Source organism: Nocardiopsis sp. TRM 82005, assembly GCF_056312425.1.
On the sequence record NZ_JBWDTQ010000022.1, the window covers coordinates 1 to 57,671 of the forward strand.

General features: G+C 70.7%; 48 protein-coding genes (1 of these 48 running past the window's edge). 6 read left to right on the forward strand and 42 right to left on the reverse strand.

The window, feature by feature from the left end:
* Positions 1-544 precede the first annotated feature (544 nt).
* Positions 545-1,843: a tyrosine--tRNA ligase gene (gene tyrS, locus AC0T5L_RS17890; RefSeq protein WP_476166642.1), complete on the reverse strand. Its 1,299-nt coding sequence runs from the start codon at positions 1,841-1,843 to the stop codon at positions 545-547.
* 254 nt (positions 1,844-2,097) lie between these two features.
* Between tyrS and AC0T5L_RS17895 the strand changes: the two genes are divergently transcribed.
* The 4 genes from AC0T5L_RS17895 to AC0T5L_RS17910 all read left to right on the forward strand — a co-directional run bounded on the left by AC0T5L_RS17895 (position 2,098) and on the right by AC0T5L_RS17910 (position 4,938).
* Positions 2,098-2,907 carry an alpha/beta fold hydrolase gene (locus tag AC0T5L_RS17895; protein WP_476166643.1) on the forward strand — a complete coding sequence of 270 codons (810 nt, stop codon included), beginning with the start codon at positions 2,098-2,100 and terminating at the stop codon, positions 2,905-2,907.
* Complete coding sequence (locus tag AC0T5L_RS17900; protein WP_476166644.1) at positions 2,900-3,499, forward strand: TetR/AcrR family transcriptional regulator; 600 nt, start codon at positions 2,900-2,902, stop codon at positions 3,497-3,499. The genes AC0T5L_RS17895 and AC0T5L_RS17900 overlap by 8 nt, the downstream gene beginning before the upstream one ends.
* Entirely contained in the window at positions 3,499-4,080 is a 582-nt protein-coding gene (locus AC0T5L_RS17905) for a permease (protein ID WP_476166645.1), read from the forward strand. Before AC0T5L_RS17900 ends, AC0T5L_RS17905 begins: the two co-directional genes overlap by 1 nt.
* A 147-nt stretch (positions 4,081-4,227) precedes the next feature.
* A complete protein-coding gene (locus AC0T5L_RS17910) occupies positions 4,228-4,938 on the forward strand; it encodes a GmrSD restriction endonuclease domain-containing protein (RefSeq protein ID WP_476166646.1) in 711 nt (236 codons plus the stop codon).
* 6 nt (positions 4,939-4,944) lie between these two features.
* Here AC0T5L_RS17910 and AC0T5L_RS17915 read toward each other — a convergent pair whose 3' ends face one another.
* From AC0T5L_RS17915 to AC0T5L_RS18090, 36 genes are all read right to left on the reverse strand, one after another.
* Entirely contained in the window at positions 4,945-5,352 is a 408-nt protein-coding gene (locus tag AC0T5L_RS17915) for a hypothetical protein (RefSeq protein WP_476166701.1), read from the reverse strand.
* A gap of 248 nt (positions 5,353-5,600) precedes the next feature.
* Positions 5,601-6,812: an L-2-hydroxyglutarate oxidase gene (gene lhgO, locus AC0T5L_RS17920; protein ID WP_476166647.1), complete on the reverse strand. Its 1,212-nt coding sequence runs from the start codon at positions 6,810-6,812 to the stop codon at positions 5,601-5,603.
* A 65-nt stretch (positions 6,813-6,877) separates the two neighbouring features.
* On the reverse strand, positions 6,878-7,345 hold the full coding sequence (locus tag AC0T5L_RS17925) for a DUF742 domain-containing protein (RefSeq protein ID WP_476166648.1): 468 nt from the start codon (positions 7,343-7,345) through the stop codon (positions 6,878-6,880).
* Positions 7,332-9,758, reverse strand: coding sequence for a sensor histidine kinase (locus AC0T5L_RS17930; RefSeq protein ID WP_476166649.1), 2,427 nt, complete (start codon positions 9,756-9,758; stop codon positions 7,332-7,334). The genes AC0T5L_RS17925 and AC0T5L_RS17930 overlap by 14 nt, the downstream gene beginning before the upstream one ends.
* A gap of 304 nt (positions 9,759-10,062) precedes the next feature.
* Positions 10,063-10,992: a sirohydrochlorin chelatase gene (locus AC0T5L_RS17935; RefSeq protein ID WP_476166650.1), complete on the reverse strand. Its 930-nt coding sequence runs from the start codon at positions 10,990-10,992 to the stop codon at positions 10,063-10,065.
* A 159-nt stretch (positions 10,993-11,151) separates the two neighbouring features.
* Positions 11,152-11,748 carry a GTP-binding protein gene (locus AC0T5L_RS17940; protein ID WP_476166651.1) on the reverse strand — a complete coding sequence of 199 codons (597 nt, stop codon included), beginning with the start codon at positions 11,746-11,748 and terminating at the stop codon, positions 11,152-11,154.
* Positions 11,729-12,217 carry a DUF742 domain-containing protein gene (locus AC0T5L_RS17945; RefSeq protein WP_476166652.1) on the reverse strand — a complete coding sequence of 163 codons (489 nt, stop codon included), beginning with the start codon at positions 12,215-12,217 and terminating at the stop codon, positions 11,729-11,731. Before AC0T5L_RS17945 ends, AC0T5L_RS17940 begins: the two co-directional genes overlap by 20 nt.
* Entirely contained in the window at positions 12,214-12,648 is a 435-nt protein-coding gene (locus AC0T5L_RS17950) for a roadblock/LC7 domain-containing protein (RefSeq protein ID WP_476166653.1), read from the reverse strand. The genes AC0T5L_RS17945 and AC0T5L_RS17950 overlap by 4 nt, the downstream gene beginning before the upstream one ends.
* 1 nt (position 12,649) lies before the next feature.
* Complete coding sequence (locus AC0T5L_RS17955) at positions 12,650-15,169, reverse strand: sensor histidine kinase (protein WP_476166654.1); 2,520 nt, start codon at positions 15,167-15,169, stop codon at positions 12,650-12,652.
* A gap of 386 nt (positions 15,170-15,555) precedes the next feature.
* Positions 15,556-16,974, reverse strand: coding sequence for an argininosuccinate lyase (argH, locus tag AC0T5L_RS17960; protein ID WP_476166655.1), 1,419 nt, complete (start codon positions 16,972-16,974; stop codon positions 15,556-15,558).
* A gap of 67 nt (positions 16,975-17,041) precedes the next feature.
* Entirely contained in the window at positions 17,042-18,244 is a 1,203-nt protein-coding gene (locus AC0T5L_RS17965) for an argininosuccinate synthase (RefSeq protein WP_476166656.1), read from the reverse strand.
* 55 nt (positions 18,245-18,299) lie between these two features.
* On the reverse strand, positions 18,300-18,833 hold the full coding sequence (locus AC0T5L_RS17970; RefSeq protein ID WP_476166657.1) for an arginine repressor: 534 nt from the start codon (positions 18,831-18,833) through the stop codon (positions 18,300-18,302).
* The gene (argF, locus tag AC0T5L_RS17975) at positions 18,830-19,777 is read right to left on the reverse strand and encodes an ornithine carbamoyltransferase (protein ID WP_476166658.1); all 948 of its coding nucleotides are present in this window, start codon (positions 19,775-19,777) and stop codon (positions 18,830-18,832) included. Before argF ends, AC0T5L_RS17970 begins: the two co-directional genes overlap by 4 nt.
* A gap of 2 nt (positions 19,778-19,779) precedes the next feature.
* Positions 19,780-20,988, reverse strand: coding sequence for an acetylornithine transaminase (locus tag AC0T5L_RS17980; RefSeq protein WP_476166659.1), 1,209 nt, complete (start codon positions 20,986-20,988; stop codon positions 19,780-19,782).
* Entirely contained in the window at positions 20,985-21,986 is a 1,002-nt protein-coding gene (gene argB, locus AC0T5L_RS17985; RefSeq protein ID WP_476166660.1) for an acetylglutamate kinase, read from the reverse strand. Before argB ends, AC0T5L_RS17980 begins: the two co-directional genes overlap by 4 nt.
* Positions 21,983-22,768: a bifunctional ornithine acetyltransferase/N-acetylglutamate synthase gene (locus AC0T5L_RS17990; protein WP_476166661.1), complete on the reverse strand. Its 786-nt coding sequence runs from the start codon at positions 22,766-22,768 to the stop codon at positions 21,983-21,985. Before AC0T5L_RS17990 ends, argB begins: the two co-directional genes overlap by 4 nt.
* Positions 22,769-22,780: 12 nt before the next feature.
* Positions 22,781-23,809 (reverse strand): N-acetyl-gamma-glutamyl-phosphate reductase, encoded by a 1,029-nt coding sequence (gene argC, locus AC0T5L_RS17995; protein ID WP_476166662.1) that lies wholly within the window; start codon positions 23,807-23,809, stop codon positions 22,781-22,783.
* A 163-nt stretch (positions 23,810-23,972) separates the two neighbouring features.
* A complete protein-coding gene (locus tag AC0T5L_RS18000; protein ID WP_476166702.1) occupies positions 23,973-25,394 on the reverse strand; it encodes an NAD(P)/FAD-dependent oxidoreductase in 1,422 nt (473 codons plus the stop codon).
* Positions 25,395-25,590: 196 nt separating this feature from the next.
* A complete protein-coding gene (locus AC0T5L_RS18005) occupies positions 25,591-26,079 on the reverse strand; it encodes a MarR family winged helix-turn-helix transcriptional regulator (protein ID WP_476166663.1) in 489 nt (162 codons plus the stop codon).
* A gap of 229 nt (positions 26,080-26,308) precedes the next feature.
* Entirely contained in the window at positions 26,309-27,535 is a 1,227-nt protein-coding gene (locus AC0T5L_RS18010) for an aminotransferase family protein (RefSeq protein ID WP_476166664.1), read from the reverse strand.
* Positions 27,536-27,999: 464 nt separating this feature from the next.
* Positions 28,000-30,486: a phenylalanine--tRNA ligase subunit beta gene (gene pheT, locus AC0T5L_RS18015; protein ID WP_476166665.1), complete on the reverse strand. Its 2,487-nt coding sequence runs from the start codon at positions 30,484-30,486 to the stop codon at positions 28,000-28,002.
* Positions 30,486-31,604 (reverse strand): phenylalanine--tRNA ligase subunit alpha, encoded by a 1,119-nt coding sequence (gene pheS / locus AC0T5L_RS18020; RefSeq protein ID WP_476166666.1) that lies wholly within the window; start codon positions 31,602-31,604, stop codon positions 30,486-30,488. Before pheS ends, pheT begins: the two co-directional genes overlap by 1 nt.
* 191 nt (positions 31,605-31,795) lie before the next feature.
* A complete protein-coding gene (locus AC0T5L_RS18025) occupies positions 31,796-33,028 on the reverse strand; it encodes a sensor histidine kinase (protein WP_476166667.1) in 1,233 nt (410 codons plus the stop codon).
* 527 nt (positions 33,029-33,555) lie between these two features.
* Complete coding sequence (locus AC0T5L_RS18030; protein ID WP_476166668.1) at positions 33,556-34,398, reverse strand: TrmH family RNA methyltransferase; 843 nt, start codon at positions 34,396-34,398, stop codon at positions 33,556-33,558.
* Between the two features lie 25 nt (positions 34,399-34,423).
* On the reverse strand, positions 34,424-34,795 hold the full coding sequence (gene rplT / locus AC0T5L_RS18035; protein ID WP_476166669.1) for a 50S ribosomal protein L20: 372 nt from the start codon (positions 34,793-34,795) through the stop codon (positions 34,424-34,426).
* A 156-nt stretch (positions 34,796-34,951) separates the two neighbouring features.
* Positions 34,952-35,146, reverse strand: a complete 195-nt coding sequence (rpmI, locus tag AC0T5L_RS18040) for a 50S ribosomal protein L35 (protein ID WP_476166670.1) — start codon at positions 35,144-35,146, stop codon at positions 34,952-34,954.
* A gap of 175 nt (positions 35,147-35,321) precedes the next feature.
* Complete coding sequence (infC, locus tag AC0T5L_RS18045) at positions 35,322-35,942, reverse strand: translation initiation factor IF-3 (RefSeq protein ID WP_083609110.1); 621 nt, start codon at positions 35,940-35,942, stop codon at positions 35,322-35,324.
* A gap of 379 nt (positions 35,943-36,321) precedes the next feature.
* Positions 36,322-37,182, reverse strand: a complete 861-nt coding sequence (locus tag AC0T5L_RS18050; protein ID WP_476166671.1) for a shikimate dehydrogenase — start codon at positions 37,180-37,182, stop codon at positions 36,322-36,324.
* Complete coding sequence (gene mltG / locus AC0T5L_RS18055) at positions 37,182-39,665, reverse strand: endolytic transglycosylase MltG (RefSeq protein ID WP_476166672.1); 2,484 nt, start codon at positions 39,663-39,665, stop codon at positions 37,182-37,184. Before mltG ends, AC0T5L_RS18050 begins: the two co-directional genes overlap by 1 nt.
* Positions 39,662-40,150 carry a Holliday junction resolvase RuvX gene (gene ruvX / locus AC0T5L_RS18060; protein WP_476166673.1) on the reverse strand — a complete coding sequence of 163 codons (489 nt, stop codon included), beginning with the start codon at positions 40,148-40,150 and terminating at the stop codon, positions 39,662-39,664. The genes mltG and ruvX overlap by 4 nt, the downstream gene beginning before the upstream one ends.
* Positions 40,151-40,734: 584 nt before the next feature.
* On the reverse strand, positions 40,735-43,401 hold the full coding sequence (gene alaS, locus AC0T5L_RS18065) for an alanine--tRNA ligase (RefSeq protein WP_476166674.1): 2,667 nt from the start codon (positions 43,399-43,401) through the stop codon (positions 40,735-40,737).
* Positions 43,402-43,625: 224 nt separating this feature from the next.
* The gene (locus AC0T5L_RS18070; protein WP_476166675.1) at positions 43,626-44,150 is read right to left on the reverse strand and encodes a hypothetical protein; all 525 of its coding nucleotides are present in this window, start codon (positions 44,148-44,150) and stop codon (positions 43,626-43,628) included.
* 41 nt (positions 44,151-44,191) lie between these two features.
* A complete protein-coding gene (locus AC0T5L_RS18075) occupies positions 44,192-44,668 on the reverse strand; it encodes a hypothetical protein (protein WP_476166676.1) in 477 nt (158 codons plus the stop codon).
* Positions 44,669-45,013: 345 nt separating this feature from the next.
* A complete protein-coding gene (locus AC0T5L_RS18080) occupies positions 45,014-45,661 on the reverse strand; it encodes a hypothetical protein (protein WP_476166677.1) in 648 nt (215 codons plus the stop codon).
* A gap of 118 nt (positions 45,662-45,779) precedes the next feature.
* A complete protein-coding gene (locus AC0T5L_RS18085) occupies positions 45,780-46,052 on the reverse strand; it encodes a hypothetical protein (protein ID WP_476166678.1) in 273 nt (90 codons plus the stop codon).
* Positions 46,049-46,441: a DUF948 domain-containing protein gene (locus AC0T5L_RS18090; protein WP_476166679.1), complete on the reverse strand. Its 393-nt coding sequence runs from the start codon at positions 46,439-46,441 to the stop codon at positions 46,049-46,051. Before AC0T5L_RS18090 ends, AC0T5L_RS18085 begins: the two co-directional genes overlap by 4 nt.
* Before the next feature lie 337 nt (positions 46,442-46,778).
* Between AC0T5L_RS18090 and AC0T5L_RS18095 the strand changes: the two genes are divergently transcribed.
* Entirely contained in the window at positions 46,779-48,371 is a 1,593-nt protein-coding gene (locus tag AC0T5L_RS18095) for a serine/threonine protein kinase (protein WP_476166680.1), read from the forward strand.
* 70 nt (positions 48,372-48,441) lie between these two features.
* On the opposite strand, the gene AC0T5L_RS18100 is transcribed toward AC0T5L_RS18095, so the two are convergent.
* The 4 genes from AC0T5L_RS18100 to AC0T5L_RS18115 all read right to left on the reverse strand — a co-directional run bounded on the left by AC0T5L_RS18100 (position 48,442) and on the right by AC0T5L_RS18115 (position 55,336).
* The gene (locus tag AC0T5L_RS18100) at positions 48,442-49,785 is read right to left on the reverse strand and encodes a replication-associated recombination protein A (RefSeq protein WP_476166681.1); all 1,344 of its coding nucleotides are present in this window, start codon (positions 49,783-49,785) and stop codon (positions 48,442-48,444) included.
* 24 nt (positions 49,786-49,809) lie between these two features.
* On the reverse strand, positions 49,810-51,765 hold the full coding sequence (locus AC0T5L_RS18105; RefSeq protein WP_476166703.1) for a SpoIIE family protein phosphatase: 1,956 nt from the start codon (positions 51,763-51,765) through the stop codon (positions 49,810-49,812).
* A 907-nt stretch (positions 51,766-52,672) separates the two neighbouring features.
* Positions 52,673-54,445, reverse strand: coding sequence for an aspartate--tRNA ligase (gene aspS, locus AC0T5L_RS18110; RefSeq protein WP_476166682.1), 1,773 nt, complete (start codon positions 54,443-54,445; stop codon positions 52,673-52,675).
* Between the two features lie 213 nt (positions 54,446-54,658).
* Positions 54,659-55,336, reverse strand: a complete 678-nt coding sequence (locus AC0T5L_RS18115; RefSeq protein WP_476166683.1) for an MBL fold metallo-hydrolase — start codon at positions 55,334-55,336, stop codon at positions 54,659-54,661.
* 452 nt (positions 55,337-55,788) lie between these two features.
* Between AC0T5L_RS18115 and AC0T5L_RS18120 the strand changes: the two genes are divergently transcribed.
* Positions 55,789-57,021, forward strand: coding sequence for a DUF349 domain-containing protein (locus AC0T5L_RS18120; protein WP_476166684.1), 1,233 nt, complete (start codon positions 55,789-55,791; stop codon positions 57,019-57,021).
* A gap of 131 nt (positions 57,022-57,152) precedes the next feature.
* Here AC0T5L_RS18120 and AC0T5L_RS18125 read toward each other — a convergent pair whose 3' ends face one another.
* On the reverse strand, positions 57,153-57,671 hold the 3' portion of the coding sequence (locus AC0T5L_RS18125; protein ID WP_476166685.1) for a hypothetical protein. 246 nt of this gene lie beyond the right edge of the window; the window shows 519 of its 765 coding nt (coding positions 247-765); its start codon lies off the right edge, out of view; its stop codon occupies positions 57,153-57,155.

The following is a 57,671-nucleotide window of genomic DNA, read 5'->3' on the forward strand; positions in this document are numbered from 1 at the left end:
TGGAAAGCGTTGTGCGTTTCCGCTTTGTTGTGTCTTTACTTTATCAGGTGTTCCGCACCCCGCCAAATCGGCGGTTTGTGGTGTTCCTGTTCGGGGTAAAGCCCGTTTCGCTTCCGCGTTTCCTTGGGAGCGCCCCCTGAGCTTACCGGATCAAGAACACTGCCTGAACCAGTTCGCCTTGGAGAGAAGAATGCGCGCTACACGGTCCGGTTCCGAGGCGACCCCCGAAGGGCCGCTCGCCGTCCCGCAGCGACTCTTTCGAGTATAGGGAGGGAGGGGGCAAGCGTCAAGCTGAAGCCCGGATCGGGCGTTGAGCCCGGGTTCCGGGACCTCCTCGCCCCGTATGGGCGGCTTGTGACGGCCCCCGTGACGTACACGGTCCTCACACCAGGTCCGCGTGGTTACGTCGGCTTTATGTATCAGACAACGCAGGTCCTGCCCGGAAGATTCCCTCGCGAAACCCTCATCCTCCTGCAAACCTCCGGAGGCCGGCAGGGGATGCGCCGCGGGCCGAAACCGGGTGGGCCCCGGCCCGCGGTGCGTGTCAGCCGTCGAGGACGACGCCGCCGATGTTGCGCTTGCCCTTGCGCAGCACCACGAAGCGCCCCTGGAGCACGTCCTCGGCGCTGAGCGTGGCCTCCACGTCGGTGACCTTGGCGTTGTTCACGTAGGCCCCGCCCTCCTGGATGGCGCGGCGGGCCGCGGACTTGCTCGGCGTCAGGCCGCTCCGCGCGAACAGGTCGACCACGAGCAGCTCGTCCACGGAACCGCTGACCTCGGCCTTGGGCACCTCGGCCAGAGCGGCGTCCAACGTGCGGGCGTCCAGGTCGGACAGATCAGCCCGACCGAACAGGGCCAGGCTGGCCTCCTTGACCTTGCGGCACTCCTCCTCGCCGTGCACCAGCGTGGTGAGGTCCTCGGCCAGGGTGCGCTGGGCGGCGCGGGCCTGCGGACGCTCCTCGGTCTGGCGCTCCAGCTCCTCGATCTCGCTCCGGCCCCGGAAGCTGAAGGTCCTGAGGTAGCGCGCCACGTCGCGGTCGTCGGCGTTGAACCAGAACTGGTAGAAGGCGTACGGCGATGTGAGCTCGGGATCGAGCCAGACGCTGCCGGACTCGGTCTTGCCGAACTTGGTACCGTCCGCCTTGGTGAGCAGGTTCGTGGTCAGCCCGTGCGCCTGGCCGTGCGGCTCGTTGCCGTCCATCCTGCGTACCAGGTCCAGGCCGGCGGTGATGTTGCCCCACTGGTCGGAGCCGCCGGTCTGCAACGTGCAGCCGTAGCGCCGGTAGAGCTGCACGTAGTCGTAGGACTGGAGCAACACGTAGCTGAACTCGGTGTAGCTCATCCCCTCGCCGTCGAGGCGGCTCTTCACCGTCTCCCGGGCGAGCATCTGGTTGATACTGAAGTGCTTGCCAACGTCACGCAGCAGCTCGATGGCGTTGATCTCACCGAGCCAGTCGGCGTTGTTGGCGAGGACCGCGTCGGTCGGTCCCGGCTGTTCGTCCTCGGGGGTGAAGCGCAGGAACGCGGACAGCTGCCCGGCCAGGTTGCCGACCCAGCCCTGCACGGTCTCCAGCGAGTTGAGCTGGCGCTCGGAGCTGGGCTTGGGATCACCGATGAGACCGGTGCCGCCGCCGACCAGGGCAACCGGGCGGTGCCCGGCCTGCTGGAAACGGGCCAGGGTCAGGATCTGGGTGAGGTGGCCGACGTGCAGGCTGCCCGCCGTCGGGTCGAATCCGCAATACAGAGTGATCGGACCATCGGCGAGCGCCTTGCGCAGTGCGTCAAGGTCGGTCGTCTGCGCGAGCAGGCCGCGCCACTGGAGTTCGTCGATGATGTCGGTCACTGTGTTGCTCTCTGTTTGTGTAGGCGGGCCCGTAAGGGCTCGATCTGCCTTGAAGTGTAGGCCGGATGCTGCGAATGGGCACCCGGTTTTGACCCGCTTCCACGCTATCGGCTGCCCCCGAGTCGCTGTTCACGGGCCTGCTCCCCGGATCGATCGCGGACCTGCGAAGAACCCCGGTCGACTCCTTGCCCTATTTGGCTAATTAGATTAGCTTCTTAGCTACAGGGATAAGCCAGAACGTGAGGAGCTCCCCGATGCACCACCTCATGCGCCCCCGGGGGCGCATCGCCTACGACCTCTACGGGGCGGAGAACCCCGGCCCCCTCGTGGTCTGCGTGCCCGGCATGTTCGACCACCGGGCCTCCTTCCGCTTCGTCGGTGCCGGTCTGGCCGAGGCCGGATACCGGGTCGCCGCCATGGACCTGCGCGGCCACGGTGACAGCGACACCACCTTCGAGGTCCACACCAACCGGGCGGCGGCCACCGACGCCATCGCGCTCGCCGAGGAGTTGGGCGGGGAGAACGTGGTGATGGTCGGCAACTCCATGGGCGGTGCGGCCGTGACCATCGCCGCGAAGGAGCGGCCCGACCTGGTAGCGGGGATAGCCCTGCTGGCGCCCTTCCTCCGCCAGCCCCACCTCCACCTGTTCGTTCGGATCGCGCTGCGGCTCATGCTGGTACGGCTGTGGGGGCCCCGAGCGGTGACGGGCTACTACGACAGCCTGAACACCGGACGCACCCCCGAGGGGCACCGGGAACACCTGGACCGCATCCTGGGGATGCTGCGTCCGGCCGACAGGTACCGAGCCGTGTACGACACCATCTACGCACCCAGCGAGGAGGTCCTGGAAGCCGCGGAGCTGCGGGTCAGGTCCGTGGTGATCGTGGGCGAACAGGACTCCGACTGGAAGGACCCGCGAGCGGAGGCCGAATGGGCGGCCTCGGTGGTCCACGGCCCCGCCGTGATGGTGCCCGAGTGCGGCCACTATCCCCAGTCCCAGCGGCCCGACGTGGTCGTGCCCGCCCTGGAGGCCCTGCTCGGGGAGGTCGTGTCCAGTGCCTAGGGCGGGTCTGACCCCGGCGCTGGTGGCCGAGGAGGCGGCGCGGTTCAGCGACGAGGAGGACTTCCACTCCCTGTCCCTGGCCTCGGTCGCCAAACGACTCGGGGTCGCTACCCCCAGCCTGTACAAACACGTCGACGGACTGGCGGGGCTGCGCCGGGAGGTGGCGCTGCTGGGCGCGAACGGACTCGGTGAGTGGGTCCAGAGTGCCGCCGTGGGCCGCTCCGGCCCCGACGCGCTGCGCGCGACGGCTGAGGCCTACCGCCGTTACGCGTACACCCACCCGGGGCGCTACACGGCCCTGCAGCAGCTGCCCCGGCTGGCCGGGGCCGAGGCGGATCTGACCACCGACCCCGTGCGGGTACTGGCGGCGGTGCTGCGCGGCTTCGGGGTCCCCGAGGACCAGATGGTGCACGCGATCCGGGTCCTGCGCAGCGCACTGCACGGGTTCGTGGACCTGGAGACCCGCGACGGCTTCGGGCTTCCGGAGGACGTGGACGATACCTACGCGTTCCTGGTGGAGGGCCTCGTGCGCGCCCTCCGGCAGTGGCCCGGCACGGCGGAACGAACGAACACGGAACGGAGCCGTGACTGATGCTGGCCGGGCACTTCGGGGTAGCGGGGATCGTCAGGGCCTGGCGCCCGGCGCTTCCCATGGGTGCGCTTCTGGTGGCGGCACAACTACCCGAACTGGTCTTCCTGCCGTTGTCCATGCTGGGGGTCGAGAGCGCGGAGCCGGCCGAGCCCGGCCTGAGCGGATACGGGTCCCTCCTCATCACCGCGGAGTACTCACATACCTTGGTCGGCAACCTGGTGCTGGCGTTGCTCGTGGGCGGACTGACGCACGTGTTACTTCGGGACCGGTGGGGACGGGACGCCGGCGCGGTCCTGGGTGGCGTGGTGTTCAGCCACTGGCTCCTGGACCTGCTGGTGCACCGGCCTGACCTGGTACCCCTGCCCGGTGGCGCGGGTGGGTTGCCTCTCCTGGGGTTGGGACTGTGGGAGTTCCCCGCGGCAGCGGCCGTGGTCGAGGGCTCGCTGGTGCTAGCGGGGACGGTCCTGTACGCCTGGCGCACGCTCCGGGACCATCACGACCGCACCCGGGCGTGGCTGTACAGCGCGGGTGTGGGCCTGCTCCTGGTGGGCTCCTTCTTGTTCGACCTCCTCCTGACCTGAGCCCCCGCTTTTCGGCGGCCGTAACCTCCCCCGATAAGGAACCCCTGGCCCCGTCGGTGTTTCCGCTGAATGCCGGCATGGGCCAAGCTGGTGGCACGACCGCCGCCGTCCCCGTGCGCGGTGCCCGAAGCATTGTGGAGTTCTCTGATGTCCAAGAAGGCCTCGTCGAAGATCGGCGGAGTCGTGTCCGCCGTGGTCGGCGCTCTCGCCGTCGCCGCGTTCGTCCTGTACCAGCTGGGAGTGATCGAGCTGGACCAGGAGGGCGCCGACGGCCAGGCGGGCGCCGCCGAACCGCAGACCGGTGACACGTCCTCCTCCGGACTGCCGGTGGAGCAGGCCCGCCAGCAACTCGAGGAGTTGCGGGTGGAGGCGGAGAACGACCCGGACGGGTACGACCGTGCGCTGTTCCCCCATTGGGACAGCGGTGTCCAGGACAACTGCACCACCCGCCAGGTGGTCCTGCTGCGCGACGGCGAGGACGTGGAGACCGACGAGGACTGTCAGCCGGTGTCCGGTTCCTGGGCCAGCTCCTATGACGGGGAGACGCTCACCGAAGCGCAGGACATCGACATCGATCACATGGTGGCGTTGAAGGAGGGCTGGCGTTCGGGCGCCCACTCGTGGACGACCGAGAAGCGCGGGCGCTTCGCCAACGACCTGGACTCCTCCCAGCTGTGGGCGGTCAGCGCCTCGTCCAACCGGTCCAAGGGAGACGCCGACCCCGCGGACTGGCTACCGCCGCTGGAGTCCTCGCACTGCGACTACGTGGTCTCGTGGATCGAGGTCAAACATGTGTGGGACCTGACCATGGACCCGGGCGAGGAGGCCGCGCTGCGCGAGGTGCTCTCCGGTTGCTGAGGCCGTTCAGCCGGGGCCCTCGGCTCTGACACCGCGCGCGGTGGCCAGCAACTCCTCCTGGCCGATGAGGCCGAAGGCGTCGCGGACCTCCACCGCCACGCCCTCGGCCGGGGTCCAGAAGGCCTCGGTCTCGCCGTGCAGGGCGGTGCGGCCGTTGTTGTCGAACTCGGTGAGCTCCCAGTCGGGCGCGCGCTCGTGGTACTCGGCGAGGAAGTCGCGCACGGTCGCCAGGTCGGTGAGTCCGGTGCCGCGCATGACCAGGACCTGTAGGACGACCCTGGCCCCTCCTCCCTCCAGGGTCTTCTCCCACACCCGGCTGGAGAAGGACACGTCGCCCCACTCGTACTCGAAGTCGGAAACCGAGGTCTGGTCGTCGATCTGCTCGGGCAGGCGCCCGATGGTGAATCCGTCCAACTCTCCCCCTCGTGGGCTGGTGGCGGCCGAGGCAGCGGTGAGTACGAGTGCGAGCACTGCGGCGAGGAACGCCGCGGCCCACCGGACAACGCGCATGGTCACCTCCGGCGGCGGTCGCGGGACCGTCCCGGATCACCGCCGTCTCCTATGGTGAAGCGCCGCGAAGACCAGTACCAGGGTGTCCTCCAGCCTGTGGAAAACCCGTCCCGACACGCCCCGGCACGCGCCGGGACGGTGTACCCGTGAGGTCAGGGGACGAACGTGTCAGTGAGGAACTCGGCGATCGCCAGCGAGGACGTGGCCGCGGGCGAGGGGGCGTTGCGCACGCACACCACCCGCCCGTGGGTGTCGACGTGGAAGTCGTCGAGCATGGAACCGTCCCGGGCCAGGGCCTGGGCACGCACCCCGGCCGGCGCCGGGCGCAGGTCGGCGGCGGCCAGCTCGGGCAGCAATCGCCGTGCCTGGGCGGCGAAGGCCGCGCGCGAGGCCGACACGATGGTCTCCCTGGCGCCCATGGTCCAGTGGCGGCGGGCCAGACGCCAGAATCCGGGCCAGGACAGGGTCCGCGCGAGTTCGCGGGTGCGCAGGTCACGTGCCCGGTAACCCTCTAGGGCGGTGGCGAGGATGGCGTTGGGTCCAGCCATGACCTCGCCGTGGACATGGCGCGTCAGGTGCACCCCGAGGAAGGGGTACCGGGGGTCGGGGACGGGGTAGAGCAAGCCGTTGACCATGTGGCGGCGCTCAGGGACGAGTTCGTGGTACTGACCGCGGAAGGGCACGACCCGGAGTTCGTCGGCGGCTCCGGCCATGCGGGCGAGGCGGTCGCTGTGCAGGCCGCCGCAGAGCACCAGGCGGTCGAAGCGGTGGAAGAGCCGTTCACCCTGCGGGTCTCCGGTCAGGACCCTGACATCGCCGTGGTTCTGGCGCAGGTCCAGGACAGGGGTGTTGAGCAGGATCCGGCCGCCGGAGCGGCGCACGTCGTCGGCGAGCTGCTCGGCGACCGCGACGAAGTCGGTGACCGCGGTACTGGGCGAGTGCAGAGCGCCGGTCCCGACCGCGTGGGGCTCGATCCCCCGCAGCCCCTCCGGGCCGAGCCGGGTGAGGCCCGGGACCCCGTTGTCCCTGGCCCGGCGCTCGATGCCGTCCAAGCGGGCCTCGTCTTCGGCGTCGGCGGCCACCAGGACCTTGCCGATCTCCTGGTAGGGCAGCCCGTACTCGGCGCAGTAGTCCCTGAGCAGGCCGACGCCGCGGCGGCACAGGGTGGCTTTGAGGGATCCGGGCTCGTAGTAGAGCCCGGCGTGGACGACGCCGCTGTTGTGGCCGGTCTGGTGCGCGGCGACCCGGTCCTCCTTCTCCAGGACGGTGACACGGGTGCCGGGGCGGTGGAGGATGAGGTGGCGGGCGAGGGCCAGGCCGACGATTCCCGCTCCGATGATGCCGATGTGTTCGGTGCTGCGCATGGCGGCACGCTAGCAATCCGGCGCGGCCCGGGCCGCGCCGGGACTGACGGAGCCGGCCCTCCGGATCAGAGCGAGCGCAGTCCGACCAGGACGGCGTGCAGGACGTCCTGGTGGCCGAGGGGGCGCGAGGGGCCACAGCGCTGGAGCGATCCGTCGGCGATCATGGCGGCGACGATGCCCCTGACCTGACCGACCGGCAGTCGCGCCTCGGCGGCGAGTTCGATCACGGTGCGGGCGCGCAGAGCATTGCTGAGGATGGCCTCGCGCTCGGGACGCAGCCACTCGTCGCGGCCCGGGGTGCGCGCGGCGACGACCAGGCTGAGCAGGTCGATTCCGGAGGGGTCGGGGCCGGGCGCGGCGTGGGCGTCGGGGTCGCCCGCGGTTACGGCGAAGGGGCGCAGGAAACGTTCCTGCCCGAACTCCTCGTCGTGTCGCGGACCGTCCGGCGTCGGAACGCGGCCGGTCTCCTCCCTGGGCGTGCCCGCGGCCGATCTGTGTCTGTGTGAGCCGTCGGTTCTCTCAGTTCTCACCATTCCCCCCCGGCGGCGTGGGAGCGGACGTCCGGTACACGGTGCTGCCGGTCCGGGCTTGCCTCTTGGGCAGGTCGGACCGCTGGGACCCGGGCGGAACGGGCGGGGGTCCCTGGGAGCCGGCTGGGACGGGCGGCGCGGCGAAGGGCTGCGGCCCGCTGTGCCCGTTGGGCGGCACAGGACCCTGGGGTCCCGTCCGAACGGGCGGGGCCCCCTGGGAGCCGGTCGGGACGGGGTTCTGGGGGCCGCCGCTTCCGGGGCCTCCCGGCGTGTGCACCGCTCCGTTGCCGGGGAAGGAGCCGTGTAGCGGGAGGGGACCGCTCGGGGAACCCGTTCCGTACGGATGCCCCGGGTTGCCCATCGAGCCGTTGCCCCCCGTCAGCGCGTCCACGACCGCCACGGGGTTCTCCGCCGGTTCGAGCAGCGTGTCCGGGATGAGCGTGGTCGCCCGGGTACCCCCGTAGGGCGAGGGCCGCAGCCACACCCGCACGCCGTGCCGGTTGGCCAGGCGGGACACCACGAACAGGCCCAGGCGGGGGTCGTCCGGTAGCGCCATCACATCGAACTCCGGAGGCTGGGCGAGGGTTCGCTCGGCCTCCGCGTACCCGTGCTCGGACATGCCCAGGCCCCGGTCCTCGACCTCCACCACCAGCCCTTCGGAGGCCGGGGTGCAGCTGACGTCCACGGGGGTGCCCGCCGGGGAGAACTGGGTGGCGTTCTCCACCAGTTCGGCGAGCAGGTGCACCACGTCGGCGACCACCTGGCCGTGCATGAGCACACGGGGCGCGGAGATCAGGCGAACGCGTTCGAAGTCCTCGGTCTCGGCGATGGCGACACGTAGCACGTCCACGAGCGGACGCGGCTGGCGCCAGCGGCGGACCGACTGACCGCCGCCCAGGATGATGAGGTTGTCGGAGTAGCGGCGTGCCCGGGTGACGAGGTGGTCCAGGCGGAACAGGCGGCGCAGCGCCTCGGGGTCCTGCTCGTGGTACTCGATCTCGTCGAGCAGGCGCAGCTGGCGTTGGACCAGGGTCTGGTTGCGGAAGGCGATGCCCAGGTAGGCGCGGTTGGCACCTCGGCGGATCTCGGCCTGGCGCACCGCCGTCTCCACGGCGGTGAGCTGGGCGGCGTCGAAGGCCTCGGCGACCTGTCCGACCTCGTCGTCCCCGCATTCGTCCAGCGGCGGCAGTTCCTCCTGGACGTCGACCTTCTCACCGCGCTGGGCCCGGTCGACGATGTCGGGCAGGTCCTCGTCGCGCTCCAAGGTCTGTCCGCGCAGGCGGGTCAGGCGGTCGGTGAGGCGTCGCGAAGAGCGGCTGACCACCGCGATGGCGGCCATACCGCACACCAGGGTCAGTCCGGCCGCCGCCGCGGCGAGGGAGACCTGTAGCAGGGCAGCGCTCCAGGCCAGGTCGACGGTCCGCCCGGTCTGGGCCCGGACCAGATCGTCCAGCGACAGCACGGCCTTGGCCGAGGAGTCGTCCCACTCTCCCGCGTCGACGTCGATGTCGGTGTTCCACCGGATGTTGGACCCATCGCCCTCGGGGTCGGCCGGATCGGCCGGATCAGCTGCTTCGGTCACTTCGGCCTCTTCGGGCTCGGTGATGGGGGGACGGGTGACCACCTGGCGGCTGAGGTCCTCGGCACGGGTCCAGGACTGCTGCGAGGTCATCGTGTCGTAGTGGGCCCGCACGCTCGGATGCATGACGGAACCGACCGACTCCAGGGTCTCGCGGTAGAAGGCGGTGAGGTAGGTGAAGTGCGCCGTCTCCTCATAACTCATCTCCTCGCGGGCGATGTTGCCGGCGAGGAGGGCGTCGGCGGTGGCGTAGGCGGAACGCGCGCTCAGGAGATCGCTGGTCAGGACGGCGTCGGTGAGGTTCTTCCCGCCGTCGGTGGTGTGCACGAGCGCGGTGATGGCACCGGTCGCGGTGTCCAGGATCCCGCTGTAGCGCAGGAGGGTCTCCTCCTGTCCGATGTTGTGCTCGTCGAGGCGCAGGCGGACCTCCTCCAGTGCCTCGGGGCCGTCCAGGAAAGCGGTCGCGCTGCGCTGGACCTCGTCGTCGCTGTTTCCGTACAGGCGCTCGGCGAAGGTGGCGGCATCCGCCATGGCGGCGTCGGTGGACTCACGCTGTTCGTCGAGGGCGGTGCCCGCCTGGGTGTCGGGTCCGCTGTGCTCGAAACGACCCAGGTAGATCAGGGAGAGGCGGCGTTCGGCGCGCAGCTCCTCGGACACGTCGGAGAAGACCTGGGTTCCTTCACGTGCCTGGGCGACGGCACCCATGAGCTGGACGGCCTGAACCGTGACGACAGCGGCGACGACGAGCCAGAGCGCGAGGAAACACAGGCTCGGAATCAGCACGATGCGGGTGAGCTGCCCGCGAATCGTGGGCGCGTTGACGCGGGTTCTGCGCATGGCCCCCTCCAGCCTGTGCGGTTGCCGGGCTCCGGGAGGGTGCCTCGGCGGCTTTCGGTCGTGCCGAGGCTATCGAAAAATCCTTGCTTTATGCTGTCAAACGATCACTATCGGTTGTCTTTTCTTTGGCCGTGCATCGACCCAAGACGTGCTACGGCGTCCCTCCGAAGAACGAAACCGCAGGTCCTCCAGTGGAAACGACGAAGGGCCGCCCGCTACGCGGACGGCCCTCGGGGCACGTGTTACCCGGCAGGGCACGGCGTGTCGTGTTCTCACACCACCGTGCGGCCAGGCCGCCTCGTTCTCATGCCTGCCCCTCGGAGTCCGGGCGGTGCCGGGAGCCCACCGGAGCGGGCAGTTCCTCGACCGTGGGCGGCTGTTCCACACCCAGCGAGTTCAGGATCTCGGCGTAGCGCAGGGCGGCGATCTTGCCCAGCAGGCTGTCGGATCCCAGGGGCTCTCCGAGCCTGGCGCCGAAACGTGTGGCAAGCGCCTCCAGTTCCTCGCGGGGCAGCTCCGGCCCCAGGGCGCTGGGCGCGATCACCGGGCGCTGGCAGCCGCCCTGACGCAGTTGGGCCACCATCTGCTCGACCGCCGCCTCGTTCTCCAGGTCGGCGGGCAGCACGGTCAGGCCCAGGCGTGCGGCGAGCAGGACGGAGGTCACGCCCGCGGCCCCGACAGCGCCCTCACCGCCGACGGCTCCGACCACGACGCCGTCCGCCATGGTGGTGTCGCGGGCGACCACGCTGATCAGCCGCATGCGGTCAGCACGCACGTATCCGGCCTCGGCCAGGCGCAGGTGGAGCACTTCGGCGAGCATCGGGTGCGGGCCCAGGCCCTCGGTGACGCGCACATCCGCGTTGTTCTGGGCGACGGCCTCATCGATCACTGCGGACACCCCCGTATGCGGGGCCGTGACCAGCGGGACGACGACGCCGGCCAGAGGTCGGCCATCGGAGCGCTCCAGACCGGCGAGCGCATCGGTGAGGGTCTGCTCGTCGCCCTCGGTGTGCCCGTAACGGATGGTGACCTCGGGACGGTAGGCGCGCACGAGGTCGGCCATATGAGCACCGATCGACTCGCCGTCGGCGCACCTGGCCGCTTCGGCCGTGCCCGGGACCGCCATGATCAGGGTGGGAGTGCCGAACCAGTTGTCGAAGGACAAGGGGTTGCGGTGGCGGCCGGAACGGCGCTTGGGCAGTTCGCGTGGAGGAAGTCGATCAGAGTTTCGCATACCAGGATTCAGATGAGAGGCGGATGGGGTGCCCGGGCGGACCGGTGGTCACTGCCGCGACATTGTAGCGTTCAGCACCTTGTTTCATGAGCGTGTCCCCCCGAACGTATACCGGATCGAATCCGCGGGGAGCGCCCGGGGGGTGGCGCCCAGCGGGGATCAGCCGCTCATGACGGGGCTCCGCCCCCGGATCACGTGGGTGACCAGCTCGACCAGCACCTTCTTGCAGGACTCTCGCTCCCGGGCGTCAGCCATGACGACGGGCACCTCGGCGGAGACGTCCAGCGCCTCGCGGATCTCCTCCTCGCAGTAGGCGGTGGAGCCCTCGAAGCGGTTCACCGCGACCACGAACGGCACCCCGCGCCGCTCGAAGAAGTCCACGGCGTGGAAACAGGTGTCCAGGCGACGGGTGTCGGCCAGCACGACCGCGCCCAGCGCCCCCTCGGCCAGCTCGTCCCACATGAACCAGAACCGGTCCTGGCCGGGGGTGCCGAACAGGTACAGGACGATGTCGGGGTTGATGGTGATGCGGCCGAAGTCCAGAGCGACCGTGGTGGTGGTCTTGTGCTCCACTCCCCCGAGGTCGTCCACACCGTAGCTGGCCTCGGTCATCACCTCCTCGGTGCTCAGCGGAGTGATCTCGCTGACGGAGGCGACCAGGGTGGTCTTGCCCGCGCCGAACCCCCCGGCGATGATGATCTTGACCGCCTGGGGGATCGCCTGCGGCGGCCTGGTCTCAGAGTCTGCGGATGCCATCGAGTACCGCCTGAAGTACTTTCTTCTCGGGAAGCTGTGTCATGGCCGCCCTGGTACGCACGTCGCCGTCGGCGAGGAGGTCGCCCAGGAGCACCCTGACGACGGTCAGGGGGATGTCGAGCCGCGCGGAGATCTCCGCCACCGATATCGGTCTGCGGCACAGTCGTATGATCGCCTCGTGCTCCGGTTCCCTGTCCCGTTCCCGCAGGTCCCGTGCGGTGACCACGATGGTGACCAGGTCCAGTCGCGGGCCGGTGGACGGGCGGGTACGGCCCCGGGTCATGGTGTAGGGGCGCACCAGGGGGCCCACGGGGGCGTCGCCGAGCGCGACCCCCGCCGATGGCCCCTCCGACGTGGGATGCCCCCGGCCCCGGTGCCACGGCGGCGTCTGGCGGCCGTGTGACGGGGCCACCGCCCCGTCCGCGGGTCCGGGCGAGCGGACTCCGCGCCGGTCGTCGGACGTGCTCACGAACCGGCACCCCCCGTGGTGGTGAGCTGGTCCGACCTGCGCGGCGCGGCGGTGAGGAACTGGCCCACCCGCTTGACCCTCAGGTTCATCTCGTAGGCGACCAGCCCGACGTCCGCGTCCTCGGTGGCCAGCACGGACAGGCACGCTCCCGCACCCGCGGCGGTGACGAAGAAGTAGGAATGCTCCATCTCCACCACGGTCTGGCGGACGTCCCCGCCACCGAAGTGCCGTCCCGTCCCCCGTGCCAGGCTCTGGAACGCCGATGCCAGGGCCGACAGGTGCTCGGCGTCCTCTGGGGCCAGGCCTCGCGAGCGTCCGAGCAACAACCCGTCGGCCGACAGCACGATCGCGTGCTCGGCGCCGACGACGCGGTCGACCAGGTCGTCCAGGAGCCAGTCCAGGTTGTCCGCGGCCTTGCTCTTGCCCACCATGTCAGTCGCTCTCTCCCGTGTGATCGTCGGTGCTTGCACCGACCTGACCGTCACTGCTGTGTTCACGCCCGTCGGCGTCGATGTCCGCGGCGCGGCCGCGCCGGGTCCCGGCGCTGAAGGCGTTCATCATTCGCCGTGCCTGTTCGGGGCTCCTCTCGACGGAGTCCGCCGGGGCGGGCTGGTCCCGCTCCACTGCGGGTTCGGTCCTGAGCTGGGGGGCGAGGTTGGTCTGGCGCCTGCGCCTGGGCAGTCCGGCGCGGCTGGGTCCGGCGCCGACCCGTTCGGCGGGGGCCGAGGGGGCGGTGTCGGGAAGCACGCCGTGCTCCGCGGGAGCGGAAGCCGCTTCGGGGGCCGGCGGGGGGACCCGGCGCAGCAGGGGGGCCTCCCGGGCCGGGCGTTCGGTCCGGTGCCCGCCGTCGTCGTCGACCTGCCGGGGCACCGGGCGCAGGACGGGGCGGGCGTGGTGGGGGGTGTCCCCCACGGCGAGCAGGTCGGTGTGCTCCTCCGCGCCCGGATCCTGCCCCGCGGAGTGGGCGCCCTGGCGGACGGCGGAGCGGGGACGTTCGGGCGCGGTGGAGGATGCGGCGACGAGGGCGCTGGGAACGAGTACCACGGCCCGGGTCCCGCCGTAGGGCGAATGCCGCAGCTGCACCCGGATGTCGTGCTTGGCGGCGAGGCGTGCGACCACGAACAGGCCCAGGTGCGAGTCCGCTCCAGGCGTCATGACGTCGAACTCGGGTGCTTCGCTGAGCGTCCTGTTGGAGCTGGCCAGCACCTCCTCCGTCATGCCCAGGCCGCGGTCCTCGATCTCCACGGCCACGCCCTTGGGCACGGCCTCGGTGGCGATGGCGACTTCGGTGTGCGGTGGCGAGTAGGCGGTGGCGTTCTCGACGAGCTCGGCGAGCAGGTGGATGACGTCGGCCACGGCGGCGCCGGACAGGGAGAGGTCGGGGACGGAGGTCAGCCGGACCCTGGCGTACTCCTCGGTTTCGGAGATGGCGCCGCGCAGGATGTCCACGAGCGGGACGGGCCGACGCCAACGGCGGCCCGGCTGGGCGCCGCCCAGAATGATGAGGTTCTCCGCGTGGCGACGCCCCCGGGTGGCCAGGTGGTCGAGCTGGAAGAGGCTCTCCAGCAGGTCGGGGTCCTCCTCCTCGCGCTCGACGCGGTCCAGGAGCTGGAGCTGGCGTTGCAGGAGGGACTGGTGGCGGTGGGCGATGCCGAGGAAGACCCGACTGACGCCCGCACGGATGTCCGCCTGCTTGACGGCGGCGCCCACGGCGGTGCGCTGGGCGATGTTGAAGGCGTCGGCGACCTGGCCCACCTCGTCGTCGCCGTGGTCGAGCTGCTTCATCTCGGTGTCGAGGTCGACATGGTCGCCTGCCTCCAGTCGGCGCACGATACGGGGCAGGTCGCTGCGTGCGGTGCCCAGGGTGTCGGCACGCAGCTGGGCGAGCCGGTAGGTGAGCCGTCCGGCGGAGCGTGCGGCCACACCGTAGGCGAGGGTGCCCGCGAACAGCGAGATGATGCTGCCGCCCACGGCGAGGGTGAGCATCCAGGAGCTGGTGTCCTCGGTGGCGGTGACGACGGAGTCGGCGCGTGCGGTGGTCACGTCGCCCAGGTCGGCGTTGACCCGGTCGGCGGCCTCGCGCCAGCCGTCGAGGCCGGTGGGCGGCTCGTGGTCGCGGTTCTGTTCGGAGGTGAGGGGGTCGATGCTGACGGACGCCTCGTGGTGGGCGAGGGTGTCGGCGATGGTGAAGGCGTCCTTCCAGGCCCGGCTCTCGGCGAGGGCGGTCAGCGCGGAGGACTCGCGGTCGTCGTCGACACCGGGGTGGACGGTACCGACGCGGTGGCGGGCGTCGGCGGTGAGTTCGGCGACCCGGAGCTGCTGGGCGCGGTCCAGGGTGTCGCTGGCGAGCACGACGCTGATGAGCGCGTCGGCGTGGCTGAAGCTCTCCTGAGCCCACATGAGATCGGTGGCGGCGGCGGCCTCGGCGGAGGCCGGCCCGTCGTCCAGGGAGCGCACGGTGCCTGCGTAGAGGAGGATGCCCTGTTCGATGGCGGTGGTGTAGACGGTGACGGCGGCGTCGGCCGGACCGGGGTCGGAGAGGCTGTCAGTTCGCAGTTCACCGATGGCGTCCAGTGACGCGAAGAAGTCCTCGGTGAGGGGCGCGGTGGCCGGGTCGTCCTGGTCCCCGAGGGTGTCGCGCAGTTCGCGTACGGGCTCGAGCGCCTCGTCGGTCCGCCCGACCGCTTCGGTGAGTGCCTCGCGGCCTTCCTCTCCGGACGCGGCGAGGTACTCGGCGCTCAGTCGGCGTTCCTCCTGTAGCAGGACGAGCGCGTCGGCGAGCTGGATCCCGGCCCGCCCGTCGCCGACCGCGACCCGCAGAGACACGGCCTGGGCCAGCGTGGCCGTACTGAGCACGATGAACAGCACCAGAAAGATGATGCTGGGGATCAGCACGATCCTGTTGATCTGAGCCCTGATACCGCCGCAGCCGGTTCCTCCCGGGTTCCCCATTGCGTTCCTCCCACGGACTGGTCGCGGACGCCTGTCAGGCGTGGGTGCACCGCGCATCGCGCTGGTGCGCCGAAGGGCCGTGCGCCGAAGGGAGCGTCACTGTGCGCACAGGGCGTACCACGCATGGTGCCCGCAGACTCAGGACGCTATCGCACTCTCATGGTCGTCGCGGGGCGAATTCCAAAATGGATGCGAGGAGAGCACTGGCACCGTGGACGCGGTCGCGGGAGGGCTCTGTACGAACGTGTTCGGGCGCGCACCCGCACTGGGTGCGCGCCCGAACGAGGGGAGCGGGAAGGATCGCGCGCGGAGCGCGTCCGTCGAGGTGGTGGAGGGCGACGGACGGTGGGGGCCGTGTCCGCGGGCCGCGCGTAGGACGGGTGGGTTCAGGCGACGAAGCCCTTCCGGTGCTCGTCGATCCCCGCACGCAGCCGCTCCAGCTGCTCGGCGACCCGGGCCGGCGCGGTGCCGCCCTTGCCGGAGCGGGATGCCAGTGAGCCGGGCACGGTGAGGACCTCGCGCACCGCCGGGGTCAGGTGTTCGGAGACAGCGGCGAGGTCGTCGTCGCCGAGGTCGGGCAGATCGGTACCGCGCTCCTCGCACACCCGCACGCAGGCGCCCGCGATCTCGTGCGCCTCACGGAACGGCACACGCTCGCGCACCAGCCACTCGGCGATGTCGGTGGCCAGGGAGAAGCCCTGCGGTGCCAGTTCGGCCATCCGCTCCGTGTGGAAGGTCAGGGTGGCGACCATGCCGGTCATGGCGGGCAGCAGCAGGTGCAGGGTGTCCACAGCGTCGAAGACCGGCTCCTTGTCCTCCTGTAGGTCGCGGTTGTAGGCCAGGGGGAGGCCCTTGAGGGTCGTGAGCAGCCCGGTGAGGTCACCGACCAGGCGCCCGGCCTTGCCGCGGGCGAGCTCGGCGACATCGGGGTTCTTCTTCTGCGGCATGATCGAGGAGCCCGTGGAGAAGGCGTCGTCGAGCGTGACGAAGGAGAACTCCTTGGTCGCCCACAGGATGACCTCCTCCGACAGCCGGGACAGGTCCACCCCGATCATGGCGGTGACGAAGGAGAACTCGGCGACCACGTCGCGTGCGGCGGTGCCGTCGATGGAATTGTCCGCCGAGTCGGAAAAGCCCAGTTCGGCGGCGACCGCCTGCGGGTCCAGGCCCAGGGAGGAGCCGGCCAGGGCACCGGAGCCGTAGGCGGAGACCGCGGCGCGGCGGTCCCAGTCGCGCAGCCGTTCGATGTCGCGCACCAGCGGCCAGGCGTGCGCCATGAGCTGGTGGGCCAGCAGCACGGGTTGGGCGTGCTGCAAGTGGGTGCGGCCGGGCATGGCGGCCGCGGGGTGGGCCGCGGCCTGGTCGGCCAGGGCCTGCACCAGGTCCAGGAGCTGGTCGGCGATCTGGCGGGCCTCCTCGCGCAGGTACATGCGCACGAGGGTGGCGATCTGGTCGTTGCGTGAGCGCCCGGCGCGCAGTCGGCCGCCCAGTTCGGGGCCGACCCGCTCGATGAAGCCCCGCTCCAGCGCGGTGTGCACGTCCTCGTCCGCCAGGACGGGGGTGAACGCCCCGGAGGACACGTCGGCCTCCAACCGGTCCAGGCCCTCGATCATGCGCTCCAGCTCATCGGCGGTGAGCAGACCGGCACGATGCAGTGCGCGTGCGTGGGCACGCGAACCCGCGATGTCGTGGCGGGCCAGGCGCCAGTCGAAGTGGGTGCTCAGCGACAACCGTGCCAGGGCCTGGTCGGGGCCGCCCTCGAAGCGGCCTCCCCACAGGCGCAGCGCCTCGGGCTGGTCGGCCATGGTGGTCTCTCTCCTCGTGTGGTGTGTGGGTGGTGCGGGACCGGGGCGGCCCGCACCACCGGGGGCGTTACTTGTTGAGGCGCTGGTCGCGCAGGCTGGCGATCTTCGCGGGCATGCTGAAGATGTCGATGAAGCCGCGGGCCAGGGACTGGTCGTATGCGTCGCCGGTGTCGTAGGTGGCCAGGTCGTAGTCGTACAGGGAAGCCTCGCCGCGGCGGCCCGTGACCACGGCACGGCCGCCGTGCAGGACCACGCGGATGTCGCCGGTGACGTTCTTGCTGGCCTCGGTGACGAAGGCCTGTAGCGCGTTCTTGAGCGGGGAGAACCACAGGCCGTCGTAGACGAGCTCCCCCCAGCGCTGGTCGACGCCGCGCTTGTAGCGGGCCAGCTCGCGCTCGACGGTGACGTTCTCCAGCTCCTGGTGGGCGGCGATGAGGGCGATCGCCCCCGGGGCCTCGTAGACCTCGCGGCTCTTGATGCCGACGAGGCGGTCCTCGACCATGTCGATACGGCCGATGCCCTGGGCGCCCGCGCGCCGGTTCATCTCCTCGATGACCTGGAGCGGTGTGAGGTCCTTGCCGTCGATTGCGGTGGGCACCCCTGCGGTGAAGGTGATGACGAGCTCGTCGGGCTCGCGCTGCTGGGCGGGGTCCTGGGTGTATTCGTAGACGTCCTCGATGGGGCCGTTCCAGAGGTCCTCCAGGAAACCGGTCTCCACCGCGCGGCCGAAGAGGTTCTGGTCGATGGAGTAGGGCGACTTCCTGCTGACGTCGATCGGCAGGCCCTTGTCCTCGGCGAAGGCGATGGCCTTGTCGCGGGTCATACCGGAGTCGCGGACCGGGGCCAGGACCCTGAGCTCGGGGAAGAGGGCGGCGAGCCCGGCCTCGAAGCGGACCTGGTCGTTGCCCTTGCCGGTACAGCCGTGAGCGACCATGGTGGCGCCGTGGTAGCGGGCGGCGTCGGCAAGGTGCTTGACGATCAGCGGGCGCGACAGGGCCGAGACCAGCGGGTAGCGGTCCATGTAGAGGGCGTTGGCCTGAAGGGCCGGGACGCAGTACTCGGTGGCGAACTCGTCACGGGCGTCGGCGACGACGGCCTCGACGGCGCCGCAGTCCAGGGCGCGCTGGCGGACCGTGTCCAGGTCCTCCCCGCCCTGACCGCAGTCGATGGCCACGGCGACGACTTCGGCACCGGTCCGCTCGGCGATCCAGCCGATGGCCACGGAGGTGTCGAGCCCTCCGGAGTAGGCGAGTACGACGCGCTCGGTCATGGGGTCCCCCTCTGGTACTTCGTCGGATCCGGCGTGCTGGGCTTCGCATGCGCGGCTACGGTCTGCGGTCGGCCAGCCCCAGGAGCGCGGCGGCCAGCTCCTCGCCGCCTTGGGGGTCGCGTGAGATCACCAGGATGGTGTCGTCACCGGCGATGGTGCCCAGGATGGCGTGGAAGTCGGTGTGGTCGATGGCCGAGGCCAGGTACTGGGCCGCTCCTGGCGGGGTGCGGACGATGACCATGTTGGCGGAGGCTTCGGCCGAGACCAGAAGGTCCTCGGCGAGTCGGGTCACGCGAGCGCCGGAGACCTGTTCGAGGTCGAGGCTGTCGGGACGGGTGCGTTGCAGGCGTTCTCCGCCCTCCCCGGGCAGCACATAGGCCAGGTGGCCGTCGGCTGTGCGGAGCTTGACCGCGCCCAGTTCGTCCAGGTCCCTGGACAGGGTGGCCTGGGTGACCTGGACCCCCGCCCGCGCGAGGCGCCTGGCCAGTTCACCCTGGGACCGGATGTCCTCGCGGGTGAGGACCTCGGTGATGCGGGCGTGCCTGGCCGCTTTGGTCATTGGCGCCGTACCACCGTTGTCCACCGTCATCGTCGGTCGGTCCCGGGCCTGTCACTGACCTCGAGCAGGAGGGCGAGCAGGGCCTTCTGGGCGTGGCGGCGGTTCTCGGCCTCGTCCCAGACCAGGCTCCGCGGTCCGTCGATGACCTCGGCGGAGATCTCCTTGCCCCGATAGGCGGGCAGGCAGTGCAGGACGACGGCCTCGGGGTGGGCGGCGGCGAGCAGGCCGGCGTTGACCGCGTAGGGGTGGAAGAGCGCCTCGTGTTCGGCCGCCCCGTCCTTCTGCCCCATGGACGTCCAAGTGTCGGTGGCCAGAACGTCGGCCCCCTGGGCGGCCTCGTGGGCATCGGCGGTGACCGTGACCGACCCTCCGGTGCTCTCAGCGATCTCTGTGGCGCGTGCGACCACGGCGGGGTCGGGGTGGTGCTCCTCGGGGGCGCCGATGCGCACATGGAGTCCGGCGGTGGCGCCGCCGAGCAGGTAGGAGTGGGCCATGTTGTTGGCGCCGTCGCCGAGGTAGCTCAGAGTGAGCCCGGCCAGGGTGCCCTTGTGCTCTCGGATGGTTTGCAGGTCGGCGAGGATCTGGCACGGGTGGAAGTCGTCGGTGAGCGAGTTGACCACCGGGACGGAGATGTGGTCGGCCAGGGTCTCCAGGTCGCTCTGCGCGAAGGTGCGCCACACGACGGCGGCGACCTGGCGCTCCAGGACGCGGGCCGTGTCCTCCAGGGGTTCGCCGCGCCCCAGCTGGGTGCTGGCCGTGTCCAGGACCAGCGAGTTCCCGCCCAGGTCGGCGACGCCGACGGAGAAGGACAGACGGGTACGGGTGGAGGGCTTGTCGAAGAGCAGGGCGACGGTACGCGGACCGGCGAGCGGCCGGTGGCCGAAGCGGTCCGTCTTCATCTCGTCGGCGAGGTCGAGCACCCGGGTCTGCTCGTCCGGGGTGAGGTCGTCGTCGCGTAGGAAGTGGCGTGTCACGGTTACTGCTGCTCCTTCGTCGCTGCGGCCTCGGAGGCGTCCAGAATGGTGGGCAGCGCCTCGATGAAAAGGCCGATCTGTTCGGGTGTGATGACCAGGGGCGGGGCGATCCGGACGGCCTCGGGTGCCACGGCGTTGACGAGGAAGCCGCGGACCGCCGCCTGTTCCTGCACGTGTGCGGCGTGCGGCGCGGTGAGCTCCATGGCCCGCCACAGTCCGCTGCCGCGCTGTCCGGCCAGCAGGGGGTGGTCGAGCGCGTCGATCTGCTCGGCGAGCAGGTCGCCCATGACGGCGGTGTGGGCGAGCAGGTCCTCGCTCTCGATGGTGTCGATGACGGCCAGGGCGGCGGCGCAGGCGACGGGGTTGCCGCCGAAGGTGGAGCCGTGCTCTCCCTTTTCGAAGACGTCGGCGTAGCGGCCGAAGCCGACACAGGCACCGATGGGGAGGCCGCCGCCCAAGCCCTTGGCGAGGGTGAGAACGTCGGGGCGCACGTCCTCGGCCTGGTGGGCGAACCACTGTCCCGTGCGGCCGATGCCGCTCTGGATCTCGTCCAGGACGAAGGCGGCACCGGTGTCGTCGCAGATACCGCGGACTCCGGCGAGGTAGCCGTCGGGTGCGGGGACGACCCCTGCCTCTCCCTGGGTGGGTTCGGTGAACACGGCGACGCAGTACTCGTCCACGGCCTCGGCGAGGGCGTCCAGGTCGCCGTGGGGGACGAAGCGCACGTCCATGCCGAAGGGGCCGAAGGGTTCGCGGATGGTGTCCTTGCCGGTGAGTGCGAGGGCGCCGGAGGTACGGCCGTGGAAGCCCTTCGCGGCGGCCACGAAGTAGTGGCGGCCGGGACCGGTGGCGCGCTTGACCAGCTTGAGCGCGGCCTCGTTGGCTTCGGTTCCGGAGTTGGCGAAGAAGACCTTGGCGTCGCCGCCGACCAGGCCGATCAGGCGCTCGGCGAGTTCGACCTCGCGTTCATGGACGAACAGGTTGCTGGTGTGGGCCAGGGTGGCCGTCTGGTGGGCGACCGCCTTGACCAGGGCGGGATGCCCGTGTCCGAGGCTGGAGACGGCGATTCCGGCGATGAGGTCGAGGTACTGGCGGCCGTCGGCGTCATAGACCTCGCAGCCGCGCCCGAGTGTGAGGGCGACGGGCGGGACTCCGTAGGTGGGCATGAGCGAGGCGGCGAAGCGCTCGCGCAGTTCGGGGCCGCTGGTCACTGTACGCCTCCTGCGTTCGTGGCGGTGGTTTCGGTGGGGCGCCAGGGGCGCTGGGTGTGGCCGTTTCCGGCGAGCAGGGCGGCCTCCAGCTCCTCGTCGGCGACCATGGTTCCGATGCCCTGGTCGGTGAAGACCTCCAGGAGCAGGGAGTGGGGGATGCGGCCGTCGATGATGTGGGCCTGGGGGACGCCGCCCTCGACCGCGTGCAGGCAGGCCTCCATCTTGGGGAGCATCCCCGAGGCCAGGGAGGGCAGCAGTGACCGCAGCTCGTCGACGTCCAGGCGGCTGATCAGCTCGGTGTTGTGCGGGTAGTCGGAGAACAGGCCCTCGACGTCGGTGAGCATGATGAGCTTGCTCGCGCCCAGGGCGACCGCGAGTGCGGAGGCGGCGGTGTCGGCGTTGACGTTGTAGACACCGCCGTCGTCGGCTCGGGCGACGCTGGCGATCACGGGGACGCGGCCGTCGGCCAGGAGCGCGGCGACGGCGCCCGGGTCGACGCCGGTGATCTGGCCGACACGGCCGAGGTCGACGGCCTCGCCGTCCACCTCGACGGTCTTGCGCTCCGCGGCCAGGAGGTTGGCGTCCTCGCCGGAGACACCCACGGCGAAGGGGCCGTGCTGGTTGACCAGGCCCACGATCTCTCGGTTGACCTGGCCGGTGAGGACCATGCGGACGATGTCCATGGCCTCGTCGGTGGTCACACGCAGCCCGGCGGCGAAGGTGGACTCCACGCCGGAGCGCTTGAGCTGGGCGCTGATCTGGGGCCCGCCGCCGTGCACGACGACGGGCCGCAGGCCCGCGTAGCGCAGGAAGACGATGGACTCGGCGAAACGGACGCGCAACTCCTCGCTGACCATGGCGTTGCCACCGTACTTGACCACGACGGTACGGCCGTGGAAGCGGGAGAGCCAGGGCAGCGCCTCGATAAGGTGGGCGGCCTTGCCCAGGGCGTCAGCCCTGGACTGGTCCTCAGAGGGATGGGGAGAGCGCGCGATCATGAGTTCTCGGCCTGGTCGTGGTCGGTGGCGGGGGTGTCGGCGCCGATCTGGGTGGCCAGCTCGGCCAGCACCTCGGTGAGCAGTGCGACGAGGGTGCCCTCGTCGGGAGTGGTGCCGCTGGCGCCGCTGGCCATGAGCAGCACGGTGTCGTTGGTGGCGGTCAGCGGGTCGAAGGTCTTGTCCGCGGCGGAGGCCAGCAGGCGCTGGCACTGGTCTGCGGTGAGGTCGGCGTCGGTGGCGAGTACGCACAGCACCGAGGACAGGGAGGCGTCGGGACCCTTGGCCATGGCGCCGACGGTGTAGCCGTCACCGCGCCGGAAGGCGATCTTGGCGACGGTGTCGGTGGTGCGGATGGCGTCGGCGGCGGCCAGTCCCCCGCTGCGCGAGGCCTCGGCCAGGGCTGTGGCGGCGCCCTGGCACAGGGTGTCCAGGGGTGGGCGTGTGCCAACGGGGCCAGCGGCGCACAGCACGACCTCGGCGGCGGAGTCGTCCAGCAGGCCGGCGGTGTGTTCGGCCTGGGCGTGGACGTCCTGGAAGCCGAGGGGGCCGGTGCCCGCGTTGGCTCCGCCGGAGGTGAGGACGACGGCGCGCACGCGTCCGCCCGAGACGACCTGTTCGGACCACAGGACGGGGGCGGCCTTGTCGTCGGCGACGCTGAAGACTGCCCCCGCGGCACGGGAGGGGCCGTCGTTGACGACGACCGCGACGTCCCGGGCGCCGTCGTCCTTCAGGCCCGCGGCGACTCCGGCGGCGCGGAAGCCCCGGGGTGCGGTGACACTCACGGTGCTGCCTTCCTAGGGTGCGACCGCGGCGAGCGGCAGGCCGGTGTCCTCGGGCAGGCCGAGGGCGAGGTTGGTGCTCTGGAGGGCGCCGCCCGCGGTGCCCTTGGTGAGGTTGTCCAGGGCGGCGACGACGACCATGCGGCCCGCGTCGGGGTCGACGGTGACCTGTACGAGTGTGGTGTTGGCGGCCAGCGTCATGGCGGTGCTGGGCCAGGTGCCCTCGGGGAGCAGGTGGACGAAGGGCTCGTCGGCGTAGGTGGCCTGGTAGGCGGCGCGAACCTGGTCGGCGGTGGTGCCGGGCCGCAGGGGTGCGGTGCAGGTGGTGAGGATGCCGCGGGGCAGCGGAGCCAGGATCGGGGTGAAGGACAGCTTGACCGGCTCGCCGGTGACCGAGGTGAGGTTCTGGACGATCTCGGGGTTGTGCCGGTGGGCACCGCCGACGCCGTAGGGGCTCAGGGCTCCCATGACCTCGCTGCCGATGAGGTTGGGCTTGGGCGACCTGCCCGCGCCGGAGGTGCCGGTGACGGCGACGACGGTCAGGTCGGGCTCCACGAGCTGCTCGGCCAGGCCGGGCAGCAGGGCCAGCGTGGCAGCGGTGACGTGGCAGCCGGGGACGGCGACGCGGCGTGCCTCGGCGAGTCGTTCACGCTGCCCGGGCAGTTCGGGCAGACCATAGGGCCAGGTACCGGCGTGCGGGGTTCCGTAGAAGCGTTCCCACGCGGCGGCGTCGTTGAGCCTGAAGTCGGCGCCGCAGTCGACCACGAGGGTGCCGTCTCCGAGCCGCTGGGCGATTTCGGCGGACTGGCCGTGCGGCAGGGCGAGGTAGACGACGTCGTGGCCGCGCAACTCCTCGACGGTGGTGGGCGCCAGGACCCGGTCGGCCAGCGGCAGCAGGTGCGGCTGGTGCTGGATGAGGGGGGTCCCGGCACTGTTCCCCGCGGTGAGCGCGCCGATCTCGATCTCGGGGTGGTCCAGGATCAGGCGCAGCAGCTCGCCTCCCGCGTAGCCGCTGGCGCCGGCGATGGCCGCTGTGTATCCCATGGTGATGCCCCCTGGTCGAAACTGACTGAACCATCATGCATGACCATGTAAATTTATGCAAGCAATGACGAGGGTGTCGCCCGGACCCGAGCACGGTCCCGAGTCCCCGGTCGCGCCCGGGGCACTGGTGAGGACTGGTGACGGTGGGCTCCGCGCCCTCCGGTCAGCGGCCCGCGATGCGGGTGGCGATCCCGGCGAAGCGTGAGGTGTGGGCCTTGTCCTCGGTCCGGGACTCGCGGCGGTCGGCGGTGCGGTACAGCCCGTGGATGACCTGGGTGCCCACCCGGCGCAGGGGCTCGGGCTCCCAGCCGCGGACCTGGTGGCCGACCCAGGGCAGGCGGGTCAGGTCGGTCTCCCGGCGCAGGATCAGGTCGCGCAGGGTGCGCCCGGCCAGGTTGCTGGTGGTCACACCGCTGCCCGCGTAGCCGCCCGCCCAGCCCAGGCCGGCCTCGGTGTCCATGTGCACGGTCGGGCACCAGTCGCGCGACACCCCCAGCACGCCGGACCAGGCGTGCTCGACCGGCACCTCGGCCGCGTCGGGGAACAGGCGGGTGAGCGCACGCCACAGCCCGGCGATGACCTGCGGCTGGGTGGCGCCGTCCTTGTCCTGGCCGGAGCCGAAACGATGGGGGACGCCGCGTCCGCCGATGGCGATGCGGTCGTCGGCGGTGCGCTGGGCGTAGACGTGGGAGTGGGCGGTGTCGCCCAGGACCTCGCGGCCGTCCCAGCCGATCTTCTCCCACAGATTCGCGGGGAGCGGCTCGGTGGCGATCATCGAGGAGTTCATCGGCGACCACTCGCGGCGCTGGCCTCGCAGTGTGGAGGTGAACCCCTCGGTGGCGCGCACGACGTGGTCGGCGTAGACGGTCCCGTGCTCGGTGAAGACCGCGGGGCGGGACGCGCCGCCGCGGGGGCGGATCTCCTCCACGGCGGTGTCCTCGAAGATCGCCACGCCCAGGTCCTCCACCACTCGGGCCAGGCCGGTGACCAGCTTGGCGGGGTGCACGCGGGCGGCGTGCGGGGAGTAGGCGGAGGCGACCGCACCGGACACCGACAGCCGGGGCTCGTGGTCGCTGCCCACCAAGTGGATGTCGTCGGGCCAGTAGCCCCACTCCTGGAGGTACTCGATGTCCTCGGCCAGGCGCTCGCGCTGGGCGGCGTTGGTGGCCACCAGGCGCATGCCGCCGCGGACGATGTCGGCGTCGATGCCCTCGGCGTCGGTTACCGAGGCCACCTCGGTCACGGTGTCCATCATCGCCCGCTGTAGGGCGATCATCGCGGCCTTGCCGTGTGACTGTGCGTAGCGTTCGCGCGAGCCCGCGAACTCGGCCGACAGCCACCCCCCGTTACGGCCGGAGGCACCGAATCCGGCGAACTCGCGTTCGACCACGGCCACCCGCAGATCCGGTTGCTCTTTCTTGAGGTAGTAGGCGGTCCACAGGCCGGTGTATCCGGCTCCGACCACGCAGACGTCGTAGTCGGCGGTGCCGGGCAGGGGCGCACGACGCTCGGGGAGCCCGGTGTCGCGGAACCAGAAGGACACGCCCCCGTTGGCGAAACGTGAGGACCGGGGAATCGTCCTCATCTGCGCGGCAGTGGTGAACAGTCCCATCTTTCCCCCCGAAACCTGTGCGCTCACGGCCCACCCCGCGTGGAACCCACGAACTCACGCCAACCTACACGGGAACGACGGTTCGTGGGATGTTTTCAGTGCCTTCGTGAGCGATGACCGGTCGAGAAAGACGAATTCGGCTACTTACAGCCTCGATGCGGACGCACTGTCAGCAGCAGGCACTGTCACGGAGGGTGCGCGCCATGTTGGCGAGCTGACGGACGCCGTCGTCGCCGAGCGGGCCCAGGACGTGCTCACGCAGCCGTTCGACGTGCTTGGTACGCGTCTTCCCGATGAAGTCCAGGCCCTTGTCGGTGAGCACCGCGTAGACGACCCGGCGGTCGGAGGAGCAGTTCTCCCGCGCCAGGTAGCCCTCGTGCTCCAGGCGGTCCGCGAGTTTGGTGAACCCGCCCGTGCTCAGGCTGACCTCACGGGCCAGGCAGCTCATGGGCAGCCGGTGGCCCGGGGCGCGCTGTAGGCGTATGAGCACCTCGAACCAGGGCCCCGCCATGTCCCTGCCGTCGGGGGTGATGCCGCTCAGGAGCCTGGGCTGGATGGCGTTCATCGCCTCGTGGACCAGCCCCCATGTGGTGATGAGGTCGTCGTCGCTCGGCACGGTCCCCGTGCCTGCCACGGTCTCGGTCGGCTGTGTGGTCATGCCCCGCTCCTGTCCCTCGGGCCGGACGCCGGCGCGCATCCCACCCACAAGAAATATCTTCCCAGTAAACTTTACTCGACAACGGGCGTTTCACCCAATGTGTTCCACCCGTGAACACGTCACACCCGGCGCGCCTTGCCACGCGCCGGGTCAGCAAACCGGTATGAGGTTGGACGGATATGCTCCACAGGACCCCGCCGCGCTCCCCGGAGACGGCAGGGCCCCGTGGTCAGTGACGGGCCGCGACCGCGTCGAGCGCGGCCGCCAGGGTGGACACCAGGTGGTCGATCTGCTCCCAGGTGATGATCAGGGGCGGCGAGACGAGCAGTGCCGTCGGGATCGGTCGCAGGATCGCCCCGCGGGCCCTCGCCTCGGCGAACACCTCCGCCGTGGTGATCCCCCGCCCGGTGAGAGCCTCCTCAGTAAGCTCCACCGCGCCCATCACCCCGACACCCGAGCGGACCTCGGCCACCAGCGGGTGGTCGGCCAGGCCGCGCAGCGCGCCGTCCAGGTGCCGTTCGACCTCCAGCGAGACCGTGAACAGGTCCTCGCGCTCCAGGATGTCCAGGTTGGCCGACGCCGCCGCGCAGGCCGTCGGGTGACCGGCGTAGGTGGTCCCGTGCATGAACGGGTTGCCCTCACCGTTGTAGAAGGGGTCGGCCACGCGCCCGCTGACCACGATGCCACCCAGCGGCAGGTACCCGCTGGAGACGCCCTTGGCGAAGACGATCATGTCCGGGTCGACCCCGAAGCGCTCGATCCCGAACCAGTTGCCCATCCGGGCAAAACCGCAGATGACGCTGTCGACGACGAACAGCACGTCGTACTTGTGGCAGATCCGCGAGACCTCGGCGAAGTAGCCCTCCGGCGGCAGGAACACCCCGCCCGCGCCGACCACCGGCTCGGCGAAGAAGGCCGCGACCCGCTCGGGTCCCACCCGCAGGATCTCGGCCTCCAGGGCCGCGGCTGAGTCGTGTGGCACCACCGAGGTGTCCTCGACCAGCCTGCCGTAGCCGCTGCGGAACCGGTCCATGCCGGAGATGCTCGTGCCGAAGCCGTGCAGGCCGTGGTAGCCGCCGGTCCGGCTGATCAGGTGGGTGCGCCCGGGCCGACCGGTGACCGCCCAGTACCGGCGCGCCAGCTTGGCGGCGGTGTCGATGGACTCTCCGCCACCGCAGGTCAGGATCACCCTCGGATCGGTGACGGGCGCGTGTGCGGCCAAGCGCTCACTGAGCTCCGCCGCCGGCCGGTTGGTGAAGTCCCCGTAGACGGTGTAAGCGTCCAGGGTGCTGAGCTGGCGGTGGACCGCGTCCGCGATCTCGGTGCGTCCATGCCCGACGTTGCAGTACCAGAGGCTTGCCGTACCGTCCAGGTAGCGGTCGCCGGAGTCATCCCAGAGCCACACGCCCTCGGCGCGGGCCACCATGAACTCCGGGCCCTTGGCCACGGTGTTCATATCGCAGAAAGTGTGCCAGAGGCGGCTGGGCTCCCGGTGTTCCCGGGGAGCGAGTGCGGACGATACAACCGTTTCGGTCATATGGCGACCTCCGAGCCGTGTCATGCGCGAGAGCGCAGTGGAAAACCCAGGTTGATCTGACCTGCACCCGGACGCCCGATAGTGGCAGGTGCTTGCAGGCTAAGCGGGCGACCCACCTCACAGCAAGAGACAAAACGACGATTCATGCCCCGAAACTTAAACTTCATGCCAGCTACCCTCCGGAATCAGCACCAAAACCCTTGCTGGCCTGGAAAAACAGGCTGAAAAAATTCTGGAATCCGGGGGTTCTCATCAGAGCTTTCGGCAGCACGCGGGCAGCATCGTGACTCTGCGCACCCTCCCCTTCACGCGAAAAGGGCCGGTCACCCCGTCTTGGAGGTGACCGGCCCCGCCGGACCCGGGCACGGGCCCGTACATGCGCCTCAGCCGCGCAGGACGGCCCCCGTGCGCTCCGCGGCGGCGGCGACGGCCGCGTCTCGCGCGGCGCTGGCCTCCTCCGCGGTCAGCGTCCGGTCCTTGGCCCGGAAGCGCAGGGCGAAGGCCACCGACTTACGGCCCTCACCGACCTGCTCGCCGGTGTAGACGTCGAACAGTCGCACATTCTCCAACAGCTCACCCGCGCCCTCGGCCAGGGCCTCGCTGATCCGCCCCACCGGCACCGCGGAGTCCACGACCAGGGCCACGTCCTGAGCGGCCACCGGGTAGGTGGACACCTCCGGGGCGGTGACCGGGATACGGGCCCTCTCGATCCGGTCGAGTTCGACCTCCACAGCCGCCGTGCGCTCGGGCAACCCGAATGCCTTGACGGCACGCGGGTGCAGTTCACCGGCGTGCCCCACGAGCAGACGCTCACCGCCCGCGCGCACGTACAGCGCGGCACAGCGGCCCGGGTGCCACGGGGCGTGCTGGTCGGCCTCGACCTCCAGCTCCGCTCCGGCGACGCGTGCGATGTCACGTGCGGCCTGGACGGCGTCGGCCCATGTGGCCTCTCGGCCCGTGCCCCACCATCCGGCCCGCTCGGCGAGCCCGGAGACCACCGCGCCCACCCGGCGCGGCTGCTCTGGCAGGGCGGCGTCGATCCGGGCCAGCTCCTCGGCGCTGGGGCCGCGGTCCACCGGAAGCATCGGAGCGCGGGCGGCCTCGTGCCTGGGCTGGTAGACCAGTCCCATCTCGTACAGGGCCACATCAGTGAAGCCGCGCCCCGCGTTGCGGGCCAGGGCCTTCAACAGACCGGGCAGCAGCGAGGTGCGCAGCAGCGGTTCGCCCTCGTTGAGCGGGTTGGCCAGGCGCAGCGCCCTCCTGCGATCGTCGTCGGCCTCCAGCTGGAGCCCGTCGAGGTCGCGCTCGCCGACGAACGGGTAGTTCAGCACCTCGTGGAAGCCGGTGTCGGCCAGGGTACGGCCGACCGCCCGGCGCAGGCGCTGGCTCGCGGTCAGTCCCCGGCCCGAGGCGAGCGGGCGGACCGAGGGGATGTTCTCATAGCCCTCGAACCGGATGACCTCCTCAGCGAGGTCGTTGGGGTCGGTGATGTCGGGCCGCCAGGTGGGCGGGGTGACCCTCAGCATGTCCCCGTCGGCCTCCACGGTGCAGCCGATGACGCGCAGCCACTTCTCCGTGGTGCCCTCGGGGTAGTCCACACCGGCGACGGAGCCCGCGTGTGAGGCCCTTACCGTGATCGGCTCACGGGGCGGGGTCCGGTCCAGGTGGGTGTAGGCGGTCTCGACGGTGGCACCTCCCAGCTCCGCGATCAGCTCGACCGCGCGGGTGGCTGCGGCCAGCTGCACGGCGGAGTCCACACCGCGCTCGAACCGGCGGGAGGACTCCGAGGACAGCTGGTGGCGGCGCGAGGCGCGGGCGATGTGCATGGCGTCGAAGTGCGCAGCCTCTACCAGCACCTCGGTGCTGGTCAGGGAGATCTCCGTACTGAGGCCGCCCATGACGCCCGCGATGTTGACCGGGCCGCTGTCGTCGGCGATGACGATGTCGTCGGTGTCCAGGGAGCGCTGGACGCGGTCCAGGGTCTCCAGCTTCTCCCCCGCCTCGGCGGCGCGCACACGCAGGCCTCCCCTGAGCTGGGCGCGGTCCCAGGCGTGCAGCGGCTGGCCGAGTTCGAGCATCACGTAGTTGGTGACGTCCACGGCCAGGGAGAGCGGGCGCACGCCGCTCTGGTGCAGGCGGCGCTTCATCCACAGCGGGCTGGGCACGTCAGGGTCGAATCCGGTGGCGCCGCGCAGGACGTAGCGGTCGCACAGCGCCGGGTCGGCCTCGGCGGGCCAGCCGTCGCCGGCGGGCTCGGACACCGCGCGGTCGGCCGGATCGCGGAAGCCGACCCCGTACAGCGCGGCCGCGTCGCGGGCCACGCCGCGCAGGGACAGCGCGTAGCCGCGGTCGGGGGTGACGGCGATGTCGAGGACGTCCTCGCGCAGGCCGAGGGGGCCGATGGCGTCCTCGCCCACCTCACCGAAGCCCTCGGGCAGAACGATGATGCCGGTGTGGTCCTCCCACAGGCCCAGCTCGGTGGCCGAGCAGATCATGCCCGCCGACATCCTGCCGTAGGTCTTGCGGGCCCCGATCCGAAAGCCCCCGGAGAGTTCGGCGCCGGGCAGGCAGACCACGACCAGATCGTCCTCGGAGAAGTTGCGGGCGCCGCAGACGATCTCCTGCGGCTCACCGCTGCCGTTGGCCTCTCCCACGTCCACACGGCAGTAGCGGATGGGCTTCTTGAACCCGGTGAGCTCCTCGATGGAGAGCACGCGACCGTAGACGATGGGGCCGCTGATGTCGGAGCCGAGCTCGTCGACGGTCTCGACCTCCAGACCTGCCAGGGTGAGGCGACTGGCGAGGTCGCGGGCGGTGACGTCGGCCGGCAGGTCGACGTACTCCCGCAGCCAGGTAAGGGGGACGCGCATCAGTTCTCACTCCCGAACGCCGAGGTGAAGCGAATGTCGCCCTCGACCATGTCGTGCATGTCGCGCACACCGTGCGCGAACATCAGTGTCCGTTCGATTCCCAGTCCGAAGGCCCAACCGGTGTGGACCTCGGGGTCCACGCCCGCAGCGGTGAGTACGCGCGGGTTGACCACACCGCAGCCGCCGATCTCGATCCAGCCCTCGCTGGAGCAGGTGCGGCAGGCCGCGTCGGGGTTGCCCACGGAGGCGCCCCGGCACACGAAGCACTCCATGTCCACCTCGGCGGACGGCTCGGTGAACGGGAAGTAGGAGGCGCGGAACCGGGTCCGCAGCCCTTCGCCGAACACACCCTCCACATAGGCGTCAATGGCACCACGCAGGTGGGCCAGGGTGACGCCCTTGTCCACGACCAGGCCCTCCAACTGGTGGAAGACGGGGCTGTGGGTGGCGTCGAGCTCGTCGGTGCGGAAGGTCTTGCCGGGCGCGACCACGTACACCGGCAGCTCGCGGGAGAGCAGCGCGCGCACCTGCACCGGCGAGGTGTGGGTGCGCATGACCAGGCCGGACTCACCACCGTCGGGGCCCTCCACGAAGAAGGTGTCCTGCATCGTGCGGGCCGGGTGGTCGGGCTGGAAGTTGAGGGCGTCGAAGTTGAACCACTCGGCCTCCACCTCGGGGCCCTCGGCGACCTCGAAGCCCATGCCGACGAAGATGTCGGCCACGCGCTCGGCGACGGTGGTCAGCGGGTGACGGGCGCCGCGCGGGGCCCGGTCCCAGGGCAGGGTGACGTCGACCCGCTCCTCGATGAGGACCCGCTCGTCCCGCTCGGCCTCCAGGACGGCCTGGCGGGCCTTGAGGGCCTGGCCGACATCGCGCCGGGCGCCGCCCACACGCTTGCCCGCGTCGGCCTTGGCGGCCGGGGGCAGGGCGCCGATCTCCCGGTTCGCCAGGGCCAGCGGGGAACGGTCCGAGGCGTGTGCGAGCCGGACCTCCTTGAGTTCGGCGAGGTCGGCGGCCGCCTCGATGGCGGCCAGGGCCTCCTCGCGCATGCGGGCGACCTCGTCGGGGTGCAGGGGGGTCACCTCGACCGGATCGAAGGAATTGTTCGGTGCAGACATGGTTGGTTGCCTCGCCGCCGAAGTCCCCGACCAGGATGAGGGGGGACGGGCGGCAGTCACGGTCCGCGACGGGGCGGACGAAGCCGACAGGGAAAGCAGACGGATTGCGGGCATGCCCGGAAAAGAGTCCGTTGCGGGGCCGGGAGCACGCCGTGGCGCCCACCGGGGAGGCTGGAGGGTCCGAAGGGTATTCAGACGAACTCAGGCGTCCCGGCGGGCATGGTAAATCGGAACTCGGCACCGCCGCTGGGGGCGCGTCCGACGGTGATCGTGCCGCCGTGGGCCTCGACGAGGCCCTTGACGATGAACAGTCCGAGGCCGGTCCCGCTCCGGCGCTTGCTGCGCCAGAACTGGCGGAAGACGCGCGGAATGGTCTCGGGCGCTATGCCCTGGCCTTCGTCGCGCACCGACACCGCTGTTCCTCCTTCACACGGCTCGATCACAACACTGACAGTACCAGCGCCGTGCCGCACGCCGTTTTCCACCAGGTTCAACAGGATCTGCTCGATCTTGTCGGCGTCCAGCCACATACGCGGCAGCTCGCCCCGGGTCTCGACGCGAAAGCGCTCCTCGGGTTCGCCGGAGGCCACGCGCCCGGCCACGACCCGGCGCACGGCCTCGGGCAGGTCGACGATCTGGCGGCGCACCTCCAGGCGGCCGGACTCGATACGCGAGACGTCGAGCAGATCGTGGATGAGTCGGGTGACGCGGTCGGCGTCAGCGTTGACCGTCTCCAGCATGAACAGCTTCTGCTTGTCGGTGAGGCGCTCCCACTTGGTGAGCAGGGTGGAGGTGAATCCCTTGACACTGGTCAGAGGGGAGCGGAGCTCGTGGGCCACCTGGGAGACCAGGTCGGCACGGGAGCGCTCGGCACGCACGGAGGCGCCCCGCAGGGTGACGACCAGACGGACGAGCTCGCCGCCGGGTCGGGCGCGCACGTAGCGCACGGCGACGAGGATCTCGCGGTCGTCGGGCAACAGGAGGGCGCGCTCGGGCTGGCGGACGCGGTCACGTGCGCCGCCGTAGGGGTTGCTGGCCTCCCACCAGTCGTTGCCGTCGATGCCCAGCAGCGGCAGGACAGCGCGGTAGTCGCGGCCCAGGGCCGCCTCGACGGGGATACCGATGAGCTGGGCGGCCTGGACGTTGAACAGCACGACCCGGCCGCGCGCGTCGGCCACGACCACACCGTCGGGCAGGTCGTCGGGGTGCAGTGGGCCGGTTCCGGCGGAGGCGCCGCCGACCTCTTGCAGGGCGGCTGTGGTCTGCGCGCCGAAGGGGTCGCGGATACCGGGTTCGCGGTCGTCCTCAGCCTCTGGAGAGGCCTCGGTGGCTGGGTCGGCCCCTTGTCCGGGGCCGCCCGGGGAGTGCGCGGTTCCGTCGCCCGAGTCCTCCGCCGGGTGATCCGCCTGCCGGCCGCTGCCCACGCCTCTCCCCGCTCCCCTTGAAGGTCCACGACCGCAGGCTCCTGGGCCGAGGACCGCTGACCGGTGGTCAACCCCGTGGGCACCACCGCAGGTTGTCTACCCTGCACTTCCACCTGGTACGCCTCGCGGCCCGGGATCGGGCGCCTGGCGGGAGAAGAGCGTACAAGCCCTCTCCGGTCGGCCCGCCACCCGGGAACAGGGATCGCCGATCCGAGTACGCCCCGCGTGTTCACGCGGTGTCGTCAAGCCTGCCGGGTGAGGCCGGGACGTCACAGCGTCCACCCCTAACACGGGTGAGCACGCTGGATCCTACGCGCAACGCGCATGGACCCTCCGCGATCCCTCTCCTGGCGACCCTATCGGCACCCAGGCCCCGTGCACGTGCATTTCAAGCAGATGAACGCACGGACTGAGCGCGTGCGTCCGGGTAACACCCCGCGACAGGGGCGGGTCAGGCGCCACCAGGAGATCACCCAAAGTGACCGGCCAGGCCCTGACCTGGCACGATCCAAGTCCGTCCGGATCGGTCAGGAGCGCCGCTGCTGCCGTGCGGTGGTGTACAGGCACACAGCTGCGGCAGTGGCCAGATTCAGGCTTTCGGCCCCGCCGTAGATCGGAACGCTGACCGCGCCGTCGGTCAGGGAGACGACGTCCCCGGGCAGGCCCCAGGCCTCGTTGCCGAACACCCAGCCGACCCGGCCGTCCAGGCCGCCGCCGTCGGCGACGGTGTGCAGGTCGCGGGTGCCGCTGCCGTCGGCGGCCCATACCCGCGCCCCGGCTCCGCGTAGGAAGTCGACCGCGCGTGACACCGGAACGCCCACGACCACGGGCAGGTGGAACAGGCTTCCCGCCGAGGCTCGGACACACTTGCCGTTGTAGGGGTCGACGGAGGCGTCGGTGAAGACCACCGCGTCGGCACCGGCGGCATCGGCGGTGCGCAGGACCGTGCCCGCGTTGCCCGGGTCGCGGACGTGGGAGAGTACGACCACCAGGCGAACGTCGCCGATACCGTCCAAGGGGACGTCGACGAACTCGCAGACGGCGATGACGCCCTGCGGTGTGACGGTCTGGGCCAGCTCCGACATCACGTCCAGACTGACCCTGTGAATGGGTACGCCCGCCGCGCGGGCGGCGTCCAACAGGTCGATGTGGCGCTGCATGGCCTCCGCCGTGGCGTAGACCTCGACAACGCCCGGGGCGGCCCCGTGGGGCCGCCCGTCACCGCCGCCCGCGGCGGACAGGGCTTCCCGCACCGCCTGCGGCCCCTCCGCGAGGAAGCGCCGCTCACGCTGGCGGAACGTGCGCTTGGCGAGCCGCCGAACCCCCTTGATCCTGGGTGAGCGGATACTCGTGAACTCGTGGCTCGCCATCGCTATTCGCCGATCACCTTCGACCCTAGGCCGCGGCCTCGGCGGGGAGGGCCTTCTTGGCCGTCTCCACCAGGCTCGCGAAGGCGGCCTCGTCGTTGACAGCCAGCTCGGCGAGCATACGGCGGTCAACCTCGATGCCGGCCAGCTTCAGGCCCTGCATGAAGCGGTTGTAGGTCAGGCCGTGAACCCGGGCCGCGGCGTTGATGCGCTGGATCCACAGGCGACGGAACTGCCCCTTGCGGTCCTTGCGGTCCCGGTAGGAGTAGGTCATCGAGTGGAGCATCTGCTCCTTGGCCTTGCGGTACAGGCGCGAACGCTGACCGCGGTAACCGCTCGCCCGGTCGAGAACGACCTTGCGCTTCTTCTTGGCGTTGAGAGCCCGCTTCACGCGTGCCACTGGAACTCCCTCGTTGTCTCGTCCGGCGCGCGCGGCGCGCCGACCGGCCCGGCTTCAACGAACCCGGCGGCCGTGTTGCTTCGTGTGGTTCCCTTCCTGGGGCCGTCACCGTGCTGACTGCCCGGCACGTGGGCGCTCCTGGGAAGAGTCTCGGGGCTACTTGCCGAGCAGCTTGCGCATGCTCTTGGTGTCCGCGGGAGAGAGCACGGACTCGTTGCTCAGCTTGCGCTTGCGCTTGGAGGTCTTGTGCTCAAGGATGTGGTTCTTGTTGGCACGGCGGCGCATGATCTTGCCGGAGCCGGTGAGCTTGAAGCGGTCCTTGGCCCCACTGTGGGTCTTGTTCTTCGGCATGTCGCCGCGTCTCCTACTCCGTCGGCGTGCCACCCGCCTGGGACGGCTGGCACGGTTCTTCCGCTGCTCTGGCGGGGCCCCTGCGCGCTGATGCGATGCATCCGGGCTGTGCTGGCACAGCCCACCCCACCACCCGGTGCCTCCCCGGCGACCGGGCGGTGGGGACTTCCCGTCGCTAGGCGCCCGAACGCTGCTCGCGGCGTGACTTGTCCTCCGCCGCCGCGCGGGCCTCGGCCTTGTGGTCGGACCGCCGCTTGTGCGGGCCGATCACCATGACCATGTTGCGGCCGTCCTGCTTGGGCTGCGACTCCACGGTGCCAAGATCCTGGACGTCCTCGGCCAGCCGCGCCAGCAGTCGGCGACCCAGTTCGGGCCGGGACTGCTCACGGCCGCGGAACATGATCGTCACCTTGACCTTGTCCCCGCTCTTGAGGAACCGCACCACGTGACCCTTCTTGGTCTCGTAGTCGTGCGGATCGATCTTCGGGCGGAGCTTGATCTCCTTGATGATCGTGTTCGACTGGTTCTTGCGCGACTCACGGGCCTTGACCGCGGACTCGTACTTGAACTTGCCGTAGTCCATCAGCTTGGCGACCGGCGGGCGCGCGGTCGGAGCGACCTCGACGAGGTCGAGGTCGGACTCCTGCGCCAGACGCAGTGCGTCCTGCACGGAGACGATTCCGACCTGCTCACCGTTGGGTCCGACGAGACGGACCTCGGGCACCCGGATGCGGTCATTGATGCGGGGCTCGGCGCTGATGGGACCCCTCCCTAGCTTTCTCGGATTACCTGGAATCGGCCGTCCGCCAGACGGTGGGCGGCCCTGCGGGCCGGGCCACCCTCGTCCGTCGGGCGCTCGGCCTCGTCGGGGTCCACATACAGCGAAACCCCGCCAGCGTTTGCAAGCGGGGCGATCCAATCGGTTATTCCCGGCGAGGAGCGGGCACGCACACCAGGCACCCCGGACACGGGCACCCGGCCAACAGAGCTTGGCGCGCTCGATCGCCGGACCGGACCTACACGAGCTGTGCCCGGCAGGTGGGAGGATCACCTCCACTTGCGGCTCCGGTGTGAAACACACCGGAACAAGTCGATACCTCATCATACCAGGGGTCGGCCCATGCTCGGCCCACCGCTTCGGCGGAAGCAGGGCGGACCCCGTCCGGCCGCGCTGGTCAGCCACCAGGCGCGCCGGGGGGCCGGCCCGCCCCGACGGACACGGAACGGCGGTCCAGCTCCGCGCTGCCCGCCTCGCGCATGGCCTCCACCGGAACGTCCTCGACCCCCGTCATCAGTCGGACCTGCCCGACGGCCTGGTGGAGCAGCATCGGAAAACCGCCGACCACACGGCCGCCCCCCGCGGCGACGGCCATGGCGGCGCGGGTCGGCCAGGGCGAGTAGACGACGTCGAACAGGTCGGCGCCCGAGGCGGCGAGCTGGTCGGCGTGGTGGTCGGCCGCGCCCGAGGGCAGGGAGGAGACCACCAGGTCCACGTCCAGGTACTCGTCCAGCTCCGAGAGCGGTGCGATCCTGATCGGGTGGCCGAGCCGCCGGGCGGCGGCGGTCACCTCCCCTGTGCGGTTGGTGTCACGGGCCAGCACGGTGACCGGCGAGGTCAGGCCGAGCTGGCGCAGCGCGGCGAGGGCGGAGGCCGCGGTGGCCCCGGCGCCCAGAACGACCGCGTCGCGCGGAGTGGTCACCCCGGCCTCCGCCAAGGCAGCGGCGATCCCCGGGACGTCGGTGTTGGCGGCCTCCCACGCTCCGTTGCGCCGGAAGAAGGTGTTGGCGCCGCCCACCTGCCGGGCCAGATCGGTAACCGTGTCGGCCAGTTCCAGGGCACGGCGTTTGAGCGGCATGGTCAGGGAGAACCCGGCCCACTCGCCACCGAGCCCGGCGAGGAAGGACGCGAGGTCCTCCTCACCGCACTCGTACTTGCCGTACGACCAGTCCGTCAGCCCCATCGCCGTGTAGGCGGCGGTGTGCAGAACCGGTGAGAGCGAGTGGGCCACGGGAGAGCCCAGCACTGCGGTGCGCACTAATCCCCCAACCAGTTTTCCTCGAACTCCTCCTTGAGCCGCTTGAACTCCTCGTGGTCCCCGGTGAACTCGGTGACACCGTTCTCCGGGTCGGTGGCGACGAAGTACAGCCAGTCGCCCTCGGCCGGGTCCAGGGCCGCCTCCATGGCCTCCTGCCCGGGTGCGACGAAGGGGCCTGGGATGAGCCCGGGCTTGTGGTAGGTGTCGAACCCGCTGGTGTCCTGGTTGCACCTCTCGCGCTGATCGTCGTTGAGCGCGATGCCGTACTCGCCGATGGCGTAGAAGCAGGTGCTGTCCATCTGCAGGGCCATGTCGATGTCCATGCGGTTGTGGATCACCCGGGAGACCTTCGGCATGTCCTCGGGCTTACCGCTCTCGGCTTGGATGATGGAGGCGATCGCCATGATCTCGTTGGCGTCGTAGCCGAGATCGGCGGCCCGGTCCTCCAGGCTGATCTCATCGGCGACCTGCTGGTGCTTGGTCACCATGGTCTTGAGGACCGACAGTGCCTCGGTACCCGGATCGAACCGGTAGGTGGCCGGGAACAGGTAGCCCGCGGGACCCTCGGTGGCGTAACCGGGCAGGCCGAGCTCGTCGGTCCGGGCGTAGGCCTCGTCCAGCTCCTCCACCGTCAGGTCGGTGGATTCGGCGATCTCTTCGAGGACCTCCTCCGAGCGCAGCCCCTCACGGATGCGGACCTGCCCGCCGAGCCGGTTGTCGGCGTCGAGCAGCGCGGCCACGGCGGCCTCGCCGCTCATCTCCTGTGCCAGGGAGTAGGTGCCGGGGACGAGCCCGTCACCGCGCTCCTCCTCCGGGACGGCGTCCAGGGCGTTGGTGAACGCGCGCACGCTGGCCACGACCCCTTCGTCGGCGAGGTTGTCGGCGATGGCGGTGCCGCTCTGGCCCTCCTCGATGACGAAGACGACCTCACCACTGCCCTGGCCCTCGAAGTCGGCCGGGAAGACGTAGGTGCGCATGACGCCGTAGCCGCCGCCCGCGATCACGAGGACGAGGACCAGGGCCAGCAGGATCATCATGCCCTTGCTCTTGCGGCGGCGCTTCCTGCCGCCCCTGCCCGCGTTGGCGCGTGCCCGCCGCTTGAGCTCCTTGGCCTTCCTACGGCTGCTGCGTCCGCCGCCGTAGGCCTCGGCGATATCGGCGAGTCCGGGTTCCTCGTACTCGTACTCGTCCTCCTCCGGCTCCTCCTCCGGTTTCGGCTCCTCCTCCGGCTCTTCCCGCCGCCCTCGCCTGCGGCGGCTGCCGCGGCGGCTCCGGGGCTCGTCCTCGGCCGCGGCCGCACGCCTGCGGCGGGCACGGCGACCACGCGGCTCAGGCGCCTCCTCAGGAACGTCCCCAGCGAACGCACCCGTGTCAGGGTCGCCACCGGTGTCGGCGGAGACCTCGTCGGCACGGTCTCCGCTGTCGGCGCGCTTACGACGGGAGCGGCGACCCGGGGGCTCGCTGACCGCGGCGAACGCACCGGTGTCGGCGGAGCTGCTCACACCGGGAAAGCTCCCCGAGTCGAAGAACCCGCTGTCCTCCGGGGCATCGTCCAGGAAACCGCCGAAGGACTCCTCCGCGCGCCTGCCGCGCTTGCGGCGGCCACGACGGCCCTCGGGCTGCTCGTCCGGGGGCGGGGGCGGGGCCGCGCCCCCGGCTGGCACGTCGTCCACCGGGATGCCGCGTCTACGACGACCGCCGCGACGGCTCCGGGGCTCCTCCTCACGGAAGGCTCCCGTGTCCGCGGGGGCGCCGGCGCCGAAGGCGCCGTCCTCCTCGGGGACGTCGTCCAGGAAGCCTCCGGCAGGCTCCTCCGCGCGCCTGCCGCGCTTGCGGCGGCCACGACGGCCCGTGGGAACGTCCTCGTCCCCGCCGGCCCCGCGACGGGGCCCGGGCTCGGGTTCGGAGCGGGTGCGGCGGCTGCGCCGGGGCGGCTCCTCGGCTCCGGGGGGCGGCTGCGGAGCGCTCTCGACTGGCTGGGACGGTGCGGCGCTCTCACCCAGGTTGGCCAGGGCGGCAAGGGCGTCCTGGGTCGGGTCGCCGGCGGTGCGCCGGGGCGGCGCGGGATCGTGCGGCCGGGGTTCTTCCGTGCCCTGGGGGTGGGAAGTCCCGGAGCGGGCGGCACGGCTTCCACGCAGGGCGTCGGCGGCCCCGACGCGCCGAGGCGGGACGCCGGGGCCCTCCACGGGCGGCTCCGGGCGGCGTCGGCGCCCGGGCGGCTGGGCATCTGGGCCCAGCGGGTCGTACTCTCCCCCTCCGCTGGCGTACCGGGGCGTGCGGCCCCCTCCGGTGTCCGGGCCGCTGCTTTGGAACTCACCCGCTCCGGGGGTGTCGTTCCAGGCTGCGGACTCGGGACGCGCCCTGCGGCCACGTGGGGGCGGCTGCGCGGGCATGGGGTCGCTGAGCGGGTCGTAGTCGTAACCGCGCTCGCGGTCGGGGTGCCCACGATAGGGATTGTCGGGGTAATCATCCCTGTCGTTCATTCTTCTCCCTGGCTGGAGCGGACGATCTCGCCCGGGGGATGGCCTGTTGACCGTTCCTGGTCCAAGGCACTCTGGAGGAGCACGGTGGCGGCGGCCTGGTCGATGACCGACCTGCGGGCCCGCCCGCCCTTGGCGCCCTTCTTGGCGAAGGAAGCCCCGGAGAGCAGTTGGCCCTGGGCGGTCACCGTGGTGAGGCGTTCGTCGACCAGTCGGACGGGAACGGGGTGCAGGAGCGCGGCGAGCGCGTTCGCGAACTCCCTGGCGGACCGGGCCGCCGGGCCCTCCTTGCCTGACAGTGAGGCAGGGTAGCCCACAACGATCTCCCGCGCCTCCCGTTCCAGGACCAGCAGGGCGATTCGCTGCATGTCGCCCTTGCCGCGCGGAACGGTCTCGACCGGGCTGGCGAGCATGCCGCTGGGGTCGCTGGCAGCGACCCCGATACGGGCGTTGCCAGGGTCCACAGCCAGGCGCACACCGTTCCTCAAGAGGACCTCTCCCCGGCCCCGGGGATGGTGTGCGGGCGGGCCGTACCGTTGTCGGCACAGCACCGCGGCTGGAAAATCCTCAACACGGTGGTCCTGTTCGTCAGCTGGATCGCGGGAGAGTCCGCACAGACAGCCGTGTGATCGGCTGTGACGCGCCACAGTATGCCCGATTCGATGACGGTGCGCAGCCTCGACGCCGACGGTCGCGGTACTGGTCCGCGGTCCGCGTCGGTCTCCTCGTACGGGGCCGCACCGGCGGGGTCCGGATCGAACGCGTTCCGTTTGAGTGTAAGTCACTCCGGCGCCGCTCCGGCGCCGCTCCGGCGCGGACGGGTGCACGTGCGGCCATGGCGTACCGGACTCCCGGGGGCGCCACCCCCTGCGGCGGTGGGCTCCGGCCCTGCTGAAACGGCGGTGCCCGAGCGTGTCGGAATTCTCCACATCGTCACAGACCGCGACACTACAGATTCGCCGTACGCCCGTGCGTCGATTCAGCGCCGTGCTGGCTACGACGGGGGCGACGCACGTCGGGCGTGTGCGAAACCGCTGTAGGCGGTCTCCGCACACGCCCGTAGACACACTCCCTAGTCCCTGGCCACACGCTCCTCGACGGCACGCAGTGCCTCGTCGACCTTTCCAGCGTCGCTGCCACCGCCCTGGGCGATGTCGGGCTTGCCGCCGCCACCGCCGCCGAGCGCACGGGCCGCGATACCCACCAGCTCGCCCGCCTTGATCCCGGCCTTCTGCGCGGCCTTGTTCGCCGCGATCACCACGACCGGGCGGTCCTTGGGCACGGCGGTCATCGCCACGACCACGGGCTCGTTCTCGCCGAGACGGCCGCGCACGTCCAGCACCAGCTTGCGCAGGTCGTCGCCGCTGGCGCCCTCCGGCGCCGGGGTGGCCACGACCAGCGCGGAACCGTGGCGGCGAGCCCCCTCGGCGATCGAGCCGGCCGCCTGGAGCACCTGCGCGGCGCGCAGCTTCTCGATCTCCTTCTCCGCGGTGCGCAGCCGGGAGACCATGGTGTCGATCCGCTCGGGCAACTCCTCGCGCGGGGTCTTGAGCTGCTCGGAGAGCTGACCGACCAGCGCGGACTCCTTGGACAGGCGCCTGAACGCGTCCACGCCCACGGCCGCTTCCACACGGCGCACGCCCGAGCCGATGGAGGACTCGCCCAGGAGCTTGACGATGCCCAGCCTGGCGGTGGAGGGCACGTGGGTGCCGCCGCACAGCTCGACGGAGTAGTCGCTCATCTCCACGACGCGCACGCGGTCACCGTACTTCTCACCGAACATGGCCAGGGCGCCCATGCTGAGCGCCTCGTCCAGGTTCTTCTCCTCGGTCTGGACCGGGATGTCACCAGCCAGGACGGTGTTGACCTCCTCCTCTACCTCGGCCAGGCGCGCGCCGCCCAACGCGTTGTCCGCGGTGAAGTCGAACCGCAGCTGGCCGGGGCGGTTCTCCGAACCAGCCTGGCCCGCCGACGGGCCCAGGGAGTTGCGCAGCGCCGAGTGGATGAGGTGGGTGGCGGAGTGCGAGCGCTCGATGGCGTGACGGCGGCCGGTGTCGATGGTGGCGTGCACGGTGTCGTCCAGGACCACCTCGCCCGAGCGGACGGCGCCCCGGTGCACGAACAGGCCGGGCAGCGGCTTCTGTACGTCCTCCACGTCCACGACGCCGCGGCCGTCCACGGTCAGCGTGCCTGTGTCGGCGAGCTGGCCACCGCTCTCGGCGTAGAACGGGGTACGGTCCAGGATGATCTCGACCCTCTCCCCCGCGCGGGCCACGGGCGAGGAGGCGCCGTCGACGACGATGCCCTTGACGTGCGACTCGCTCTCGGCATCGGTGTAGCCGAGGAAGTCGGTCGACCCGGCGCCCTCCAGCAGCTGCGAGTACAGGGAGATGTCGGCGTTGCCGAGCTTCTTGGCCTTGGCGTCGGCCTTGGCGGTGTCCTTCTGGCGCTGCATGAGCTCGCGGAAGGCGCCCTCGTCCACGGACAGACCCTGTTCGGACGCCATCTCCAGGGTCAGGTCGATGGGGAAGCCGTAGGTGTCGTGCAGCTGGAAGGCGTCCGAACCGGAGAAGACGGTGCCGCCCGCGGCACGGGTGCGTTCGGCCGCGCGGCCGAACAGCGCGGTGCCCGCGCGCAGGGTGTCGGCGAAGTTCTTCTCCTCGGTGTCGATCACACCGTGGATGACGTCGGCCTTGTCCAGCAGGTCGGGGTAGATGTCCTTCATGGCGTCGATGCTGACCTCGGTCAGCTCGTGCAGGAAGGCGGTGTCGGTGCCCGACAGCAGGCGCAGGTTGCGGATGGAGCGGCGCAGGATGCGGCGCAGGACGTACCCGGCCTTCTCGTTTCCGGGCTTGACGCCGTCACCGACGAGCATGACGGCACTGCGCACGTGGTCGGCGACCACGCGGAGCATGACGTCCTGCTCCGCGCTGTCGCCGTAACGGGTACCGGCCAACTCGGCGGCACGGTGCAGGACGCGGCCGATGATGTCGGTTTCGTAGATGTTGTCGACGCCCTGTAGGACCGCCGCGAGGCGCTCGAGGCCCAGTCCGGTATCGATGTTCTTCTTGGGCAGGTCGCCGAGGATCGGGTAGTCCTTGCCGCTGCCCTCACCCCGCTCGTACTGCATGAAGACGAGGTTCCAGATCTCGATGTAGCGGTTCTCGTCCGCCTCGGGCCCGCCCTCGACCCCGTACTCGGGGCCGCGGTCGTAGAAGATCTCCGAGCAGGGACCGCAGGGGCCGGGCACGCCCATGTCCCAGTAGTTCTCCTCCATGCCCATGCGCTGAATGCGCTCGGGCCGGACCCCGACCTTGTCACGCCAGATCGTCTCGGCTTCCTCGTCGTCGAGGTAGACGGTCACCCACAGCTTGTCGGGGTCGATGCCGAAACCGCCCTCGCCTACAGGGGTGGTGACCAGTTCCCACGCCAGCGGGATCGCCTGCTCCTTGAAGTAGGCGCCGAAGGAGAAGTTGCCGAGCATCTGGAAGAACGTCGCGTGCCGGGAGGTCTTGCCGACCTCCTCGATGTCCTTGGTGCGGATGCACTTCTGGACGCTGGTCGCGGTGTCGTAGGAAGGCGTGCGCTGGCCCAGGAAGTAGGGCTTGAACGGAACCATGCCCGCGGGCACCAGCAGCAGCGTGGGGTCCTCGGCGATGAGGCTTGCCGAGGGCACCACGGTGTGTCCGTTCTTCTCGAAGAAACTGAGGAAGCGGCGCGCGATTTCTGCCGTCTCCATTGATGCCCTCCTGTGCTTGCTCCGCCGCCCGGGGCGACGTGTCTGTCCCAGCGTGGGACCGTTGTCACGCGTGGTCGGTAGGGGCCCATCGTAGAGGGGGCCGCCGCGCCAGCGCGCGTGGTTTACGGGTGGCCGCCGGGGCCCCGTCCCTTGGACAGCGTCGGCGGCCTGGTTTGTTCCAAGGCTATCGCCGCTGACCACTGGCGGGCCCCGGGAGGACGTGGCTACGCCAGGTAGAACTCGCGGACCCTGGGCGTGAACATCAGGCCGATCATCAGCGCGGCGAAAGCCAGCGGGATCAGGGAGAGGTAGTCGCCGAGGACGACCATGAGGAGCAGGATCAGGGACGCGACGCCGTGGAAGGCGACGACGCCCCAGAACAGGCCCTGCTTACGGCGGCCCATGAGGGCGGCCAGGGTCGTGGAGGCGACACCGTAGACCAGGGGGATCAGGGCGATGGCTCCCGTGAAGGCCGCCAGGAAGCCGAAGGACCCTTCAGGGTCCTCGTCTCCGAGCATCTCTCCGACGCCGAAGCCCAGCAGGGCGATGGCACCGATGAGGACGCCCAGGAGGATGCCGAGGGGGCCACCGATGAACATGAGCACCCGGACGGTGACGGCCTGGCCCGGCATGGCGACCGGTACGGGTGGGGCCATGGGAGGCGGAGGCATCTGCCCGGGGAAGCCGTAACCGGCCGGGGCCTGGCCTGGGAAGGGCTGGTGGGGGCCGGGCTGCGGTGAGGGGTGCACCGGGATCCTTTCGGGGTCGTGTTGGGGATGACGCCAGGACTCTACTGAGAATCGTGGAGGGGTGTGGACGGGCGGTCTCGGGGCCGGTAGTAGGCGCGGGCCGGGCCCGTCATGGCGAGCAGGCAGACCACCGCGCCGTACAGGCCCGTGACGCCCGTGAGGACCACGGTGGAGACGTCGCCGGTGAAGGAGGTCCATCCGCTCAGCGGCAGGCTGAGGGAGGCCAGGAGGTGCAGGGCCGCGATCGCCCGGGGCGTGGCCGGTGTGCGCCGTCCCGCACGGATGGCCATGGTGATCGAGGCGACGGTGTAGGTCAGTCCCATGAGGGCGAAGAGGGTCGTGTGCACGACCATCGCCCCGGGGGTCGCGGCGCCGGCGACGTCGTTGAAGAAATCCTGCCTGGCCTCGTCGTTGAGCGCGGCGATGAGGGCCACGGCCCCGTACAACAGGGTGAAGCCGAATCCGAGGAGGGCACCGAGGCCCATCATGACGACCGCCACGATCACCTGGCCGGGCATCGGCGGGCGCGGCGCGTACGGATACCGGGGGTGCTGGTGTGGGGCGGCCGGATATCCGGGGAGGGCATGTCCCGGCGGGTGGCCGTGTGCTTGTGGCGGCGACTGGCCGCCGTACCCGTACGGCGCTCCCCGCGGCTGCTCCGGAGAACCGGAGAACTGTTGGGGACGGGGGGCTGGGTTCACTTTTCGGCCTTTCCGTAACCCATCGTGTCAGCGCCACGACCCTACAGAGGGGTTCCGAAAGAACACGAAACGGGCAGGTGGGGCAAAGTCACGGACACGGAGAGGGGGCCGGTCAGTGTGCGACCCGGCCCCCTCTCGCTGCCACAACGGGCCCAGGAGATATCAGTAGCCGTAGGCGTCCGTTGAGGGGCGTGTGTAGTAGGCACGCGTGCCCTCCAGAAGCATGAGCACGATCATGGCCACCGTGAAGGCCAGCGGGATCACCGCGGCGAGGCCGCCGGTGAACAGGTTGATCACCAGGATCAGCGCCGCCAGGCCCTGGAAGGCCACGACCGCCCACAGGATGGCGGGGCTGCGGCGGCCCATGAGCGAGGCCAGCACGATGGACACGACCCCGTAGACGAACGGGATCGCGCCCATGACACCGAAGAACACCCCGGCCTCGGCACCGGACAGCGGTAGGCCCGCCTCCTGCATCGCGCGCCGCATCTCCTCACCGACCTGGCCGCCGCTGGCGGCCATCGCGGCGGCGATCCACATCAGCCCGCCGAACAGCAGGCCGCAGGCGCCGCCGATGAACATCAGCACCCGCACGGCGATGGCCGCGCCGGGCATCTTGGCCGGACCCGCGCCCGGTGCCCCCGGGGCGGGTGGCGGGTAGCCGCCGTACTGCGCCGGGTCCTGTGGGGACTGGCCTTCTGGGTACTGACCCCCGGCGTAGGGGTCACCGGCGTGCGGGGCACCGGGGTACTGACCCCCGGAGCGCTGTCCGCCCTTGTTCGGATCCTCCGAAGGCTGTTGCGGATACACGGGGCGACCTCCATTAGTTGGGGAACGGTCCTATGTCGGTTCTACGGGCGCCCCTACCCAGCTGCCGCGAAAAGCACCATGACGCCGCAGCCCCGTACGGCAGCGGCCTCCGGAGCCCTCAGGACAGCTCCGGAGGCCGCCCGTCGCCCTCGGGGAGGGACCGTCGGCCCTTCGGGGCGTACTGGCGCAGGAGTTCCTCCTCCTGCTCGTACACCGCCCGGGACAGGTCCTCGTTGAGTTCGCGCAGGGCACCCCGGTACTCGCTGACCTGGCCCTCCACGCGGTCGGCGATACCCCCGGGTGTCAGTGCACGCCTGGCCCGGTTCACCCGGTGGACCGCGTAACCGCCGATGGCGGCCCCCGCCGCGAGATAGAACAGCCTGCCGATCACCGGTTCGCCCTCCGTTTGCGGCTCCGCACCACCGCCAGGGCCTTGCGCTGGCCGAGCACGCGGCGCACACCGTAGGACAGCGACGCCACCTTCACCAGCGGACCGGTGAGGACCGACCGGGTCAGCGCGGTCACCGTGGAGACGTCCTCAGAGCTGGCCTGGACGTTGGCGGTGATCTCCTCGACGCGTTCGAGCGAGGTGTTGGTGCGTTCCACCGTGGACGCGACGTCGTCCATGAGCGGCGGGGTGCGGTCCCCCAGTTCCGAAACGACCTTGGTCGTCTCGTTGATGAGCTTGATCAGTTTGACGAGCGCCACGCACATGAACGTGGCCAGCACCGCCCAGACCACCGCGGCGACGAGCGCGGCGACCTCTCCTCCGGTCAGCATGCGGGCTCCGTGGGCAGATAGAGGGTTACTTAGAGGGTGCGGACGACCTCGCGCACGCGCCGGGCCTGAGGGACGACCGGGCTCCCCGTGGTACGCGGGTCGAGCCGATTTCGGCTGACCCTATCGTGTCCTGCCGCCGGTCGTGCGGACACGCCACGGCGGAGCCGAAAGTGTCACGGGTCACGCACCAGTCGACTGTTCGCACTGTGCGGTCGGTGGAGGACTCGGGATCGACGAACGGCCTGCTCTGAAGGAGAATCACTACGAAGCGGGATCTTCACTACGATGTCCGGACACTCAGCCGCCCACCGGCCCCTGAAGCACCGACAGGACACCCATGAGCCCTCGTTCTCCCCGAGAGATCTCCGTACTGGTACCGCCGGACCTGGCACCCCTCTATCCGGACGACCCCTCGCGGATCGGCCCCTACCTCGTCCTCGGACGTCTGGGCCAGGGAGCCACCGGCACCGTCTACGCCGCCGTGGACACCGCGCCCGCCAGCGCGGGCGACCGCCTGGTCGCCGTGAAGGTACTCACCTCCCCCGAACTGGATTCCCCCGACGTCTATCCCGCCCTGGAACAGCGCCTGCGCGCCCTGTCCAACGTCGACCCCCGACGCGTGGTCGTCCCCCTGGCCTTCGACAGCGACGCCAACCCGCCCTGGTTGTCCATGCCCTACCTGGCGGGCGAGCGCCTGTCGCACTACGTCACCAAGCGCGGCGGGCTGGGCACCGGGAAACTCATCGCCCTGGCCACCGGCCTGGCCGAAGGCCTGTCCGCGCTGCACACACGCGGGGTGGCACACGGCTCTCTGCGTCCCGGCGATGTCCTGCTGGAGTCGCACGGGCCGCACATCATGGAGTGCGCGGTCGCAGCCTCCGCGGAGCGGTTGCGCGGATCGGGCGCCACCTGGCTGAGCCCCGAACGGTTCGGGGGCGGGGCGGCCACACCCGCCGCCGACGTGTTCGCCTGGGGCGCCGTCGTCGCCTTCGCCGGAACGGGACGCCTGCCCTTCGGCCCCGGCGACCCCGAGGAGATCGCCGAGCGCGCCGCGCGGGGTTCCTTCGACCTGGACTCGCTGGCCAAGGGGCTGAGGCACGTGGTCGGGCGCGCCCTGGACCCCGACCCCGACCGCCGCCCCAGCCTGCGCGAGGTGATCGGCGCGGTCATCGCGATGTGGCAGGCGGAGAACGCCGGGAGCGCCCAGGACCGCGCGGTGTCCCCGGCCGGGGACACCACCGGGGCCGGTTCCCCCGACCGTGGCGAACTGTCGCTCATCCTGGAGCGCGAGTGGCACGCCGTGGAACCACCCGCGCGCGTGCCCCAGGTCATCCGCCTGGAGGGGCGCATGTCCAACCGTCGCCCCACCCGTGCGCTGTTCCTGGCGGGGAGCGTGGCGCTCGCCCTCGGGCTCATCGGCGCCGGAGTCTGGGGGCTCTCCCAGCTGTTCGGGCCCGACGATGACGAGGCCCTGGCCTCCGACGCCGCCGAGGAGGAGGTCGCCGAGGAAAGCCCCTCCGCCGAGGAGGATCCGCTGACACTGGTGGTGCGGTTCGACCCCGCCGACCAGGAGTCCCCCGAGTCGGGGCCGTGGGTGTACACCCCCGTCGACCGCGACGACGAGCCGATCCGCGGACGGGGGGTGCCCAGCCACACCGCTTGGGCCGAACAGTGGGACGAGGCCGGTGAGCCAGCCGAGGCGGTCATAGCCCCCGACGCCGAGGTGCTCTGCGCGAAGTTCTGCGCCGCGCCCGACCACGTGTTCCTCGACGCGGAGGGTCGCGGCACCTGGGAGCTGACCGGAAGCGACTTCGTCGACTACCTGTCGTGGGGGCCGGTGGTGATCGTGGAGGTGACCTTCTCCGAGGACTCCGGAGAGGACGGGGACCCCCGCGAGGTCGTGCAGGTCACCGAGCTGTTCACCGACTAGGGGGCTCCTCCTGGGTGCTTTCGAGGGGGAGCGGCCCTACGGGCCCGTCTCCCCCTCGTCGCCCCGGCCCTCAGCCGCGCTGGCCACCGCCCCGGAGGACGCCCTTGATGCGCTGGAGGACCTCGCCGAAACGCCGCTCGGCACCGTGCTGGGTGGGACGGTAGTACTCGCGGTCGGTGAGGCCCTCGGGGGCGTGCTGTTGGGGAGCGACACCGCCGGGGAAGTCGTGGGCGTAGCGGTAGCCCTTCCCGTGGCCGAGATCGGCGGCGCCCTTGTAGTGGCCGTCGCGCAGATGGGCGGGGACGGGTCCGGCCATGCCCGCCCGCACATCCGCCGAGGCGGCGTCGATGGCGGTGATCACGGCGTTGGACTTGGGGGCCAGGCTGATGTGGATGACGGCCTGGGCGAGGTTGATACGGGCCTCGGGCATGCCGATGAGGTCGACGGTCTGGGCGGCGGCCACGGCAGTCTGCAAAGCGGTGGGGTCGGCCATGCCCACGTCCTCGCTGGCGTGCACGACGATACGGCGGGCGATGAAGCGGGGGTCCTCCCCCGCCTCGATCATGCGGGCGAGGTAGTGCAGGGCGGCGTCGGGGTCAGAACCGCGCATGCTCTTGATGAAAGCGCTGACGACGTCGTAGTGCTGGTCCCCGGAGCGGTCGTAGCGGACGGCATGCCGGTCAACGGCGCGCTCGACGTGCTCGGCGGTGATGGTGACCGGCTCCTCGGAGGGAGATCCGGCGACGAGGGCGGCAGCCTCCAGGTAGGTCAGGGAGCGACGGCCGTCGCCGCCCGCCAGGCGCACGAGATGGTCGGCACCGTCCTTCGAGAGCGTGTAGCGGCCGTCCAGCCCGCGCTCGTCGGTCAGGGTCCGGTCCACGAGGGCGCGGACGTCGTCCTCTTCCAGGGACTCCAGGGACAGCAGCAGCGAGCGGGACAGCAGCGGGCTGACCACGGAGAAGAAGGGGTTCTCGGTGGTGGCTCCGATGAAACTGACCCAGCGGTTCTCCACCGCGGGCAGCAGCGCGTCCTGCTGGGTCTTGTTGAAGCGGTGCACCTCGTCGACGAAGAGCAGGGTGCGGGTGCCGTGCATGCCCATGCGCCGCCGGGCGTCGTCGACGACGGCGCGTACGTCCCTGACCCCGGCGTTGACCGCCGACAGCTCCACGAAGCGGCGCCTGGTGACACGGCTGACCACCATGGCCAGGGTGGTCTTCCCGGTGCCGGGCGGGCCCCACAGGAAGATGGACATGGGCGCGTCGTCCTCGACCAGGCGCCGCAGCGGGCTGCCCCGGCCCAACAGGTGGCGCTGGCCCATGACCTCGTCCAGGGTCCGGGGGCGCATACGCACGGCAAGCGGCTCCTGCCCTCGGGCGGCCTCGGCTCCTGCGTCGTCGAACAGCGTTTCGTGCACGCCCCCAGGGTAGCCCCGGAACGGTCAGGCCTCCGACGCCACCGCGGTCCGGCCGCGCGCGAACTCGGCGGAAGGGGTCATGCGGGTAACCAGCAGGGCGATGTCGTCGCCGCGCCCGGCGGGAGCCATCTCGGCCAGGACGTGTGCGGCGGTCTCGGGGGTCTCGTAGTGCTCGGCCAGAGTCGCTCCGACCTGGGCGAGTCCGTCGTTCATGGGCACCTCCGAGCTCTCCACGAGCCCGTCTGAGCACAGCAGCAGGGAGACGCCGGGCGTGAGCATGCGCGTGGTGACGGGGTACTCGGTGTCGGGGAGCACGCCCAGCGGCGGGCCGGTCTCGGGCTCCCAGATCTCGTAGCTGCCCTTGGAGGCCAGCACTGCCGGCGGCTGCCCGGCCCATGCGGCCTGCATGACACCGCTCTCGCGGTCCACGACGAGGTAGGCGCAGGTGGCGAAGACGATCTCACCGGTCTCGGTGAGCAGGCGGTTGGTCTCGCCCAGGACCACACCGGGGTCGGACTGGTTGGAGGCGTAGGCACGAAAGGCCACGCGTATCTGGCCCATGGCGGCGGCCGCCTCCACTCCGTGTCCCTGCACGTCGCCGACCAGGAGGCCGACCTTGTTCTCGGGCAGCTCGATGACGTCGTAGAAGTCGCCGCAGATGCGCCAGTCCGCCCGGGAGGGCAGGTACTTGGTGGCGATGTCCATGTCGGAGAAGCAGGGCACCTGGCGGGGCAGCATGCGGCGCTGCACGGCGTCGGCCAGCTCCAGTTCGGCCTGCTGGGCCTTGATCCGTTGCAGGGCCTGTCCGGCGAGCCCGGCGAAGGTGAGCATCAGGGCACGCTCGTCGCGGCTGGCGTGGTGGGGGCGGTCCCACACCATCTGCCAGACGCCGAGGGCGACCTTGCCGTCACCGAAGATCGGTACCGTGGCCCATGCCTGGCCGCGCACCTGGCGCATGAGCTCGACTGCGGCGGGGAAGCGGCTGATGACTTCGGCGCGGCTCTCGAAGAAGCGCGGCTGGCGGTCCTGGATGACGGCGCCCATGGGGAAGTCGGTGTCGTCGGCGCGACGGCCGTCGATGCGGTCGAGGTTGCCGCCCTGGGCCCGGGCGTTGGGAGAGCTGCGTAGCAGCCCGCCCTCCACGTAGAGGGCGATGGCCTGCACACCGCCGAAGATCGGCAGGAACTCCTCGCTGAGCAGGTCCATGACCTTGTCGACGGTGGTGGCCGAGACGAGCTTGGAGGACAGCTCGGTGACCAGGCGGCCGTGCTCGGCCTCGGTGCGGCGGCGGTCGGCGAGTCGGCGGACGAGCTGGACGTGCTCGGTGACGTCGTCGACGATGCCGACCAGGCGGTCAGGGTCGCCGGGCACGTAGCGAGCGCGTACGTGCAGGGAGCGCTCGTCTCCGAGGCGGTCGAAGACGCGGAAGCGCTGTTCGTAGTCGCGTCCGGCGAAGGAGGCGGACATGGCGTCGCGGACACGGGCGATGTCGTCGGGGTGGACCCGCTCCAGGATGCGTTCGAGCTCGCGGTCGTTCCCGGCCAGCAGGGCGCCGAGCGGCGTGGGTCCGAAGAGCTCGCGGAGGCGCCCGGTGCCCAGGTCCAGGCTCCACAGGACGGAGTCGGAGTTGTCGGTGCGCAGCTCGCCGACGACCCGCAGGTCGGCCTCCTCGGTGGAGAGCACGTGCAGCAGTGCGACCACGCGCGCGCCGTCGGCGTCCTCGTCGTCCCGGGGCAGGACGCGCAGTTCGGCCTCCACCAGGTGGGCGGCCTTCTCGGCCACGCTCAGGCGCAGGCGGGCACGGCGGCCCCAGTGCCCGGCGAGAGCGTCGTCGTGGGCGCGGACGCCGCGCTGGACGTCGTCACCGTCGAGGAGGCCGTACCACGCCCGGCCGGCGATGTCGGCCTCCTCAAGGCCGAAGAGCTCGGTGAAGGCCAGATTGGCGTGCAGGATCGCGCCGTCGGTCCGGGCGAGCGCCATGGGCTCGGGGGCGTGGGAGAACGCTCCCGCGAGAGCGCTCTCGGAACCATCACCTACAGCGCGTTTTCCGTTCACGTATGACTCATCCTCATGTCGTCTCGGACGTCACACCCGCGCTCAGGCGCGGCCACCCCTGAAACGTTCCGGCCGGCTCATTCTAGGTGTCCGAGGCTGGGGCGTTACCGGATCGGGGCGGACGGCGGCGCCCGTTCCACCCGGTTACCGCACGGCCCGGCCGGGCACGGGGCGTGACGGTTTTCCGGTGTGGTGGGCTGGCGCCGAATTCCACACTCTCGGCCGCATCCGACCGATCACAGGGTGTGAATCGTTACGCTCGTGTGACTCAATGGCGCAGAAGAACTCCGCCACCACTTCCGACCGCGTACGGGAAATCCCGTGAATGTGCTGTGTTCACTCCAGGCACATGCTCATCGCGGTGCGAGAGGGGTGATTCGCCCCCAACGGTAGGGGATGACGGCTCTCAACGCATCCGCACCAGGGCGACGCGGCCGTGTTCGGCCACGTTCGCACCCGTCAACGCCCGATAGTCGACGGTTTTCTCCGTGTGACCGAATGTGGCAGGTTCAAAGCGAGATAAATCCGGGCACGCACCATGCAGTGCGAAATCCTTCGATCCCAGAGGACATGCCCATGTACCTGGTACTTACGCGTGCCGTGACAAAGTTCGGAATCAGCGGCACCGCCTGGGGCTGGAAGTGCCCTCTGTGCGGCACGGACAACGACGACAGCGACGGCACCTGCTGGTGCGGGGGCAGGAAGCGCTGACCGCCCCTCCGGCACACGAAGGGGCGGCACGCGACTCCGCGCACCGCCCCCAGGCTCCTCAGCGCCCTACTTCGACCGCTCCTCGGCTCCGGCCCTGCCCGAGGGCGTCAGAATCCGTGACCTACTTCTTCTTCTGGTCCTCCGGGGGCAGGACCGTACGAATGTGGACATCACGCAGCTGCTTGTCCGAGACGGTGGAGGGCGCGCCCATAACCAGGTCCTGCGCGTTCTGGTTCAACGGGAAGGCGATGGTCTCGCGGATGTTGGGCTCGTCCGCGAGAAGCATGACGATCCGGTCGATACCGGGAGCGATGCCGCCGTGTGGCGGGGCACCGAACTTCAGGGCCTTGAGCATGCCGCCGAATTCGGCCTCCACGGCCTCCTTGTCGTATCCGGCGATCTCGAAGGCCTCGTACATGATTTCGGGCGAGTGGTTACGGATGGCGCCCGAGGAGAGCTCCACACCGTTGCAGACGATGTCGTACTGCCAGGCGAGGATGTCCAGGGGGTCCTGTTCCCGGAGCGCCTCCAGGCCGCCCTGAGGCATGGAGAACGGGTTGTGGCTGAACTCGATCGTGCCCTCGTCCGAGCGCTCGAACATCGGGAAGTCCACGATCCAGCAGAAGCGGTACGCCTTCTCCTCGAAGTGCCCGGCCCGCTTGCCGGCCTCGACGCGCACCGGCGCCATGATGCGGTTGATCTCCGCGTCGTCCTCGCTCGCGCAGAAGAACAGACCGTGGCCGGGACCGGCACCGAGGGTGGTGAGCAGTTCGTCGCTGACCTCGGTGACGAACTTGGCGATGGGCCCGGTCAGTTCGTTGTTCTCCCCGACCTTCAGCCAGGCGAGGCCCTTGGCGCCGTTCTCGACGGCGAAGTCGCCGATACCGTCGAAGAACTTGCGCGGCTGGTCCTGCACCTCGGGAACGGCCAGGGCACGGACCTTCTTACCCGCGAAGGCGCGGAAGTCGGTCTTGTCGAACAGCGCGGTGACGTCGAGCATCTTCATCGGTACGCGCAGGTCGGGCTTGTCGGTCCCGTACCACTCCAGGGCGTCGCGGTAGGCGATCCGCGGATACGGGGAGGTGATCTCCCAGCCCTCGGAGAACTCCCGGAAGACGTCGGTCATGACCTTCTCGATGACCTCGAAGACGTCCTCCTGCTCCACGAAGCTCATCTCGACGTCGAGCTGGTAGAACTCGCCGGGCGAGCGGTCGGCTCGGCTGTCCTCGTCTCGGAAGCAGGGCGCGATCTGGAAGTAGCGGTCGAACCCGGCGATCATCAGAAGCTGCTTGAACTGCTGCGGCGCCTGAGGCAGGGCGAAGAACTGCCCGGGGTGGAGCCGGGAGGGCACCAGGAAGTCACGGGCGCCCTCGGGGCTGGAGCTGGTGAGGATGGGCGTCTGGAACTCGTTGAAGCCCAGGCCCGTCATCTTCTGACGGATGGACGCCACCACCTGCGAACGCAGCATGACGTTGCGGTGCATCCGCTCGCGGCGCAGGTCCAGGAAGCGGTAGGTGAGGCGGCGCTCCTCGGAGGTGTTGTCCTCGGGGAAGACCGTGAGGGGGAGCTCCTCGGTGGTCCCGAGGACCTCCAACTCGGTGGCGTCGACCTCGACCTCGCCTGTGGGCAGGTTCGGGTTGACGTTCTCAGCGCTGCGAGCCGACACCTCGCCCGTGACCTGGATGACCGTCTCCTTGGGGACACGGCTGAGCTGCTCGAACACCGGGGACTCGGGGCGTGCCGTCAACTGCGTGACGCCGTAGTGGTCGCGCAGGTCGACGAAGAGCAGGCCGCCCAGATCCCGGCGGTTGTGCACCCAGCCGGAGAGACGCGCCTGCTGTCCGACGTGCTCCTTGCGGAGCTGACCACACGTATGAGTCCTGTAACGATGCATGAGTTACCAAGTCCACTAACTACACGGCTGAGGGAAGGCGCCGGAGAGCCCTGACTGGGACCGGCTGAAAGAGTGCCCCTTGAACACCTGGAATCCTACCGTCCACCACCAGCACCGCCTCCCGTCTCCGGGCCGGGACCGGCTGGCGGGCCCCGGCGCCGTGAGCCCGTCTGCCGGGCAAGCTGGTTCGCCGCGACGGCCGTGGCCAACGGTTCAGCTGGTGATATCGCGCAGGTAGGGATTGGTGGCGCGCTCGCGCCCGACCGTGGTGGCGGGACCGTGGCCGGGCAGGACCTGGGTGTCGTCGGGGCGGCCCAGCACCGCGCTGGCGAGGCTGGCCAGCATGGCGGTGTGGTCGCCGCCGGGGAAGTCGGTGCGGCCGATGGATCCGGCGAAGACCAGGTCCCCTGCGAACATCACGGGGACGCCGTCCCCGGTGGTCACCGTGTAGACGACCGAGCCGGGGGTGTGACCGGGGGTGTGCTCGACCCCGAAGTCCAGTCCGGCCAGGGTGAGGGTGTCGCCTCCGGAGACCTCCACGAGGTCCTCGGGTTCGGTGTGCGGGCCCGGGCCCAGGAGCGCGGACAGCTGCGCCGCGAAGCCGGGGTCGACCCCGGAGGCGGGCTCGGTGAGCAGGCCGCGGTCGGCGGCGTGCAGATGGACGGGAACACCGTGCTGCCCACCGATCTCGGCGGCCGACCACACGTGGTCGAAGTGGCCGTGGGTGAGCAGCACCGCGACGGGGGTCAGCCTGTGCTCGGACAGGGCCTTGTCGACCTGCTCGGTGGCCTCCTGGCCCGGGTCGACGATGACGCACTCGCCGTCGGGGGCCGGTGCGAGCACGTAGCAGTTCGCGGCGAGGGGCCCGGTGGGAAGTGCGGCGATGAGCACGGCGGGTGTCGTCCTGTCCTCGGTCGGGTGCGCGGTCGTGGGCGGTGGGTCCGCAGGCCGGACACGCGGACCACCCGTCTTCAGAGCCTACCGAGACGCGGAGGGAGCAGCGACCCGATCGCCGAAGTGCGGAACGTGTTTGATCACCATTCGATCACCGCCAGCGGCTGGCCTCTTTGCCAAACCGCGTGGTAATGCCATATTGGTCACCGTCCTTGGTATACGCCGAGGCCTCTGCCTGCGCCTCTGCTGGGCGGGAGGGCTCCCGGCCTGACGCCCGAGGACGCGCGGACACCCATGATCTGCGTAGACGTGAACCACGGCGCGGCGCCCACCGTCGAATCGTATGGATATCGTGCTGAGCACGGTGGTTCCCATCACGAACCGGCGAGGACACGACGCGACGACCCGAACCCGTCCCACGGCCGGGCTCATGACAGCAGGAGGACACGGTGACCACGGACCCTTGGGGCCGCGTAGACGACGACGGCACGGTCTACGTGCGCACGAGCGAAGGCGAACGGGTCGTCGGATCGTGGCAGGCGGGGGCGCCGGAGGAAGCCCTGGCATTCTTCCACCGCAAATACGACGCCCTGGTCACCGAGGTGGAGCTGCTGGAAAAGCGGCTCCGCAGCACCGACCTGTCCGCCTCCGCCGCGATGGCGAGCATCGACAAGCTGCGCGGCTCCGTACGGGATGCGAGCGCGGTCGGTGACCTGGACGCGCTGATGAAGCGCCTGGACTCTCTGGCTGACCGCGCCGAGGAGCGCAAGGTCGAGCAGAAGCAGGCCCAGGAGCAGGCTCGCGGCCAGGCCCGGGAGATCAAGGAGCGCATCGTCGCCGAGGCCGAGCGGGTCGCGGTGGAGACGACGCACTGGAAGTCCGGCGGCGAGCGGATGCTACAGCTCATCGAGGAGTGGAAGAAGGCTCCGCGGGCCGACCGCCCCACCGAGCAGGCGCTGTGGAAGCGCATGTCGGCGGCGCGCAACTCCTTCTCCAAGCGGCGCAAGGCCTACTTCGCCAACCTGGACCAGGAACGCGAGGTGGTGCGCGTGGAGAAGGAGCGCATCGTGGTGGAGGCCGAGGCGCTGGCGAACTCCACCGACTGGGGGCCCACAGCCCGCGCCTACCGCGACCTGATGCAGCGGTGGAAGAGAAGCGGCCGCGCGGACAGAGCCAGTGAGGACAAGCTGTGGGCGCGTTTCAAGACCGCCCAGGACACCTTCTTCGACGCGCGCAACGCCACCTTCGCCGAGCGCGACGCCGAGTTGCGGGTCAACGCCGAGGCCAAGGAGCGCATCCTGGCCGAGGCCAAGGCGGAGATCCCCGCCATCTCCGACCCCCGCCGGGCGCGTGCCCGACTGCGCGGCTTCCAGGAGGCATGGGAGGAGGCCGGCGAGCTGCCGCGTGATGTGCGCGACCAACTGGAGGGCGCCTTCCGGCAGATCGAGGACGGCGTACGCCGGGCCGAGGAGGCCGAGTGGGAGCGCACCAGCCCCGAGGCGCGGGCCCGCGCCGAGGACACGGTCTCCCAGCTGGCGTCGGCCATCAGCGGCCTGGAGGCCAAGCTGGACAAGGCCCGGGCGAGCGGTGACACCCGTCGCGCCAAGGAGCACGAGGACGCGCTGGAGGCCCGCCGCTCGTGGCTGGCCGAGGCGGAGAAGGCGCTCAACGAGCTGAGCTGAGCCGCTGACGGGCCGCGTCCCCGAATCCGGGCTCCCCCGGGGACGCGGCCCGTCGTGTGCGCTACCACCTCTGCGGGGCCTGCCGCGTGAACACCGCCTCTCGGGCGCCGTTGGGGGCGGTGGAGTGCTGTCTAGGGCTGGGCGTCGAGTTCGACGGCCCTCTCCGGGGGCGCCTCCACACGCAGTCCGGGCACCGGTCGGGGCATGGGCCGAAGCTCGGGCTCGGGCTCGGGCTCGGGCTCGGGTCCGACCCTGGGTTCCGCCGCGAGCACGTGGCTGACCTTCCGTTCGGTCCGCGCCCCACCGCTGCCGGGCTCCTGGCTCTGCGCGTTCCGGTGACGCACCATGCCGCCGAGACACAGTGCCACGGAGGCGGAGAACGCCAGAGCCGTGACCACCCACACCAGCGGCAGCGCCTCGTGGACCCGGTGCACGGCGGCGTCGCAGGAGACCAGGACCGCTCCGGGTTCGGGGCGCGCGCACACCGTGGTGACCGGGTGCGCGTCCCCGTCGCGGACCCCGGTGATCTCGCCGGTGACCCGCATACTCCTCTGCTCCCCCGGTTCCAGGGACAGCGGCCACGTCACCCGCCCCTCCCCCGCCTCGGCACCGGGCGAGGCGGGGACGTGGCGCATCGTCGGCGGCAGGAA

Bases quoted from the DNA above. Each gene is read 5' to 3' on its own strand.
- AC0T5L_RS17895 (WP_476166643.1), top strand. From the start codon at position 2,098: ATGCACCACCTCATGCGCCCCCGGGGGCGCATCGCCTACGACCTCTAC.
- AC0T5L_RS17905 (WP_476166645.1), top strand. From the start codon at position 3,499: ATGCTGGCCGGGCACTTCGGGGTAGCGGGGATCGTCAGGGCCTGGCGC.
- AC0T5L_RS17910 (WP_476166646.1), top strand. From the start codon at position 4,228: ATGTCCAAGAAGGCCTCGTCGAAGATCGGCGGAGTCGTGTCCGCCGTG.
- lhgO (WP_476166647.1), bottom strand. From the start codon at position 6,812: ATGCGCAGCACCGAACACATCGGCATCATCGGAGCGGGAATCGTCGGC.
- AC0T5L_RS17925 (WP_476166648.1), bottom strand. From the start codon at position 7,345: ATGGTGAGAACTGAGAGAACCGACGGCTCACACAGACACAGATCGGCC.
- AC0T5L_RS17930 (WP_476166649.1), bottom strand. From the start codon at position 9,758: ATGCGCAGAACCCGCGTCAACGCGCCCACGATTCGCGGGCAGCTCACC.
- AC0T5L_RS17935 (WP_476166650.1), bottom strand. From the start codon at position 10,992: ATGCGAAACTCTGATCGACTTCCTCCACGCGAACTGCCCAAGCGCCGT.
- AC0T5L_RS17940 (WP_476166651.1), bottom strand. From the start codon at position 11,748: ATGGCATCCGCAGACTCTGAGACCAGGCCGCCGCAGGCGATCCCCCAG.
- AC0T5L_RS17950 (WP_476166653.1), bottom strand. From the start codon at position 12,648: ATGGTGGGCAAGAGCAAGGCCGCGGACAACCTGGACTGGCTCCTGGAC.
- AC0T5L_RS17955 (WP_476166654.1), bottom strand. From the start codon at position 15,169: ATGGGGAACCCGGGAGGAACCGGCTGCGGCGGTATCAGGGCTCAGATC.
- argH (WP_476166655.1), bottom strand. From the start codon at position 16,974: ATGGCCGACCAGCCCGAGGCGCTGCGCCTGTGGGGAGGCCGCTTCGAG.
- AC0T5L_RS17965 (WP_476166656.1), bottom strand. From the start codon at position 18,244: ATGACCGAGCGCGTCGTACTCGCCTACTCCGGAGGGCTCGACACCTCC.
- AC0T5L_RS17970 (WP_476166657.1), bottom strand. From the start codon at position 18,833: ATGACGGTGGACAACGGTGGTACGGCGCCAATGACCAAAGCGGCCAGG.
- argB (WP_476166660.1), bottom strand. From the start codon at position 21,986: ATGATCGCGCGCTCTCCCCATCCCTCTGAGGACCAGTCCAGGGCTGAC.
- argC (WP_476166662.1), bottom strand. From the start codon at position 23,809: ATGGGATACACAGCGGCCATCGCCGGCGCCAGCGGCTACGCGGGAGGC.
- AC0T5L_RS18000 (WP_476166702.1), bottom strand. From the start codon at position 25,394: ATGAGGACGATTCCCCGGTCCTCACGTTTCGCCAACGGGGGCGTGTCC.
- AC0T5L_RS18005 (WP_476166663.1), bottom strand. From the start codon at position 26,079: ATGACCACACAGCCGACCGAGACCGTGGCAGGCACGGGGACCGTGCCG.
- AC0T5L_RS18010 (WP_476166664.1), bottom strand. From the start codon at position 27,535: ATGAACACCGTGGCCAAGGGCCCGGAGTTCATGGTGGCCCGCGCCGAG.
- pheT (WP_476166665.1), bottom strand. From the start codon at position 30,486: ATGCGCGTCCCCCTTACCTGGCTGCGGGAGTACGTCGACCTGCCGGCC.
- pheS (WP_476166666.1), bottom strand. From the start codon at position 31,604: ATGTCTGCACCGAACAATTCCTTCGATCCGGTCGAGGTGACCCCCCTG.
- AC0T5L_RS18030 (WP_476166668.1), bottom strand. From the start codon at position 34,398: ATGGCGAGCCACGAGTTCACGAGTATCCGCTCACCCAGGATCAAGGGG.
- rpmI (WP_476166670.1), bottom strand. From the start codon at position 35,146: ATGCCGAAGAACAAGACCCACAGTGGGGCCAAGGACCGCTTCAAGCTC.
- mltG (WP_476166672.1), bottom strand. From the start codon at position 39,665: ATGAACGACAGGGATGATTACCCCGACAATCCCTATCGTGGGCACCCC.
- alaS (WP_476166674.1), bottom strand. From the start codon at position 43,401: ATGGAGACGGCAGAAATCGCGCGCCGCTTCCTCAGTTTCTTCGAGAAG.
- AC0T5L_RS18075 (WP_476166676.1), bottom strand. From the start codon at position 44,668: ATGCCCGGCCAGGTGATCGTGGCGGTCGTCATGATGGGCCTCGGTGCC.
- AC0T5L_RS18090 (WP_476166679.1), bottom strand. From the start codon at position 46,441: ATGCTGACCGGAGGAGAGGTCGCCGCGCTCGTCGCCGCGGTGGTCTGG.
- AC0T5L_RS18095 (WP_476166680.1), top strand. From the start codon at position 46,779: ATGAGCCCTCGTTCTCCCCGAGAGATCTCCGTACTGGTACCGCCGGAC.
- AC0T5L_RS18105 (WP_476166703.1), bottom strand. From the start codon at position 51,765: ATGGCGCTCGCCCGGACCGACGGCGCGATCCTGCACGCCAATCTGGCC.
- aspS (WP_476166682.1), bottom strand. From the start codon at position 54,445: ATGCATCGTTACAGGACTCATACGTGTGGTCAGCTCCGCAAGGAGCAC.